The organism is Pseudomonas sp. 300 (genome assembly GCF_055803035.1).
This window is the reverse complement of record NZ_JAVLRV010000002.1, coordinates 1,854,124-1,911,753: the sequence shown is the minus strand read 5'-3', so window position 1 is coordinate 1,911,753 and position 57,630 is coordinate 1,854,124. Positions and strand designations below refer to the sequence as shown.

At 59.5% G+C, this 57,630-nt stretch carries 47 protein-coding genes and 1 tRNA gene; 23 read left to right on the top strand and 25 right to left on the bottom strand.

From position 1 onward, the window contains the following. Positions 1 to 72 precede the first annotated feature (72 nt). A complete protein-coding gene (locus tag Q7W83_RS15185) occupies positions 73 to 1,227 on the bottom strand; it encodes a MalY/PatB family protein (RefSeq protein WP_473656289.1) in 1,155 nt (384 codons plus the stop codon). 336 nt (positions 1,228 to 1,563) lie between these two features. Between Q7W83_RS15185 and fdnG the strand changes: the two genes are divergently transcribed. From fdnG to Q7W83_RS15150, 7 genes are all read left to right on the top strand, one after another. After that, the gene (gene fdnG, locus Q7W83_RS15180; RefSeq protein WP_150636474.1) at positions 1,564 to 4,629 is read left to right on the top strand and encodes a formate dehydrogenase-N subunit alpha; all 3,066 of its coding nucleotides are present in this window, start codon (positions 1,564 to 1,566) and stop codon (positions 4,627 to 4,629) included. Then, positions 4,630 to 5,565, top strand: coding sequence for a formate dehydrogenase subunit beta (gene fdxH / locus Q7W83_RS15175; RefSeq protein WP_473656288.1), 936 nt, complete (start codon positions 4,630 to 4,632; stop codon positions 5,563 to 5,565). Continuing rightward, positions 5,562 to 6,215 carry a formate dehydrogenase subunit gamma gene (locus tag Q7W83_RS15170; RefSeq protein ID WP_150636476.1) on the top strand — a complete coding sequence of 218 codons (654 nt, stop codon included), beginning with the start codon at positions 5,562 to 5,564 and terminating at the stop codon, positions 6,213 to 6,215. Before fdxH ends, Q7W83_RS15170 begins: the two co-directional genes overlap by 4 nt. A gap of 5 nt (positions 6,216 to 6,220) precedes the next feature. After that, positions 6,221 to 7,147, top strand: a complete 927-nt coding sequence (gene fdhE / locus Q7W83_RS15165) for a formate dehydrogenase accessory protein FdhE (protein ID WP_150636478.1) — start codon at positions 6,221 to 6,223, stop codon at positions 7,145 to 7,147. Positions 7,148 to 7,746: 599 nt separating this feature from the next. Then, complete coding sequence (gene selA / locus Q7W83_RS15160) at positions 7,747 to 9,168, top strand: L-seryl-tRNA(Sec) selenium transferase (protein WP_150629559.1); 1,422 nt, start codon at positions 7,747 to 7,749, stop codon at positions 9,166 to 9,168. Next, positions 9,165 to 11,072, top strand: a complete 1,908-nt coding sequence (gene selB / locus Q7W83_RS15155; protein WP_150653420.1) for a selenocysteine-specific translation elongation factor — start codon at positions 9,165 to 9,167, stop codon at positions 11,070 to 11,072. Before selA ends, selB begins: the two co-directional genes overlap by 4 nt. A gap of 6 nt (positions 11,073 to 11,078) precedes the next feature. Then, positions 11,079 to 11,174, top strand: a tRNA-Sec gene (locus tag Q7W83_RS15150). 8 nt (positions 11,175 to 11,182) lie between these two features. Here the strand turns inward: Q7W83_RS15150 and Q7W83_RS15145 are convergent. The 5 genes from Q7W83_RS15145 to phbB form a co-directional block, all read right to left on the bottom strand. Continuing rightward, entirely contained in the window at positions 11,183 to 12,502 is a 1,320-nt protein-coding gene (locus Q7W83_RS15145; protein ID WP_150653419.1) for an OprD family porin, read from the bottom strand. 57 nt (positions 12,503 to 12,559) lie between these two features. Then, positions 12,560 to 13,213, bottom strand: coding sequence for a hydrolase (locus Q7W83_RS15140; RefSeq protein WP_150629553.1), 654 nt, complete (start codon positions 13,211 to 13,213; stop codon positions 12,560 to 12,562). A 148-nt stretch (positions 13,214 to 13,361) separates the two neighbouring features. Then, complete coding sequence (phaC, locus tag Q7W83_RS15135; protein ID WP_473656287.1) at positions 13,362 to 15,065, bottom strand: class I poly(R)-hydroxyalkanoic acid synthase; 1,704 nt, start codon at positions 15,063 to 15,065, stop codon at positions 13,362 to 13,364. A gap of 99 nt (positions 15,066 to 15,164) precedes the next feature. Beyond that, positions 15,165 to 16,343: an acetyl-CoA C-acetyltransferase gene (locus tag Q7W83_RS15130; RefSeq protein ID WP_473656286.1), complete on the bottom strand. Its 1,179-nt coding sequence runs from the start codon at positions 16,341 to 16,343 to the stop codon at positions 15,165 to 15,167. 57 nt (positions 16,344 to 16,400) lie between these two features. Then, positions 16,401 to 17,147 carry an acetoacetyl-CoA reductase gene (phbB, locus tag Q7W83_RS15125; RefSeq protein ID WP_458377405.1) on the bottom strand — a complete coding sequence of 249 codons (747 nt, stop codon included), beginning with the start codon at positions 17,145 to 17,147 and terminating at the stop codon, positions 16,401 to 16,403. A gap of 281 nt (positions 17,148 to 17,428) precedes the next feature. Here phbB and Q7W83_RS15120 point away from each other — a divergent pair, with 281 nt between their 5' ends. Further along, entirely contained in the window at positions 17,429 to 18,520 is a 1,092-nt protein-coding gene (locus Q7W83_RS15120) for an AraC family transcriptional regulator (protein ID WP_473656285.1), read from the top strand. A 42-nt stretch (positions 18,521 to 18,562) separates the two neighbouring features. On the opposite strand, the gene Q7W83_RS15115 is transcribed toward Q7W83_RS15120, so the two are convergent. Then, positions 18,563 to 20,947, bottom strand: a complete 2,385-nt coding sequence (locus Q7W83_RS15115; RefSeq protein WP_473656284.1) for a DUF3141 domain-containing protein — start codon at positions 20,945 to 20,947, stop codon at positions 18,563 to 18,565. Positions 20,948 to 21,190: 243 nt separating this feature from the next. Here Q7W83_RS15115 and phaP point away from each other — a divergent pair, with 243 nt between their 5' ends. Then, positions 21,191 to 21,760 carry a TIGR01841 family phasin gene (phaP, locus tag Q7W83_RS15110; protein WP_150629541.1) on the top strand — a complete coding sequence of 190 codons (570 nt, stop codon included), beginning with the start codon at positions 21,191 to 21,193 and terminating at the stop codon, positions 21,758 to 21,760. Between the two features lie 35 nt (positions 21,761 to 21,795). Here phaP and phaR read toward each other — a convergent pair whose 3' ends face one another. The 6 genes from phaR to Q7W83_RS15080 all read right to left on the bottom strand — a co-directional run bounded on the left by phaR (position 21,796) and on the right by Q7W83_RS15080 (position 29,576). After that, positions 21,796 to 22,317: a polyhydroxyalkanoate synthesis repressor PhaR gene (gene phaR / locus Q7W83_RS15105; protein WP_150629539.1), complete on the bottom strand. Its 522-nt coding sequence runs from the start codon at positions 22,315 to 22,317 to the stop codon at positions 21,796 to 21,798. Between the two features lie 295 nt (positions 22,318 to 22,612). After that, the gene (locus tag Q7W83_RS15100; RefSeq protein ID WP_150653415.1) at positions 22,613 to 23,881 is read right to left on the bottom strand and encodes an OprD family porin; all 1,269 of its coding nucleotides are present in this window, start codon (positions 23,879 to 23,881) and stop codon (positions 22,613 to 22,615) included. 128 nt (positions 23,882 to 24,009) lie between these two features. Beyond that, positions 24,010 to 25,782: an acyl-CoA dehydrogenase C-terminal domain-containing protein gene (locus tag Q7W83_RS15095; RefSeq protein WP_150629535.1), complete on the bottom strand. Its 1,773-nt coding sequence runs from the start codon at positions 25,780 to 25,782 to the stop codon at positions 24,010 to 24,012. Positions 25,783 to 25,842: 60 nt separating this feature from the next. After that, a complete protein-coding gene (locus Q7W83_RS15090; RefSeq protein ID WP_150629533.1) occupies positions 25,843 to 27,504 on the bottom strand; it encodes a cation acetate symporter in 1,662 nt (553 codons plus the stop codon). Beyond that, positions 27,504 to 27,830, bottom strand: a complete 327-nt coding sequence (locus Q7W83_RS15085; protein ID WP_150629531.1) for a DUF485 domain-containing protein — start codon at positions 27,828 to 27,830, stop codon at positions 27,504 to 27,506. Before Q7W83_RS15085 ends, Q7W83_RS15090 begins: the two co-directional genes overlap by 1 nt. Before the next feature lie 123 nt (positions 27,831 to 27,953). Next, positions 27,954 to 29,576: an acyl-CoA synthetase gene (locus tag Q7W83_RS15080; protein ID WP_150629529.1), complete on the bottom strand. Its 1,623-nt coding sequence runs from the start codon at positions 29,574 to 29,576 to the stop codon at positions 27,954 to 27,956. 230 nt (positions 29,577 to 29,806) lie between these two features. On the opposite strand from Q7W83_RS15080, the gene Q7W83_RS15075 reads away from it, so the two are divergent. The 7 genes from Q7W83_RS15075 (at position 29,807) to Q7W83_RS15045 (ending at position 36,113) form a co-directional block, all read left to right on the top strand. Further along, a complete protein-coding gene (locus Q7W83_RS15075) occupies positions 29,807 to 32,083 on the top strand; it encodes a PAS domain-containing sensor histidine kinase (RefSeq protein WP_150653412.1) in 2,277 nt (758 codons plus the stop codon). A gap of 4 nt (positions 32,084 to 32,087) precedes the next feature. Beyond that, positions 32,088 to 32,723: a response regulator transcription factor gene (locus Q7W83_RS15070; protein WP_150629525.1), complete on the top strand. Its 636-nt coding sequence runs from the start codon at positions 32,088 to 32,090 to the stop codon at positions 32,721 to 32,723. A 72-nt stretch (positions 32,724 to 32,795) separates the two neighbouring features. Continuing rightward, positions 32,796 to 33,890, top strand: coding sequence for an AI-2E family transporter (locus Q7W83_RS15065; RefSeq protein WP_150629523.1), 1,095 nt, complete (start codon positions 32,796 to 32,798; stop codon positions 33,888 to 33,890). Continuing rightward, positions 33,887 to 34,618: a hypothetical protein gene (locus Q7W83_RS15060; protein ID WP_150629521.1), complete on the top strand. Its 732-nt coding sequence runs from the start codon at positions 33,887 to 33,889 to the stop codon at positions 34,616 to 34,618. The genes Q7W83_RS15065 and Q7W83_RS15060 overlap by 4 nt, the downstream gene beginning before the upstream one ends. A 21-nt stretch (positions 34,619 to 34,639) precedes the next feature. Further along, positions 34,640 to 35,104, top strand: coding sequence for a MaoC family dehydratase (locus tag Q7W83_RS15055; RefSeq protein WP_150629519.1), 465 nt, complete (start codon positions 34,640 to 34,642; stop codon positions 35,102 to 35,104). 45 nt (positions 35,105 to 35,149) lie between these two features. Then, positions 35,150 to 35,440, top strand: a complete 291-nt coding sequence (locus Q7W83_RS15050) for a hypothetical protein (protein WP_473656283.1) — start codon at positions 35,150 to 35,152, stop codon at positions 35,438 to 35,440. Continuing rightward, entirely contained in the window at positions 35,415 to 36,113 is a 699-nt protein-coding gene (locus Q7W83_RS15045; RefSeq protein WP_150629515.1) for a hypothetical protein, read from the top strand. Before Q7W83_RS15050 ends, Q7W83_RS15045 begins: the two co-directional genes overlap by 26 nt. A gap of 91 nt (positions 36,114 to 36,204) precedes the next feature. On the opposite strand, the gene Q7W83_RS15040 is transcribed toward Q7W83_RS15045, so the two are convergent. Beyond that, on the bottom strand, positions 36,205 to 37,830 hold the full coding sequence (locus Q7W83_RS15040; protein ID WP_150653410.1) for a methyl-accepting chemotaxis protein: 1,626 nt from the start codon (positions 37,828 to 37,830) through the stop codon (positions 36,205 to 36,207). Between the two features lie 212 nt (positions 37,831 to 38,042). On the opposite strand from Q7W83_RS15040, the gene Q7W83_RS15035 reads away from it, so the two are divergent. After that, the gene (locus Q7W83_RS15035; RefSeq protein ID WP_150653409.1) at positions 38,043 to 39,830 is read left to right on the top strand and encodes a SulP family inorganic anion transporter; all 1,788 of its coding nucleotides are present in this window, start codon (positions 38,043 to 38,045) and stop codon (positions 39,828 to 39,830) included. Between the two features lie 72 nt (positions 39,831 to 39,902). Here the strand turns inward: Q7W83_RS15035 and Q7W83_RS15030 are convergent, their stop codons facing one another. From Q7W83_RS15030 to Q7W83_RS15005, 6 genes are all read right to left on the bottom strand, one after another. Beyond that, entirely contained in the window at positions 39,903 to 41,939 is a 2,037-nt protein-coding gene (locus Q7W83_RS15030) for an LTA synthase family protein (RefSeq protein WP_473656282.1), read from the bottom strand. Between the two features lie 32 nt (positions 41,940 to 41,971). Next, positions 41,972 to 42,586 carry a hypothetical protein gene (locus tag Q7W83_RS15025; RefSeq protein WP_150636509.1) on the bottom strand — a complete coding sequence of 205 codons (615 nt, stop codon included), beginning with the start codon at positions 42,584 to 42,586 and terminating at the stop codon, positions 41,972 to 41,974. Next, positions 42,583 to 43,881: a sialidase family protein gene (locus Q7W83_RS15020; protein WP_150636511.1), complete on the bottom strand. Its 1,299-nt coding sequence runs from the start codon at positions 43,879 to 43,881 to the stop codon at positions 42,583 to 42,585. Before Q7W83_RS15020 ends, Q7W83_RS15025 begins: the two co-directional genes overlap by 4 nt. Positions 43,882 to 44,191: 310 nt before the next feature. Continuing rightward, positions 44,192 to 44,800, bottom strand: coding sequence for a flavin reductase family protein (locus tag Q7W83_RS15015; protein ID WP_224787789.1), 609 nt, complete (start codon positions 44,798 to 44,800; stop codon positions 44,192 to 44,194). After that, the gene (locus Q7W83_RS15010) at positions 44,778 to 45,743 is read right to left on the bottom strand and encodes a ribose-phosphate diphosphokinase (RefSeq protein ID WP_150629503.1); all 966 of its coding nucleotides are present in this window, start codon (positions 45,741 to 45,743) and stop codon (positions 44,778 to 44,780) included. The genes Q7W83_RS15015 and Q7W83_RS15010 overlap by 23 nt, the downstream gene beginning before the upstream one ends. 83 nt (positions 45,744 to 45,826) lie before the next feature. Continuing rightward, positions 45,827 to 46,393, bottom strand: coding sequence for a phosphoribosyltransferase family protein (locus tag Q7W83_RS15005; RefSeq protein ID WP_150653408.1), 567 nt, complete (start codon positions 46,391 to 46,393; stop codon positions 45,827 to 45,829). Between the two features lie 292 nt (positions 46,394 to 46,685). Here Q7W83_RS15005 and Q7W83_RS15000 point away from each other — a divergent pair, with 292 nt between their 5' ends. The 3 genes from Q7W83_RS15000 to Q7W83_RS14990 all read left to right on the top strand — a co-directional run bounded on the left by Q7W83_RS15000 (position 46,686) and on the right by Q7W83_RS14990 (position 49,621). Further along, complete coding sequence (locus Q7W83_RS15000) at positions 46,686 to 47,570, top strand: universal stress protein (protein ID WP_458377412.1); 885 nt, start codon at positions 46,686 to 46,688, stop codon at positions 47,568 to 47,570. A 57-nt stretch (positions 47,571 to 47,627) separates the two neighbouring features. Then, positions 47,628 to 48,335, top strand: coding sequence for a phosphoribosyltransferase (locus Q7W83_RS14995; RefSeq protein WP_150653406.1), 708 nt, complete (start codon positions 47,628 to 47,630; stop codon positions 48,333 to 48,335). A gap of 626 nt (positions 48,336 to 48,961) precedes the next feature. After that, positions 48,962 to 49,621 (top strand): c-type cytochrome, encoded by a 660-nt coding sequence (locus tag Q7W83_RS14990; protein ID WP_150653405.1) that lies wholly within the window; start codon positions 48,962 to 48,964, stop codon positions 49,619 to 49,621. Between the two features lie 58 nt (positions 49,622 to 49,679). Here the strand turns inward: Q7W83_RS14990 and Q7W83_RS14985 are convergent, their stop codons facing one another. Then, positions 49,680 to 50,606, bottom strand: a complete 927-nt coding sequence (locus Q7W83_RS14985) for a universal stress protein (RefSeq protein ID WP_458377414.1) — start codon at positions 50,604 to 50,606, stop codon at positions 49,680 to 49,682. 303 nt (positions 50,607 to 50,909) lie between these two features. Here Q7W83_RS14985 and Q7W83_RS14980 point away from each other — a divergent pair, with 303 nt between their 5' ends. After that, a complete protein-coding gene (locus tag Q7W83_RS14980) occupies positions 50,910 to 52,148 on the top strand; it encodes an MgtC/SapB family protein (RefSeq protein WP_473656281.1) in 1,239 nt (412 codons plus the stop codon). A gap of 18 nt (positions 52,149 to 52,166) precedes the next feature. Here Q7W83_RS14980 and Q7W83_RS14975 read toward each other — a convergent pair whose 3' ends face one another. Next, the gene (locus Q7W83_RS14975; protein ID WP_150653403.1) at positions 52,167 to 53,069 is read right to left on the bottom strand and encodes a GGDEF domain-containing protein; all 903 of its coding nucleotides are present in this window, start codon (positions 53,067 to 53,069) and stop codon (positions 52,167 to 52,169) included. Between the two features lie 209 nt (positions 53,070 to 53,278). On the opposite strand from Q7W83_RS14975, the gene Q7W83_RS14970 reads away from it, so the two are divergent. Continuing rightward, positions 53,279 to 54,202 carry a universal stress protein gene (locus Q7W83_RS14970; protein ID WP_150629488.1) on the top strand — a complete coding sequence of 308 codons (924 nt, stop codon included), beginning with the start codon at positions 53,279 to 53,281 and terminating at the stop codon, positions 54,200 to 54,202. Positions 54,203 to 54,256: 54 nt separating this feature from the next. Here Q7W83_RS14970 and Q7W83_RS14965 read toward each other — a convergent pair whose 3' ends face one another. Then, positions 54,257 to 54,820: a GNAT family N-acetyltransferase gene (locus tag Q7W83_RS14965; RefSeq protein WP_150629486.1), complete on the bottom strand. Its 564-nt coding sequence runs from the start codon at positions 54,818 to 54,820 to the stop codon at positions 54,257 to 54,259. Positions 54,821 to 55,043: 223 nt separating this feature from the next. Between Q7W83_RS14965 and Q7W83_RS14960 the strand changes: the two genes are divergently transcribed. After that, positions 55,044 to 55,955 (top strand): universal stress protein, encoded by a 912-nt coding sequence (locus tag Q7W83_RS14960; RefSeq protein WP_150629484.1) that lies wholly within the window; start codon positions 55,044 to 55,046, stop codon positions 55,953 to 55,955. On the opposite strand, the gene Q7W83_RS14955 is transcribed toward Q7W83_RS14960, so the two are convergent. Beyond that, positions 55,945 to 56,928: a zinc-dependent alcohol dehydrogenase family protein gene (locus Q7W83_RS14955; protein WP_458377416.1), complete on the bottom strand. Its 984-nt coding sequence runs from the start codon at positions 56,926 to 56,928 to the stop codon at positions 55,945 to 55,947. The two genes, Q7W83_RS14960 and Q7W83_RS14955, sit on opposite strands and share 11 nt — an antisense overlap. Before the next feature lie 24 nt (positions 56,929 to 56,952). After that, positions 56,953 to 57,630, bottom strand: a 678-nt coding sequence (locus Q7W83_RS14950) for a helix-turn-helix domain-containing protein (protein ID WP_473656280.1), incomplete at its 5' end; no start/stop codon positions are given.

The following is a 57,630-nucleotide window of genomic DNA, read 5'->3' as shown; positions in this document are numbered from 1 at the left end:
TGTCGACTGACACTCCGCCATCGCTAGCAGGCTAGCTCCCACAGGGGGGATTGTCTTTACCTTCAGATGGAATCAGGCCTTGAGATTGAGCAAGCTGCGCTCCATCCGCGCAATCCCTTCCTCCAGCAACGCACGCGGGCAGCCGAAATTCAGGCGGACGTACTGTTTGCAGTCATCGCCAAAATCCAGGCCTGGGCTGAGCCCGACCTTCGCCTGTTCAAGGAAGAACTGCTGCGGATTCTCCAGCCCCAGCGCCGAGCAATCGAGCCAGGCGAGGTAGGTGCTCTGAGGTACATTCATGCTGACACCGGGCAGGCGCGAACGAACGGCATCCACCAGGTAATCGCGATTGCTTTGCAGGTAATCCTTGAGCGCCGCCAGCCAGGGCCCGGCTTCGGCGTAGGCAACGCGTGTCGCTTCCATGCCCAGCGGGTTGACGCTGTCGACCATGCCGCAGCGTGCATGGTTGACGCGCTCACGCAGGGCGCGGTCCTGAATGATCATGAACGAAGTCTTCAGGCCGGCGATGTTGTAGGCCTTGCTCGCCGACATCAGCGTGATGGTGCGCTGGGCGATTTGCGGACTCAACGACGCGGTGGGAATGTGTTTGCGCCCGTCGAAGCACAGCTCGGCGTGGATCTCGTCGGAAATGATCCACGCGCCCTGTGCCAGGCAGATATCGGCCACGGCTTGCAGTTCTTCCCTTGGGAACGCTTTGCCCAGCGGGTTGTGCGGGTTGCTCAGCAGCAGCGCACCGCCGCCATCCAGCGACTGGCGCAAGGCATCAAGGGGCGTGGCGTACGTGCCATCTGCCATCGCCTCGAAGTTCAGTTCAACCTTGTTCAGCCCCCAATGTCCCGGTGCATGACGCAGTGGCGGGTAGTTGGGCGTCTGTACCACGACGTTCTGTTGCGGCTGGACCAGCGCCTTCAGGGCCATGTTGAAACCCGATTCCACGCCCGGCAGGAAAATCAGCTCCTGCGGCTCGACGCGCCAGGCGTACTTGTTCCAGAGGTCGGCAACGATGGCATTGCGCAAGTCATCCTGCGCCACGCTGTAGCCGAGCAACGGGTGTTCCAGACGTTTTTGCAGGGCCTGGATGATCACCGGTGGCGCGGCAAAATCCATGTCGGCAACCCACATCGGCAATACGTCCGCCGGGTAGCGGCTCCACTTGGTACTGCCGGTGTTGTGGCGGTCGAACACCTGATCAAAATCGAAAGTCATGCTCATCTCATAAAGGCCGGGATTAATTCGGCAGACATGATAAGCGCCAAGCCGTGCGGGAGCGAGCCTGCTCGATGGCGTGAGCAACTCCATGCCTGTGGGAGCGGGCTTGCCCGCGATGACGTCGGTACGGCCAGCATCATTATTTGCTGATCTTCCGCCATCGTGGGCAAGCCCGCTCCCAGATATTCCGACAAACGTCCGGCGGTCGGTTTTCACACTGTCTTCTTCTGCATTGTCTAGAGTTTGAAGTGTCGGTAGCCACGCTGCCGTCACCGTGATTGTCCAGAAAAGCCCGGCACAAGTACCGGGTCTCCACCTGATCAGGAGTGCACGATGGATCTCAACCGTCGTCAGTTCTTCAAGGTCGCCGGTATCGGCCTTGCAGGCTCGAGCCTGGGCGCGCTGGGCATGGCCCCGGCGCCGGCCTTCGCCGAGCAGGTGCGTCACTTCAAGCTTGCCCACACCCATGAAACCCGCAACACCTGCCCGTACTGCTCGGTAGGCTGCGGCTTGATCATGTACAGCCAGGGCGATGCCGCCAAGAATGTCGCGCAAAACATCATCCACATCGAAGGCGATGCCGACCATCCGGTCAATCGCGGCACGCTGTGCCCGAAAGGCGCGGGCCTGCTGGACTTCATTCACAGCCCCGGCCGCTTGCAATATCCGCAGGTGCGCAAGCCGGGCAGCACGGAGTGGACGCGCATTTCCTGGGATGAAGCGCTGGATCGCATCGCCGACCTGATGAAGGCCGACCGCGACGCCAACTTCATCGAGAAAAACGCCCAGGGCGAAACGGTGAATCGCTGGCTCACCACCGGTTTCCTCGCGGCCTCGGCGGCGTCCAACGAAGCGGGTTACATCACCCACAAAGTCATTCGCAGTCTCGGCATGCTGGGGTTCGATAACCAGGCGCGTGTCTGACACGGCCCGACGGTGGCAAGTCTTGCCCCGACGTACGGCCGTGGTGCCATGACCAATACCTGGACCGATATCGCCAACGCGAACCTGATCCTGGTGATGGGCGGCAACGCTGCAGAAGCGCACCCGTGCGGTTTCAAATGGGTGACCGAAGCCAAGGCGCACAACGCCGCGCGGCTGATCGTGGTTGACCCGCGATTCACCCGTACCGCGTCCGTGGCCGACTATTACGCGCCCATCCGCACCGGCACCGATATCGCCTTCATGGGCGGACTGATCAATTACCTGCTGACCGAGGACAAGATCCAGCACGAGTACGTACGCAATTACACGGACGTGTCGTTCATCGTCAAAGCCGGGTATGGCTTCGAGGACGGAATCTTCAGCGGGTACGACGTGGCCAAACGCGCGTATACCGACAAGTCCGGCTGGGGTTATGAACTGGGTGAAGACGGCTTCGTCAAGGTCGACCCGACTCTGCAAGACCCGCACTGCGTCTATCAATTGATGAAGCAGCATTACAGCCGCTACAACATTCAGTTAGCCAGTCAGATTTGCGGCATGCCCGTGGAAGCCATGCAAAAGATCTGGGAAGAGATCGCCACCTGCTCGCAACCGGGCAAGACCATGACGATCCTCTATGCTCTGGGTTGGACGCAGCACTCGATCGGTTCGCAAATCATTCGCAGCGCCGCCATGGTGCAGTTGCTGCTGGGCAACGTTGGTATGCCGGGCGGGGGCGTCAATGCCTTGCGCGGGCACTCCAATATCCAGGGGTTGACGGACCTGGGGCTGCTGTCCAATGCACTGCCGGGCTATCTGACGTTGCCGCAGGACGCGGAGCAGGACTACAACGCCTACATCATCAAACGCACGCAAAAACCATTGCGGCCGGGGCAGCTGTCCTACTGGCAGAACTACAGCAAATTCCACGTCAGCCTGATGAAAGCCTGGTACGCCGGCAACGCTACGGCCGAGAACAACTGGGCGTACGACTATTTGCCGAAACTCGACATTCCCAACTACGACATCCTCAAAGTGTTCGACCTGATGGGGCAGGGTAAGGTCAACGGCTACATGTGCCAGGGCTTCAACCCGATTGCCGCGTTGCCCGACAAAAACCGGGTGATGGCGGCGCTGGCCAGGTTGAAATGGCTCGTGGTGATGGACCCGCTGTCCACCGAGACCTCGGAATTCTGGCGCAACGTCGGGCCTTACAACGACGTCCAAACCGCCGGCATCCAGACCGAAGTGATTCGCCTGCCTACAACCTGTTTCGCTGAAGAAGACGGCTCGCTGGTCAACAGCAGTCGTTGGCTGCAATGGCACTGGAAAGGCGCCGACGGCCCTGGCGAAGCGCGCACCGACGTGCAGATCATGAGCGAGCTGTTCCTGCGCCTGCGTCAACGCTATCAAGCCCATGGCGGCACTTATCCCGACCCGATCCTCAAACTGTCGTGGCCCTACAGGATTGCCGACGAGCCGGCGCCGGAAGAGCTGGCCAGGGAGATAAACGGCTACGCCACCACCGACTTCACCGATGCGACGGGCGTGGCGATCAAGGGCAATGCGCAGCTGGCCGGCTTCGGCCAACTCAAGGACGATGGCAGCACCGCCTCAGGTTGCTGGATTTTCTGCGGCAGCTGGACCGAGACCGGTAACCAGATGGCCCGGCGCGACAACAGCGATCCGTACGGCATGAAACAGCATCAGGGCTGGGCCTGGGCCTGGCCAGCGAACCGACGGATTCTCTACAACCGCGCCTCGTGCGACCCGCAAGGCAAACCGTGGGACGAGAAAAAACGCCTGGTGTGGTGGAACGGCAAAGTCTGGGGCGGTACCGACGTGCCGGACTTCAAGGCCGACTCGCCACCGGAAGCCGGGATGAATCCGTTCATCATGAACCCCGAAGGCGTGGCGCGGTTCTTTGCCGTCGACAAGATGAACGAAGGCCCGTTCCCGGAACACTACGAGCCGTTCGAGACGCCCATCGGCATCAACCCGCTGCACCCGGAAAACAAGAAAGCCACCAGTAACCCGGCGGCGCGGATCTTTGATTCAGTGTGGGATTCCCTCGGCGTGGCCAAGGATTACCCGTACGCCGCCACCAGCTACCGGCTGACAGAGCATTTCCACTTCTGGAGCAAGCATTGCAAGCTCAACGCCATTTCCCAGCCTGAGCAGTTCGTCGAGATCGGCGAGGTGCTGGCCAAGGAAAAAGGCATCGTTGCCGGTGACCGGGTGCGGGTCAGCAGCAAGCGCGGGCATATCGAAGCGGTAGCGGTGGTGACCAAGCGGATACGTCCGCTGCAGGTCAACAATCAGGTGGTGCACCAGATCGGCATCCCGTTGCACTGGGGATTTACCGGGCTCACGCGTCACGGTTACCTGACCAACACCCTGGTGCCGTTCCTCGGCGATGGCAACACCCAGACCCCGGAATCCAAGTCATTCCTGGTCAACGTGGAGAAAGTCTAAATGGCCAGCCAAGACATCATTGCCCGCTCGGCCACCACGACGGTTTCGCCGTCAGTGCGCAATCAGGAGGAAGTGGCCAAACTGATCGACACCACCAAGTGCATCGGCTGCAAAGCCTGCCAGGTCGCCTGTTCGGAATGGAACGAGCTGCGCGACGACGTCGGTCACAACCTCGGCACCTACGACAATCCCCAGGACCTGAGCGCGGAGACCTGGACCCTGATGCGCTTCACCGAGCACGAAACCGACGCCGGCAACCTCGAATGGCTGATCCGCAAGGACGGCTGCATGCATTGCGCCGAGCCGGGCTGCCTGGCGGCGTGCCCGAGTCCGGGGGCGATCATCAAGCATGCCAACGGCATCGTCGATTTCGATCAGGACCACTGCATCGGTTGCGGTTATTGCATCACCGGATGTCCGTTCAACATCCCGCGGATCTCACAAAAGGATCACAAGGCCTACAAGTGCACGTTGTGCTCGGACCGGGTCGCGGTGGGCCTGGAACCGGCCTGCGTGAAAACCTGTCCGACCGGGGCGATTGTGTTCGGCACCAAGGACGACATGAAGGAACACGCCGCCGAACGTATCGTCGACCTCAAGAGCCGCGGCTTCGCCAACGCCGGTCTTTACGATCCCGAAGGCGTGGGCGGCACGCACGTCATGTACGTGTTGCATCACGCCGACACGCCGGTGCTGTACGCCGGTTTGCCGAACAGCCCGACGATCAGTCCGCTGGTGGAATTGTGGAAAGGCGTAAGCAAACCCCTGGGCTTGCTGGCCATGGGACTGGCGGTACTGGCCGGGTTCTTCCATTACGTGCGCATTGGCCCGCAGTTGGTTGAGGAAGATGAACTTCCGATCCTCAAAGACCCTGCGGTACACGAAGTCGATCCGGCGGTGCACACCTTCGATCCGCGCGGGGAGGACAGACCATGATCCGCAGACAGATCCTGCGCTACACCTCGAACCAGCGCACCAACCACTGGCTGGTGGCGATCTCCTTCATCATGGCGGCGTTGTCGGGGCTGGCGCTGTTTCATCCGGCGCTGTTCTGGCTCAGTCACCTGTTCGGCGGCGGGCCATGGACGCGCATCCTGCATCCGTTCATGGGCGTGGTAATGTTTGTGCTGTTCCTGGGGCTGGTGATTCAATTCTTTCGGGCGAATTTCTTTATCAGCAATGACCGCTTGTGGCTGCGCCGCGTCGGGCGGGTGATCCAGAACGAGGAGGAGGGCGTGCCGCCGATCGGCAAGTACAACCCTGGGCAGAAGCTGCTGTTCTGGACGTTGCTGCTGTGCATGCTGGTGCTGCTGTTCAGCGGGCTGGTGATCTGGCGCGCATATTTCAGCGAGTATTTCGGCATCACCGCGATTCGCTGGGCAATGCTGCTGCATGCCTTGGCGGGATTTGTATTGGTGTTGAGCATCATCGTGCACATCTACGCCGGCATCTGGATCAAAGGCTCGGTGAGCGCCATGGTGCATGGCTGGGTCAGTCGCGCCTGGGCAAGGAAACACCATGAGCTCTGGTACCGGGAAGTGACGCGCGACGAGCACCCCGAACGACCGGTCAGCAAAAAAGGATAAGCACCTTGGCGACGATTCTTGAGCCTGGCGAGATTGAAGCGGCGGCGAGTTCTCCGCCGTTTCTGCACCTGCCGCCGAACAACCTGTTCGCGTTGCGCGCGCGGCGACTGGAACGGTTGGCTGAGGGGCATCCTTTGGCCGATTACCTGCTTTTGGTGGCCGGGCTGTGTGATGTTCAGCAGCAGATGATGGACGATCCGCCCGTCAATGCGTTGCCCAATTCCGAACGCTTGCGGGTTTGCCAGCAGCATGGCTTGCCGCCGTTCGCTGCCGACGGTCTGGTGCGCGAGGACGATTGGTTGCCTTGGCTCGACGCGCTGTTGCAGCGTTATCGGCCACCGTCGCAACTGGAAGTCGAGAACGCGATAACCCGTTTGCGCAATGCCAGCGTCGGCCAACTTAAAGCCTGGGCGATTGCTTTGGTCAGTGGCCAGTTTGCGTTGCTGCCGGCGGAGTTGGTGCCCTTTCTGGGCGCCGCATTGCAGGCCGCCTGGAGCCATTGGTTGCTGAGCACGCCTGATCTGGCCTTGAAACCCGGCGACAGTCTCAGCCAGTGTCCGGCGTGCGGTTCGCCGGCGATGGCCGGGGTGATCCGCCATCGCGGCAAACACAACGGCTTGCGCTATCTGGTGTGTTCGCTGTGTGCCTGCGAATGGCATGTGGTGCGGGTCAAATGCGTGTATTGCGAGCAGAGCAAGGGGCTTGAATATGTCAGCCTCGATGATGATCGCCACGCCGCCAACCAGGCACCATTGCGCGCTGAAGTCTGTCCCGGTTGTCGCAGTTATCTGAAACTGTTGTACCTGGAAAACGACGCTGACGGCGAAGCGCTGTCGGGTGACTTGACCAGCCTGATGCTGGACATGCGCCTGGAACAGGAAGGGTATCAACGGTTGGCGCCGAATCTTTTGTTTGCGCCTGGGGGGGATTGAAGCTTTCTTGCTGTGGCCTCTCGGGGACATATCCATTTTTTCGGTAACGGCCGCCTATGGTTCCGCTCTTACAGCGGGTTACTTGGAAAAGCGCCAACTAACCAAGCGCTTTTGCCCCGTTCGTTCGGAACCCGATCTCCTGTGGGAGCTAGCCTGCTAGCGATGATCGTTAACGATAACGCGGGCGATCTGAATCAACACGGTGTCTGGACGTCCATCGCTAGCAGGCTAGCTCCCACAGGGGATTGTTGGCGGGCATGACACTGGTGTTTCCCACCAATGATCCTGACAATCAGGCTGGCTATCAGGCCGCCTCGCTTTTGCTTTTGATCTTGATCTGCCCCGTCGGAAGGCCGTACGTCAGGGGCCAAAGCGTTTTGGTTACTTTGGCGCTTTTCCAAAGTGACCCGCCGTAAGGGCGGAACCAATAGCCGCCGTTACCGCAGAAACGGATATGTACTCAGTCCAAAAAAAAGGTCGGCTGTCAGGCCGCCATCGTACGAGCGCCAGGCGTACGCAGATTCATTGTGGGAGCGAGCCCGCTCGCAAAGAGGCTCAGCGGCTACACTCAGGCGGTCAGCCGTTTACGGGAGCCCCTGATGTCCTCCAGATCTGCCAGCCCGGCCTTGCGGCTACCTTCCATCGACAGTTTGCTGCGCCATCCTGCATGTCAGCCACTGGCCGAGCGTTATGGGCGCGAGGCGCTGCTGGCCAGTTTGCGGCAACTGCTGGATGACCTGCGTGAGCCGGTCCTTTCAGGGCAACTCGACGCCATCGAAATCACCCCGGAAACCCTGGCGGGCAGGGCTGGCGAGCGCCTTGCCCGGCAGCATCGCAGCCATGTCCGCCGCGTATTCAATCTCACCGGCACCGTGCTGCACACCAACCTCGGTCGCGCGTTACTGCCGCAGGAAGCGATTGACGCGGTGCAGATGGCCGCCCGTTATCCGCTCAACCTGGAATTCGACCTGCACAGCGGCAAGCGCGGCGACCGCGACGACCTGATCGAAGGCCTGATCCGCGAGCTGACCGGCGCCGAAGCCGTGACCGTGGTCAACAACAATGCGGCCGCCGTGCTGCTGACGCTCAACAGCCTGGGGGCGCGCAAGGAAGGGATCATTTCCCGGGGCGAACTGATTGAAATCGGCGGCGCTTTCCGCATTCCCGACATCATGGCCCGGGCGGGTGTCAGGCTGCACGAAGTCGGCACCACTAACCGAACCCATGCGAGGGATTACGAAGCCGCCATTGGCCCGCGCAGTGGTCTGGTGATGCGAGTACACGCCAGCAACTACAACATTCAGGGCTTCACCACGAGCGTGCCAACTGCCGAGCTGGCAGAGCTGGCGCACCAACACGGTTTGCCGCTGCTCGAAGACCTCGGCAGCGGCAGCCTGCTGGACCTGACTCGCTGGGGCTTGCCCGCCGAACCGACGGTGCGCCAGGCTTTGCTCGACGGTGCAGACATTGTCACCTTCAGTGGCGACAAGTTGCTCGGCGGCCCTCAGGCCGGGTTGATCGTTGGTCGCAAAGACCTGATCGCCAGGATCAAGAAGAACCCGCTCAAGCGTGCGTTGCGGGTGGACAAGTTGACTTTGGCGGCCCTCGAAGCGGTGTTGGGGTTGTATCGCGATCCTGATCGGCTGGCCGAACGGCTGCCGAGCCTGCACCTGCTGACCCGGCCGCAGGCTGACATCCTTGCTCAAGCCGAACGCCTGCAACCATCATTGGCGCAGGCTGTGGGCGAGGGCTGGAGCGTCAGCGCAGTGCCGGCGCTGGGCATGATCGGCAGCGGCAGCCAACCGGTAGCTCGGTTGCCGAGCGCGGCTTTATGCCTGCAGCCACTGGTCAGTAAGCGCCTGCGCGGACGGCAATTGTTGGGGCTGGAAGCCGCGTTTCGTCATCTGGCCATTCCGGTGCTGGGCCGAATTGACGACGACGCGCTGTGGCTGGATCTGCGGCAACTGGACGACGAGCCGGCGTGGCTGGCGCAACTCGATCAACTGCAGGTGACCGGGTGATCGTTGGCACCGCAGGGCACATCGATCACGGCAAGACGTCCTTGCTGCAGGCCTTGACCGGCCAGGCGGGCGACCGTCGCCGGGAAGAGCGTGAGCGGGGCATGACCATCGACCTCGGTTATCTGTATTGCGCGCTCGAACCCGGTGCGGCCCTGACCGGTTTTATCGACGTGCCCGGTCATGAACGCTTCACCCACAACATGCTGGCCGGAGCGCAAGGCATTGATCTGGCGCTGCTGGTGGTGGCCGCCGATGACGGCGTCATGCCCCAGACCCGCGAACACCTGGCCATCGTCGAACTGTTGGGTATTCCTCGGGCATTGATTGCGATCACCAAATGCGACCGGGTCGATCCTTCCAGGGTTCAAGCCGTACGCGAACAGATCGCCACCTTGCTGGCGCCCGGCCCATATGCCGGTGCGCCGCAGATTGCGGTGTCGAACACGACGGGTGAGGGCATCGAAACGCTGCGTCAGGCTTTGCTGGATGCACAAAAAGACGTACTCCTGCGCAGTGCCCACGGCGGGTTTCGCCTGGCAATTGATCGGGCTTTCAGCGTCGCCGGCGCGGGAATTGTGGTGACCGGTACGGCGTTGTCCGGACAGGTGGCGGTCGGCGACACGCTATTGCTCGGTCCGCAGGGCAAACCGGTGCGGGTGCGCGGCCTGCATGCGCAGAATCAGGCCGCCGACAGCGCCACGGCGGGCCAGCGAGTGGCGTTGAACCTGAGCGCCGAGCGCCTGGCACTGGAGCAGATTCATCGGGGGCACTGGCTGTTGGCCGAGTGGCTGTATGCGCCGACGCAGCGGCTGGACATTGACATGCACCTGTTGGCCAGCGAAACCAGGGCATTCGAACATTTTCAGCCGGTGCACGTGCACCTCGGGACTCAGGATGTAACGGGGCGAGTGGCGTTACTGGAGGGTTCCAGCCTGGCGCCGGGTGAGCGAATGTTCGCGCAACTTCTGCTCAATGCATCCGTGCAAGCGGTGAACGGCGACCCTTTGATCCTGCGTGATCAAAGCGCTCAGCGCACCCTCGGCGGTGGCCCGGTGCTGGACCCGTTCGCGCCATCGCGACAGCGCCGAATCCCGGAGCGCCTGGCGCAATTGCAGGCGCTGGCCACGAAGACAAGTCTGGAAGACGTCTTGCCGGTGTTGCTGGCCAACAGCGACGCCGGACTTGACCCGCAGCGTCTGGAGCGTCAGTTCAACCGCCCGCGCAGCACCTGGAATTTACCCGAAGATGTCCGCCTGATCGACACGCGTCAGGGACAGCTGTTGTTCAGTGCACTGCGCTGGGAAACGCAAAAAGCACTGTTGCTGGAACATCTGGCACGCTTTCATCAACTGGAACCGGATCAAATGGGCCCGGACCGGGATCGCCTGCGCCGGTTCAGCGGCACGGCGCTGGACCGTGCGACGTTCATCAGCCTGGTCGACGAACTGTTGGCCGGCGGCACCCTCGCTGCCAGCGGACCGTGGCTGCATTTACCCGGTCATGAAGTACGGCTGAGCGCGGAGGACGAAGCCCTGTGGCAACACTTGCAACCGTTGTTCGAACAGGCAGGATTCGATCCACCGTGGGTGCGTGATCTGGGTTTCGATGAGCTGGCGGTGCGCTTGCTGCTGCGCAAGATGGCGCGCCTGGGCTTGGCGCATCAAGTGGTCCGTGACCTGTTTTATACCGATGCGATGCTGCGTCGTCTGGCGGCTATGCTTTTGCAACTGGCGGCGCAAAACGAGGTGATTCAAGTCACGGCGTTTCGCGATGCGGTGGGCCTGGGGCGCAAACGTAGCATCCAGATTCTCGAATACTTCGACCGGCTGGGCCTGACCCGACGCTTTGGCGACAAACGTCATATCCGCCTCGACAATGCCCTGGCGCAACGAGCCGAACACTGACTTCAAGGAAGGCAATCGCGCCCGGTGGCGCGGCCGGGCTTCAAACCCGGTTGGGGACGGCATCCGTTCCCGGGCAGGTTCGACTCCGGCTGCCTTCCGCCATTTTTCCTTCACAGATGCCCGAAGTTCAGCGGGTACTGGATGACCACGTACACCCGGTCGATGTCATCGCCTGCCTGGGCGGTGTTGGCTCGATGTGACACATGGGACAGTTGCAGGGACAACCCTTTGGCTGTGCCGGACTGCACGACGTAGCGCAGGTCTATGTCGCGCTCCCAATGCCGGCCGCCATCGCCTTGTTGCGGCACGTAGTCACCGACTGACTCATCAAAAGGGTGGTAGGCGCCGCCCTTGGGCGCATGGGTGCCGTCGATCTGGCTGCCCGTGACGTAACGGGTCATGAATTTCAGACCCGGAACGCCGTAGGTGCTCAAATCGAGGTCGTAACGTGCCTGCCACGAGCGTTCGTGGGCGCCGTTGAAGTCGGCGTATTTGATCGAGTTGGCGAGGTAGATCGAGTCGCCACCGACGAAGTCGAACGGCGTGTCGCCATTGATTTTTTGAAAGGCCAGGGTAAAGGCCTGCGCATCGACGGTGTACTTGCCCGACAGGCTGAACGCGGTGTTATCGATGGCACCTGCCAGCGCCTGGCCGGTGTCCCGTGTCTGGTAGAGGTTGGCGTCGAGGAAAACACTGGACTGTTTGAGGTGCAGATTGGCGTAGTACTGATGCCAGGTGTCGGTCAGTTCAGAAGCATACAGCGCACCCCCGAGCGGACTTTGGGTGAACATGTCGGCGCCGACAAAGGTGATGCCGCCGGCCTCGGTATTGGCGCCGTAACCGTAGAAGTCGTCCTTGGCTGATGAATGGTCCTGATTCTTGAACGCCGTGAAGTGTCCGGCCTGCAGCGTCGTGCCATCGAGTTCGCGACTGTTCAACAGAAAACCGCTGGCGTATTCGGGTTGCAGGCGTTTGTCTGAGGTATCGAAAACCGGGGTTTCGACCATCATTTCGCCGAAGGCCAGAGTCGTTTTCGATGCCTTGATTTTCAGCGCGCCGCCGCCACTGGAATATTCGCTTTCGCTGCGACCGTCACTGTCCAGCGGCAACAGTCCGGTGCCGGAGTGCCCCTTGCCACCGTCAAGTTTCAACCCCAGAAACCCGTGGGCGTCGAGCCCGAATCCAAGGCTTCCGGGTGTGAAACCAGATTCAAAAGAGCTGATAAACCCTTGAGCCCATTCGGCTTTGTAGTTCTTTTCCGCCGGTGACGGCGATCGATAGTCGTTGTTGAGGTAGAAGTTTCGGCTCAGCACTTCAAGCTTCGCGCCGTCCAGAAAGCCCTGCGATTCATCCGCCAGGACCATGCCCGAAAACAGCACGGGCAAGCACACGCACAACCTGCGATTGAGGTCTCGTGAGGAAAACGTCATCGATCAATCCACCGCGAGAGGAGGCGACTCCGGTGTGCCCGGAGTCGCGACTGTTACTTAATGGGCTTCGGACGCGCCGAACATGCTCTTGGCGTAGATCAGCCCCAGGCCGTAGGCGCCGCCGTTGGCAATCGAGGTCTTGACGGTTTCGTCATAGGTTTCGCCGCGAGCCCAGTCGCGTTGCAATTCAAGCAGGTATTGCAACGAAGTCATCGGCCGCGCGCCGATCTGGATCATGCGCTGCATCGCCATTTCATGGGCTTCGGTGGTGACGTCGCCACAGGCGTCGGCGATCACGTAGACCTCAAAACCCTGATCGATGGCCGACAGCGCCGGGCCGACGATGCACACGGAGGTCCACAGGCCGGCGAGGACGATTTTCTGTTTGCCGAACGCGTTCACTTCAACGGCAATGCGCTCGTCTTCCCAGGTGTTCATGCTCGTGCGGTCGATGACGTTGTGTTCCGGGAATACCGATTTGATTTCGTCGAAGATCGGGCCGGAGAAGCTTTTCTCGGCAACGGTGGTGAGAATGGTCGAGACCTTGAAGCCGCGGGCAGCCTTGGCCACCAGCGCGGCGTTGTTGCGCAGGGTCACGGCGTCGATCGACTTGGTCGCAAAGGACATCTGCGACTGGTGGTCGATCATGATCAGCGTGTGGTCGGTTGGGGTCAGCAGGGTTTTGCCGGGTACTGCTTTTGCGATAGCCATGGCGATGTCCTTTCAGGATGAGTGAGGAGGCCATGGTGGCGTAGAGTCGGGCGGGGATCTTGAACCGATGTGCTGTGTTTTGGCTTTGTTGCGGGGCGAGATCAACGAGACGCCCCGCGCGATAAACGCTATTGCGCGGGACTGCCGATCATTGCATCACGTACCGACCGGGTGCCGATGCCAGTGCAGGGTATTGCGCATTGCCGGTGTGCAGCACCGAAGGCTGGCGTTCACCGGCGTGTCCGGCCAGCCAGACGAACCAGTCATTCCACCAGCTACCGCAATGTTGCTCGGCATTCTTGAACCAGGTGTCGGGGTTTTTCGTGACCCGGTTATTGGTCCAGTAATGGCGCTTTTCCTTGGCCGGCGGGTTGATGACCCCGGCGATATGTCCTGAAGCGCCCAGTACGAAGCGCTTGGCGCCGGCCAGCAGTTCGGTGCTGGCGTAGGCGCTGCGCCACGGCACGATGTGATCGTCATGGGTGGCAAGGATGTACGCCGGGGCGTCGATGGCGCGCAAGTCGAGCTTGACGCCACAGCAGTCCAGTTCGCCGGATTTCAGATCGTTCTGCAGGTAGGTGTGGCGCAGGTACCAGCAATACATCGGACCCGGCAGATTGGTGCTGTCGTTGTTCCAGAACAGCAGGTCGAGGGCGATCGGTTTTTGACCCTTGAGGTACTTGTCGACGTTGTAGTTCCACCACAAATCATTCGGGCGCAGCAGCGAGAAGGTGTTGCCCATGTCCTCACCCTTGAACAGTCCGATCGGGCCGTCAACGCCACCGATGGTGCGCTCGCGGTAAGCCACCAGTTGCTCGTCGACGAAGATGTCGATGGGGCCCGTGTCGAGGTAATCGAGGAACGTGGTCAACAGGCTGACGCTGGCAATCTCGCGATCACCACGGGCCGCCAGCACGGCCAGCGCGGTACTCAGCAGCGTGCCGCCAATGCAGAAACCGACGCAATTGGGCCGTTGCTCGCCGCTGATTTCGCGGGTCACGTTCAGGCCTTTGATGATGCCGGTTTCGATCAGGTCATCCCAGGTGGTGCCGGCGTGTGCCTGATCGAAGTTGCGCCACGACATCAGAAACACCGGATGACCTTGTTGCAACAAATGGCGAACCATCGAGTTGTCCGGGCGCAGGTCGAGGATGTAGTACTTATTGATCGACGGCGGGACGATGAACACCGGGCGCCGGTACTGGGTTTCGCTTTGCGGGTAGTACTGAATCAGCTGGAACAGTTCATTCTCGAACACCACTTCGCCAGGGGTGCTGGCCAGGTCGACACCGACCTTGAAGGCGCCGCTGTCGCACTGGCGCATCTTGCCTTCCTGCAGGTCGCTGGCCAGGTGCAGCAGGCCCGTGAGCAGGCTGCCGCCTTGAGTCTCTGCGGCGCGCTGCAATGCATCGGGATTGCTTGCCAGAAAGTTGCTCGGTGCGCCGGCGGCGATGGCTTGTTCCACCAGATACAGCAGGCGCTGGCGTGGTTTTTTGTCTTTGATCGGGAGCTTGTCGAGCAGTTTGAGCAGGAACCCGGCGTTGAGCAGGTAAAAAGCAGCGAGGGAGCCAAACAGCGGCTCGCTCCAGTTGCCACTGGCGAAACGTCGATCTTCAAAGATGAAGGGCTGGCCGCTCATCAACCGCTGGCCGAGGTCCGCCCATTGCAGTTGATAGTCTGATTGCAGGCTGTCCAGGGTGCCGCGCGGCAGGTCGAACCACTCGTTGTATTCCTGCCCGGTGAACCACGGATTGCTGCTGACCCATAAACGTAATTGTTGCACTGCAAAGGAGGCAATGAACGGAACCTGGCCGGACCAGAAGGTATTGAAGGTGTGCGCGTTATTGTCCATGGAACTCCTTGCCCACATCAGTAAACCGGGCAGAAAAAAACCGCGGTGCCGGACTTCGGCACCGCGTCAGCAGTCAAGCAAGCAGTCCTGTGTTTCTTCTTATCGTTCGATGATCAGGCTGACGCCTTGGCCGCCGCCAATGCACAAAGTCGCCAGGCCTTTTTTGCCGTCTCGGCGAATCAGTTCGTGCACCAGCGACACCAGAATCCGCGCGCCCGACGCGCCGATCGGATGACCCAGCGCAATCGCGCCACCGTTGACGTTGACCTTGCGGGTGTCCCAGCCCAGTTCTTTGCCTACCGCCAGTGATTGCGCGGCGAACGCTTCGTTGGCTTCGATCAGGTCGAGGTCGTCCAGGCTCCAGCCAGCTTTCTCCAGCACCAGACGGGTGGCCGGGACCGGGCCTATGCCCATGATCGACGGGTCGACGCCTGCGCTGGCGTAAGCCTTGATGTATGCCAGCACCGGCAAACCGAGGGCCTGGGCCGTGGTGGCGCTGGCCAGCAGCAACACGGCGGCGCCATCGTTGAGGGTCGACGAGTTGCCGGCGGTCACGCTGCCGTCTTTCTGGAACGCCGGTTTCAGGTTGCTCAAGGCTTGCAGCGTGCTGCCCGGGCGGGGTTGTTCATCTGTGTCGAACACCAGCGGATCGCCCTTGCGCTGAGGGATCAGGATCGGCGTGATTTCACGCTTGAAGTAGCCCGCTTCGATGGCGGCGGCCGCTTTCTGTTGCGAGGCGGCGGCGAAGGCGTCCTGGTCTTCGCGGTTTAGGCTGTACCGAGTGGCCAGATTCTCCGCGGTAATGCCCATGTGGTAGTCGTTGAAGGCGTCCCACAAACCGTCCTGAATCACGCTGTCTTGCAATTGCGCATGACCCAGACGCAGGCCAGTGCGTGCCTTGGGCAGCACATAGGGCGCCAGGCTCATGTTTTCCTGACCGCCGGCAATCACCAGTTCGGCGTCGCCGCAACGGATCGCCTGTACAGCCAGTTGCACGGCCTTGAGGCCCGAGCCGCAGACCTTGTTCAGGGTCAGGGCCGGGGTGGTAAAGGGCAGGCCAGCCTTGATAGCCGTCTGGCGTGCCGGGTTTTGTCCCGAGCCTGCGGTGAGGACCTGGCCGAGGATCACTTCATCGATCTGCGCACCGTCCAGACCGGTTTCTTCCAGCAGACGGCGAATCACTGTAGCGCCCAGCTCGGTGGCTGGAATCGCGGACAAGGCACCCTGAAAACTGCCAATGGCGGTACGAGTAGCGGCAACGATTACGACTTCGTTCATGCGTGACCTCATTAAAGTGTTGTCCAGCGGGAGCAGGGCGTCCTTGCCCTGATCGGTCTACTGCATGTTCATCCCGCCGTTCACCGAGAAGTCGGCGCCGGTGCTGTAGCCCGATTCATCGGAAGCCAGCCAGGCGACGATCGAAGCGATTTCTTCGGGTTGGCCAAGGCGCCCGACCGGAGTGGCCGCGATCATGCTGTCGAGGATGTCCGGGCGGATGGCCGCGGTCATGTTGGTCTGGATGTAACCCGGCGAGACGGTGTTGACGGTCACGCCCTTGCCCGACACTTCTCGTGCCAGTGCCATGGTGAAACCGTGGATGCCGGCTTTGGCCGCACTGTAGTTGGTCTGGCCGAACTGGCCGCGTTGACCGTTGATCGAGGAGATATTGATCACCCGTCCCCAGCCTTTGGCCAACATCCCTTCAATCACCTGCTTGGTGGTGTTGAACACGCCGCTCAGGTTGGTGCCGATGACCGCGTTCCAGTCCTCGGGCGTCAGCTTGCGGAAAGAAGCATCACGCGTGATGCCGGCGTTGTTGATCAGCACATCGATCGGGCCGAATTGTTCCCGCGCCATCTCGAAGGCCTTGCGCGTTGACTCCCAATCGGTGATGTCGCCGTAGACGCACTCGAACTGGTAACCCGCCGCCAGTTGAGTGGCAATCCAGTCGTTCTTGCGGTCGGAATCGGCGCTGCAACCGACGATGACCTTGAATCCTTCCTTGTACAGGCGCTGGCTTATCGCCGTGCCAATCCCACCCATACCACCGGTGACCAACGCAATACGACCAAGCGACTTCATAAGCTCCAATCCTTTTTTGTTTTTGCGCTGCAAGATGGGAGGATTGTTCGGTATGGTCGCGGGATGCGGAAGTGTTGGGAGGTGACGGCGTGGTGTCCAAAGGTGCCATGTCCGGCTTAGTAGCATCCGGTCGACGAATGGCCTGAAACAGTGGCTAAAAATCGGGATTACCTATACTGGGATCAATATTGGCAACTGAACCACCCGTTAGTCTTTGATTCATCGCAGATCAGTCATGGCTCCGGACAGGATGTCCGGTTCCACAGGTCATTGAGGACGCCATGTATAGAATGAGCTCAGGCTATGCCAGCGTGCTGGTAAATACGCTCTCGGCTCAAGGACTGGATGTTGCCAGTCTGTGTCGGGAGGCTGGACTGGACATTGATCTTGCAAACAAACCAGGAGCGTTTTGCGAGCGAAAGGCCATCTATCGACTCTGGGAACTGGCCGCTGAGGCCTCGGACGATCCGGACATTGGGCTACGGGCCTATGGCAGTTTCCACCCCGGCAGTTTTCAGATCGTCGGCTACACCATGATGTCCAGCCTGAACCTGAAAAAAGCCCTTGAACGCCTGGTCCGTTTCAGTCCGTTGATTGGCACCGGGTTCAGCCTTTTCTTCACTTCGGAGCAGCAACATTTCCGTCTGTCCGGGCTCGACCATCAGCAGCAGGGTTCGGTCAAACCTCGGCAGTACACCGATGCCGGACTGGCATCGTTGTTGAGTTTCTGTCGCAAGCTGTCGGGCGGCAACGCACCGCACCCCTTGAGCGTTGAGTTCACTTACCCCGAACCCGAAGACACCTCCGAGCATCGACGGCTGTTTGGCTGCAATCTGCAGTTCGACGCGGCTTACGACAGCATTTTGTTTGACGGGGAGGAGCTGATGCGGCCGTTGAGCATGGCCAACGAAACGTTGGCGGTGCTGCATGACAGCTTTGCCGAGGCGCAATTGGACCTGCTGTTCGGTTTTTGCATTGTCGGCCGGATTCGCGCGCTGATTACCGAGCGCTTGAGTCAGGGGCAGGGGCAGTGCGACATGGAGTCGATCGCGGCGGCCTTGAACATCAGCAAACGAACGTTGCAACGTTCGCTGGAAAAGGAAGGGACACAATTCAAGAATGTGCTGAACGCGGTGCGTCGACAATTGGCGGATTTCTACCTGCGTCATTCGCACTTCAACATGAAGCATGTCGCGTATCTCCTTGGTTTTCATGATCACAGCAGCTTCAACAAAGCCTGTAGCCGCTGGTTTGGCATGACACCGGGGCAGTACCGCTCCGATGAATCGTTCGAGATCGAGGAAGCTGCGCCGGTGTGTGGGAGCGGGCTTGCCCGCGATGGCGATTTCACATTCAACGTTGATGTCGCCTGACGCACCGCTATCGCGGGCAAGCTCGCTCCCACAGGTTGATCATCATGGTGCAGGAGGTTTTTTCGCGCCTTTTTTGCCCTTCGCGGGTTTGCGCGTTTTTGTCGGCGTTACCGGGGCGATCGGTTCAGGGGTGACCACCGCAATTGGATCGGCTTCACCTGGCGGTTGGGTCAGGTTGAAACCCGGCAGCGGCACATCGAGCAGCGTGTGCAATTCACACCAGGACGGGTTGTCTGAGCCGCTGGTCAGCAGTTCCGGCAGCAAATTGGCGACGGCCGCCAGCACTTGTTGGCGCTCTTCGAGCCCAACCAGCATCAGGGGCAAGCTATGCAGGCTTTCCTGCGGATGGGTGGCGACCAGCAGTTTTTGCAGGCGAAGGGTTTCGCGCAGGTCCCGCGGCTCGGCACTGTAGTCCTGCTGCAGCACTTGCAATTGCAGGATCAGTTTTTCGACGCTTTGCTTACCCGGTTCATCGCTGTCACGGCCCAGCAGGAACAGGATCCGGATCAAGGCTTCCATCAAACCGCCCAGGGGCAGGGCGTCCTGGAGGCGTTCGGTCAGGACTTTATCGTGCTGCCTGGCATGCGCCTGGAGATCTCGCCCCGGGGCATTGCCGGCTAGGCTGTTGAGGACGCCATACACGCCATAAAAACTCATCTCCTGAGCGGCATCACGCAGGTCCCGATAGCCGTTCAAGGCGTCCTGTATCTGGTTGGAAAACAGTTCCTGCCAGGCCAGCAACGGATTGGACGGGCTGGCCGGATGTCGATCCTTGCTCACTTGAGCGGCACTGCCTGGCAGCCACCAGAGTGCGGGGTTCAGACTGTTCCACATCACTTGTTGCTGGTGGAACGGGTGTGCCTTGCGCATCATTTCAGCGGTCGGCTCGTTGATCAACTCACGCAACCACGGCCGTACAAATCCGTCATAAAGCGTGTTGTTGAAATCAGAGGCACGTTCGACCAGCGCGAATTCGCGATCGTCGTCACGGGGCGGCTGCACTTTACCGTGGATGTCGGCGATACGCCGTGGCTCGAAACGCACGGCGTACGGCGTATCCGAGTTTTCCGGCAGGTCATCGATGAGCATTTCATACAGCCCGCCCGGCAGTTCATTGATCGCGTCGACCGCGCCCAGCAACTCACGGTGTTCACGCCGCGCCACTTCACCCGACACGAAGATGCCCAGGTGACCGATGCTCGCGTGACGCAGGTAAACGATAGTGCGCCCGGCATTTTGCAGGGCGAGATCGCTGGGATAGACGTCGGTGATCCAGTCCAGCGCCTGTTGCGGCGAGGTGATGTTGTCGCCGTACGAGCAGAACACCACCACCGGCACTTCGATGCGCTTGAGGTCGAGCCCGCTGCTCTTGCGACCGAGGCCGCCGGACAGCTGATTACCGATGAACAGGTCGTCGACAATCTGCTCGATCTCTTCGCCATTGAGCAGGGTCGGGCTGCCCCACCAGCGCTCGAAATCGAGAAACCGTGCGGCCTCGCTGTCGACTTCGCTGAACAGGTGGTAGTACTTGCCCCACACAGCGTTGGCCGGGTCGAGGCTTTCGAAATTGCTGACCAGCCAGGTGCCGTCGAAACGGTCATTGCCCAGGTCGCTGCCCAGTCGCGCCATCCAGCCGCCGCCCAGCAAACCGCCGGTGTAGCGCATCGGGTTGCGACCGTTGACACCGGCCCAGTATGACAACGGCGCGCCGTTGACGATGATCAGTCCTGGCAGTTCCGGGCGGGTCGCCGCCAGGCCCATCAATGCCCAGCCGGCCTGGCAGTTGCCGATCACCACGGGTTTGGCGCTGGCGGGATGTCGCGCGCTGACCTCTTCGAGGAACCTCGCCTGGGCTTCAACGATGTCCGCGAGGGTTTGCCCCGGGCGTGGCGAATGGCTGAACGAGATGAAATAGGTCGGATGGCCGGCGCGCAGGCTTTCGCCGATGACCGAATCCTGTTTGAAACCGCCAATCCCCGAGCCGTGACCGCCGCGAGGGTCAATGATGATCACCGGTTGTTTTTGGCTGTCGAGCCGTTGCCCGGGGCCCGCCAGGATCTGCAGCAACGAGTAGTTGACCGGGCGAGGCAGGTCTTCGCCGGCGACCAGGGTTTCATGATTGAACTTGAGCAGCAGCGGATACCCGGCGCGTTCGTGGGCCAGGGTGTTGTCACCGCGCTGACGCAAGGTGTCCCAGAACAGCACGCTGCGTTGGCCCAGGTCGGTGAGGTATTCCTGCCAGTCAGCGGCGTTCGGCTGTTTGAGTAGCCCAAGGCTTGAAGGCGCGTAGGTTTTGGCCTGGCGCTGTTGCGTGGCGTCGAGAACGTTGAGGGTGTTGAGACGCTGGAGATGGTTCAGGTGTTCGAACAAACCGGGCGAAGCTGACAGCCCTTCATCTTGCAGTGCAATATTTTCTTCCTGGCCCATCGTGAACTCCTGACGCCATGCGTGGGAACGTCGCCCTGACTAATAGAAGCCAAGCCGCTCATCCGATTTTCACGAGTGTATAGGGAATTTCAGCCAAGGAAGCGAACTTTATTGTGCGCCGCACAAAATAGCCGTTGCCAAATGGTTTTGTGCGCTGCAATATCAAAACCAGCGCGATGACTGTCAGGATCGCTATCGCGTCCTCAGGCCCATTCGGGCCTTCCCGTACCAGGAGATTCAAGCATGTCTTTTTTCAACCCGGAAAATCTGCAAACCGCTCAGAAAGCCAACCTCGACCTGTTGCAGCAAATCAGCGGCAAAGTGTTCGCCAGCGTTGAGCAGCTGAGCCAATTGCAGTTCAAGGCACTGCGTGACTCCACCGAAGAGCATTTCGAAGGCGTCCGTAAATTGCTCGCCGTGCGCGACCCACAGGGTTTTGCTGACTTGCAGGCGTCGTTCACCCAGCCAAGCGCGCAAAGCGAACGCCTGGCCGAGTTCAATCGCCAGGTTCAGGCGCTGATCGTGGGCACGCAGTCGGACATCGCGAAGCTGACGTCGAGTCAGGTCGAGGCGGGCACCCAGCAGGTGAATGAGTTTGTTGAATCGATCAGCAAGAATGCACCGGCCGGCTCCGAGCCTGTAGTGGCTGCATTCAAGTCGGGCCTGGCGAATGCCGGTACCGTGTTTGAAAGTGCACAGAAAGCCGTGAAACAGGCAGCTGATGTGGCTCAGAGCAATTTCGACGCTGCGACCGCCGCGACCCGGAAAGCGGCACCGGAAGCCAATGCCAAGGCCACCAGCGGTAACAAGTAAGTCAAATCAGGCCGGCAGCACCAATGGCGACGGGCTTATTCCCCGTCGCCATTTTTTTTCGTGCCGTTTTCTGCTTCAGGTTTGCCGGTGAACAGGCCGAACATGTTTTGTGTGTTCAGGTAGAGCGCCTTGGACTGGTCGACATACTGACGCATGAGGTCCTGCATGACCGGCGCTTGCTGGTGCATGAAGGTGCTCCAGGCCTCGGACGATTGCGCGCCTGTCTGGGACTGGATGTCGATCACGGTCTGAATGCTTTTATCGAGGTAGCTGCCCAGTACACCCTGATAAGGACCGTAGAACTGGATAATCCCCATCAGCATATCGCTGGTGAAAATTGGCTCACCGCCGCTTTCCGCTTCCAGAATCACCTGCAGCAGGATGCTGCGAGTCAGATCTTCGCCAGATTTTGCATCGACCACCTGAAACGCAATCTTGTCGACGACCAACTGGCGTATGTCCGCCAGGGTCAGGTGACTGCTGGTGTGGGTGTCATACAGTCGGCGATTGGGGTACTTCTTGATCAGGCGGGGGGTGTTCCGACTGTTATCTGGCATGCGGGGCGTCTCGTGGCGAGCCTGGTTTGCAGGCATCTTAACCTACTATGGCTACGGCCGCGGGGCGGTGTAGGGGGAGGGATGCCACGCTAGAGATCTTTATTGGTTCGGGGCCCTCATCGCGGGCAAGCCCGCTCCCACAGGGGTTCTCTGTGAATGCAGCATTTGTGAGCAACAGAGATCACTGTGGGAGCGGGCTTGCCCGCGATGAGGCCCTTCATAACACGCCTACTCCAACAGAAAAAAGGAGACTGCGCCGTCAAGCGAGTCCCCCTTTTTTGAAACCTGAATCGGGTTACCAGATCGGCAACGTGTAGCTGACGATCAAACGGTTTTCATCCAGATCACTGCCAAAGTTGGTCGAGCGCACTGTCGCATTGCGCCATTTCACGCCGACGTTCTTCAGCGGCCCGCTCTGCACGACATACCCGATATCGGTATCGCGCTCCCATTCCTTGCCTTCCGGGCGGTTGCCGCCCAGGTCGATATTGTCACCGGTGATGTAGCGGGTCATGAACGTCAGGCCGGGGATGCCGAGGGCGGCAAAGTTGTAGTCGTAACGGGCTTGCCAGGATTTTTCATCCTTGCTGGCGAAGTCGCCGATCTGCACAAAATTCACCAGGAACGCATCGGTGCCATTGACGTAGGCATACCCGGTGTCGCCGCTCATGCCTTGATAACCCAGGCCGAACGCATGCCCGCCGAGGCTGTAAGTGAACATTGCGCCAATCGCATTGTTATCGACATTGCTGCCGCCATCATCGGTAGAGCGGGCGAAACGCAGGTCGGTCTTCAACGACTGGCCGGTGGTGACCGGCAACACGTAGCTCAGGTTGACCAGGTGCTGGCTGTAGAAATTGTCGAGGTGACCGTAGCTGTAACCGGTGGCGAGGTTACTGGTCCATTTGTAGTTGAGGCTGGCGAAATCGAAGCTGTCGCTGTCCAGATGGCGGCTGGTGATGCCTTTGGCGCCGGTGCGGGTGATGCCCATGTCCTCGTAGTCCGAGGAGTCGCGCTGGTTGACCTGCGTCAGTCGACCGGCATCCACGCTCAGGCCTTCGACTTCCAGCGAAGTCAGCTGACCGCCCTTGAAGGTTTGCGGCAGCAGACGCGAATCGTTGGCCAGTACCGTCGGCAGCTTGGGCAGCAATGTGCCGAGTTTCAGCGTGCTTTTGGAGGCGCGCACTTTGGCGGTTAGGCCCAGTTCACCGTATTCGTCCTGAGCGCCTTTGCGCGTATCGCGATGGCGCTGGAGCACGCCGGAACCGGCGCGATCCGGGCTGGAGTCGAGTTTGACGCCCATCAGGCCGATCGCATCGAAACCGACCCCGATCAACCCCTCGGTAAAGCCGGATTCGTAGCGCAACAGGAAGCCCTGCGCCCATTCCTCCTGTTTCGATTGCGCCGCGTTGGCCTGACGATAGTCGCGGTTGAAGTAGAAGTTACGCAGCTCGAGGCTGGCTTTGCTGTCCTTGATAAAGTCAGCAGAGGCGGGGGCCGAGAGGCTGATGACGCCACCGGCCAGCAACAGTCGGGTAGCGAGAATGCGGGTGTTGCGATCCATGGTGAAGCCCCTTTGTTTTTATTATGGAATGACGGCTTACGCAGCCCTCGCCAACCGGGCGAGGGCCTATCAATAAAAAACGCGAGCGCCGAAAAGAGAGGAGCGTGGCGCCGCGTGCGGTTCAATCGTTAGAACTGCTCGGCACTCAGACCGAACAAGGAGGCACTGCCGGCGCGAATCGACTGTTCGAGGCTCAAAATGCGCGGCAGCAAGCGATGGATGTAGAAGTCGGCGGTTGCAATCTTCGCCCCGTAGAACGCTTCGTCGTCGCCGCGTTTTTGCCGGGCAACCTGTGCCATGCGCGCCCACAACCAGGCGTAGGCGACATAACCGAACAGGTGCAGATACTCCACGGAAGCGGCGCCGATTTCGTTGCGGTTGGTCGCCGCTCGGTCCTGCAACCAGTCGCTCAAGTCTTCCAGGCGCTGCACGGCATCGAACAGTTGCGCGGAGTAGGGCGCATCAGGCTGGTGGGCGAAATGGCGAATCTCGCCGGTGAACTGACGCAGCGCGGCGCCGTTGTCGGCCAGCACTTTGCGTCCGAGCAGGTCCAGCGCCTGAATGCCATTGGTGCCTTCATAGATCTGTGCGATACGCACGTCGCGGACCAATTGTTCCTGGCCCCATTCGCGGATGTAGCCATGGCCGCCGAACACTTGCTGGCCATTGATGCAGCTCTCCAGACCGGTGTCAGTGAAGAACGCCTTGGCAATCGGCGTCAGCAGCGCGACCAGGGTCTGTGCGCTGTCGCGTTCTTGTGCGTCATCGGAGAACTTCGCCAGATCGAGCTGCTGCCCGACATAACTGGCGAACGCGCGGCCACCTTCGGTCATGGCTTTCATGCTGAGCAGCATGCGGCGCACGTCGGGGTGGACGATGATCGGGTCGGCGACTTTGTCCGGGGCCATGGCGCCGGTCGGGGCGCGGCTCTGGATGCGTTCACGGGCGTACGCCACGGCGCTCTGGTAGGACGCTTCGGCGCAGCCAATGCCCTGAATGCCGATGGACAGGCGTTCGTAGTTCATCATGGTGAACATCGCCGCGAGGCCTTTGTTGGCTTCGCCCACCAGCCATCCGCTGGCACCGTCGAAGTTCATCACGCACGTGGCCGAGGCCTTGATGCCCATCTTGTGTTCGATCGAACCGCAACTCACGGCGTTGGCGTCACCGAGGGAACCGTCGGCATTCACCAGCACTTTTGGCACCACAAACAGCGAGATGCCTTTTGGCCCGGCCGGTGCGTCGGGCAGTTTGGCCAGCACCAGATGGATGATGTTTTCGGTCAGGTCCTGATCGCCACCGGTGATGAAGATCTTGCTGCCGGTGATGCTGAAACTACCGTCGGCCCGAGGTTCGGCGCGGGTGCGGATGAGCCCCAGATCAGTGCCGGCATGGGCTTCGGTCAGGCACATGGAGCCGGCCCAGCGACCTTCATACATCGGCGGCAAGTACAGGTCTTTCAAGCTGTCGCTGGCGTGAGCATCCAATGCCAGGCAGGCCCCGGAACTCAATGCCGAGTACAGCGCGAAGCTTGAATTGGCGCCGTAGAGCATCTCTTCAAACTGCACGGCCAGCATCTTTGGCATGCCCATGCCGCCGTATTCGGTGTTACCGGACAAACCGACCCAGCCACCTTCGATGTACGTGGCATACGCCTGTTTGAAGCCGATCGGCGTCGTCACCTGACCTTCGTGCCACTGCGCGCCTTCTTCGTCGCCGCTGCGGTTCAAGGGGGCGATCAGGTGCGCGGTGACTTTCCCCGCTTCCTCCAGGATCGCGTCGGCGATGCCGGCATCGATGTTGTCAGCCAGGGCAGGCAGGCGCGCCCACAGGGCCGGGGCGTCGAACACTTCATGCAGGACGAAGCGCAGGTCGCGCAGGGGGGCTTTGAATTCGGGCATAACGTGAACCTCGACAGGACGGTTGTGCACGGCGCCGCAAACGGGCGCCGTGCCTTTCAATCAATGACTGGAAGCGGCGGCAGCACCAAGGCCGGTCTGGGCGCGTACAAACTGGTCGGCGTAGGCATCGCGTTCCTTGTCGGCCCGCACGCTGCGGTCGAGTCGGGACACGACGACGATCACCAGGAACGCCAACGGCATGGAGAACAGCGCCGGGTGGTCGTACGGGAAGATCGCGTGAGCATGACCGAGCACGGTTACCCACACGGCCGGGGACAGGATCACCAGCACCAGTGCACAGATCAGGCCGGCGAAACCGCCGATGATCGCGCCTTTGGTGGTCAGGCCTTTCCAGTACATGGCCATGATCAGCACCGGGAAGTTGGTCGAGGCGGCGATGCCAAAGGTCAGGCCCACCAGGAACGCGACGTTCATCTTCTCGAACAGGATGCCCAGCAGAATCGCAATGATGCCCAGGCCTACGGTGGCCATGCGGGTCACGCGCATTTCCTGTTTCTGGGTGGCCTTGCCTTTCTTGAACACGGTGGCGTAGAGGTCGTGGGAAATCGCCGACGCACCGGCCAGGGCCAGCCCGGAGACCACTGCAAGAATGGTGGCGAAGGCCACGGCCGAGAGGAACCCGAAGAACAGGTTGCCGCCCACCGCTTTGGCCAGGTGCATCGCGACCATGTTGCCGCCACCGATCAAGGCACCGCCGACTTCGCCGTTAACGTAGTACTGCGGATCGGTGCCGATGATCACCATCGCGGCGAAGCCCAGGGTGCACACCACCAGGAAGAAGAAACCAATGAAACCGGTGGCGTAGAACACCGATTTACGCGCTTCCTTGGCGTTGGGCACGGTGAAGAAGCGCATCAGAATGTGCGGCAAGCCGGCGATGCCGAACACCAGGCCGAGGGACATCGACGCCGTGTTGATCGGGTCGGCGAGCATTGAGCCGGGGCCCATGATGTTCCAGCCGCTGGCGTGCGCCTCGACTGCTTTGGTGGCGAGGGTTTCGTAGCTGAAACCGAACTGCGACATGGCCATGACCGCGAGCGTCGTGCCGCCGGCAAGCAACAGCACAGCCTTGATGATCTGCACCCAGGTCGTTGCGATCATGCCGCCGAAAATCACGTATACCAGCATCAACGCACCAACGATCACCACGGCTACCGGGTAGTCGAGGCCGAAGAGCAATTTGATCAACTGGCCGGCACCGACCATCTGCACGATCAGGTAGCAGCACACCACCGTCAACGAACCGAACGCAGCGAAGATCCGCACTTTGTTCTGGTCCAGACGATAGGAAACGATATCGGCAAAGGTATAGCGCCCCAGATTGCGCAGGCGCTCGGCCATCAGGAAGGTGATGATCGGCCAGCCGACAAAGAAGCCGATGGTGTAGATGAAACCGTCATAACCCTTGGCGAACACCAGGCTCGACAGCCCCAGCAAAGTGGCGGCGGACATGTAGTCACCGGCAATCGCCAGGCCGTTTTGAAACCCGGTGATGCCACCGCCGGCGGTGTAGAAGTCCGAGGTGGATTTGGTCTGGCGCGCGGCCCACCAGGTGATCGCCAGCGTACCGAGGACGAACACGAAGAACATGCCGATGGCATGCAGGTTCAGCGGTTGTTTTTCTATGGCACCCAACGCAGGTGCGGCGAACACAGCGGAAGCCGGCAACAGGCAGGCTGCGGCGAGGATGAGTTTACGCATCACTTGCTCTCCTCAAGAATGGCGGCGCCCAGTGCATCGAAGCGCGTGTTGGCGCTGTAGACATACCAGCCGGTCAGCAGCCAGGAAAAGATAATGATCGCCGCGCCAACCGGCATGCCCAGGGTCAACATCCGATGCTCGCCGAGGGGTGCGTGCAGCCACTGCGGGGCAAACGCCACCACGAACATGAACAGGTAATAAGTGCCCAGCACGGCAGCACTCAACGACCAGGCCAGGCGCGAACGGCTGCTGACCAGTTGAAGGAATTTCGGATTGGTCCGAATACGTTCACAGCGTTGGGTATCGGTTGCATGGATGTCGATCATGGTGCGCTCCACATTGTTGTTGTTATCGGTGTGAGAGGGGCTGAGCAGGCCGAATCCGGCCTGCACGAGCCCGAAGCGGCAGGTAAGACACCTGCCGCCTTGTAGGTGAAACGTGGGTGAGGGTTAGAGGGCCTTGGCCCTGTCGCGCAGCACGTACTTCTGGATCTTGCCGGTGGAAGTCTTCGGCAGCAGGGTGAAAATCACCGTGCGCGGGACTTTGAAACCGGCCAGGTGCTCACGGCAGAAACTGATGATGTCGGCTTCGCGAACGTCCTGGTGATCCGCCTTCAAGGTGATGAAGGCGCAGGGCGTTTCGCCCCATTTTTCATCGGGACGGGCGACCACCGCGGCTTCCATCACGCCCGGATGGCGGTAGAGCACGCCTTCGAGTTCGATGGTAGAGATGTTCTCGCCACCGGAGATGATGATGTCTTTGAGGCGGTCCTTGATCTCGACATAACCGTCCGGGTGACACACCGCCAGGTCGCCGGTATGGAACCAGCCGCCCTCGAACGCTTCGGCGGTGGCCGTCGGGTTTTTCAGGTAGCCCTTCATCACGGTATTGCCGCGCATGAACACTTCACCGATGGTCTGGCCATCGCGCGGGGTCGGCTCCAATGTCTTCGAATCGCCGACCATCACCCCTTCGAGTGTCGGGTAGCGCACGCCCTGACGGGATTTGATCTGCGCACGTTCATCCAGTGGCAGTTCATCCCATTCGGCATGCCAGGCACACAGGGTCACCGGGCCATAGGTTTCGGTCAGGCCGTAGACGTGGGTGACCTTGATGCCCATTTCTTCCACGGCGCCGATGACTTTGGCCGGTGGTGCAGCACCGGCGACCATGGCGTTGACCGGGTGATCGATGGCTGCCTTCGCCGATTCCGGCATGTTGACCAGCGCATTGAGCACGATCGGCGCGCCGCACAGGTGGGTGACCTGGTGTTCGCGGATCAGCGTCAGGATTTTCTGTGGATCGACCCGGCGCAGGAACACATGCACCCCGGCCATCGCGGTGATGGTCCACGGGTAGCACCAGCCGTTGCAATGGAACATCGGCAGGGTCCAGAGGTACACCGGATGGTTGCCCATGGCCCAGGTCATCTGGTTGCCCAAGGCATTCAGATATGCGCCGCGGTGGTGATAGACCACGCCTTTCGGATTGCCGGTGGTGCCGGAGGTGTAGTTCAGCGAGATGGCTTGCCACTCGTTGGCCGGCCATTGCCAGGCGAACGCCGGGTCGCCTTCGGCCAGCAACGCTTCATAGTCCAGATCGCTGACAGCCTGACCTTCGCCGTATTCCGGGTCGTTCACGTCGATCACCAGCGGCGGATGATCGAGCATGCCGATGGCGGCGTGAATCACGTCATGGAACTCGCGGTCGGTGATCAGCACCTTGGCCTCGCCATGCTGCAGCATGAAGGCAATGGCTTCGGCATCCAGGCGTACGTTGAGCGGGTTGAGCACGGCGCCGATCATCGGTACGCCAAAATGCACTTCAAGCATTTCCGGGATGTTGGGCAACATCACCGCCACGGTGTCGTTCTTGCCGATGCCGCGACCGGCCAGCGCCGAGGCCAGGCGTCGGCAACGGGCGTAGGTCTGCGCCCAGGTGCGGCGAATGGAACCGTGGATGACGGCGGGGTAGTCGGGGTAAACGTTGGCAGTGCGCTCAAGGAAGCTGAGCGGAGACAAGGCGATGTGATTGACAGCCGAAGGGCCTAGCCCTTGTTCATAGATCGACATGTGCGGGTACTCGGTGGCTGATTGTTAGCTCTATCGGTGGCCTTTCAGCGTAGCCGCTGAGGTCACCTTTTATGTCCGGTGTGCTTTATATAACAATCCACCACCAATATGGAAGTACAACCTATAGCGTATAGGATATGTACTATATTAAATGCTTCGTGACCTAAATGACTGCAGTCATGCCGCCAAGGCCGGTATATCCTTGGCTTCCCCAACGAGGCGGACCTGTGATGACCCTGACTCCCGTTCGATTGCACAGCTGGTTGCGTCTGCAGCGCGAGGCCGTGCCTCTGGCCGCTCGAGCCGATGCGTTGTGCCGGGCCTTGCAGGATTGCCCCGAGGTGCGTCGCGCGGTTTACCTGAGCTGGCAACCCCGTGCGCGGATTTACAGCCATGAAGGCGCCGCCCAGCATTTTCCACCGGGCCAGGGCGACCCTTCGCAGGCCAGCGATCAGTTGCTGTACGAGCGGCTGCTGGAAGCGGGGCGGCTTGATCTGGCGCAAGTACGGCAACTCGATTGCTGGCTGGCCGGTCGACTGCGCCGCGCCGCCATCAGCCATGGCCAGGTGTTTGATCTGGCGTTGATGCCTGGCCAGGCGGGCCTGTTGCTGGTGGAAGTGTGCGAGGGCGTGAGTTTCGATTGGCTGGGTTGGGTGCAGGATCTGCTGACGACCTTGCTCAGCAGCGTCAACGGCATGCTGCGCAGCTCGCCGCTGTTGGGCCACGATCCGCAGCCGAGCCTGTTGCTTGACGCGCAGGGCCGGCCGCAGGAATTCAACGCGGCGTTGCTGGCGCTGCTGGCCGAAAAGCCGCTGACCGACGTACTGGGATTTCTGCCGGTCAATCATCGGGTGCTGGTGCGCGCCTGCCTGGACCAGCAACGCGCGATTGAAGGGGTCGAAGCCCAGTTCGAAGCGCAGATTCTGATCTGGACGTTCATTCCCGATCCCCAGGACAACCGTGTGCTCGCCCGTTGTCGCGACGCCACCGCGCAAGTGCTGGCCGAACGCGAAGCGACCCAGGCGCGGCGGCTCTACCGGTTGATCATCGAGAACACCACCGACCTGATTTCCCGGCACACACCGGACGGTTGTTTTCTCGATGCCTCACCCGCCTCATGGACGTTGCTCGGTTACTGGCCGGAAGAGTTGCGCGGGCAAATGGCCCAAGGCCTGTTCCATGGCCAGGACCTGGCCAGCCTGGTGCAGCGCGCCCGCGATGCGCTGGAGCAGGATGGTTATCACACGATGACGTACCGCATTCGCCATCGGGACGGACATTACCTGTGGTTCGAAACCGCCAGTCGAGCGATTCGTGAAACCTACACCGGCACGGTGGTCGAGGTGGTCAGCGTCTCCCGGGACATTACCGCCCGCGTGCAGGCCGAAGAGAACAAGCGGCGCCTGGCCGAAGTCGTCGAGGCCAACATCGACCCGGTGCTGTTTATCGACCCTGAGGGGCAAGTCACTTACCTCAACCCGGCGGCACGCCGCATCCTTGGCATCGACGAGCAACAGCCGATGCCGGTCCTTGGGCAACTGTTTGCCAGCGCGGACCTGACACGCCTGCAACGTGACGGCTGGAGCGGCGCCGAACGCGACGGCGTCTGGAGCACCGATGCGCGCTTGCAACCACCGGGCGGTGGCGCGTCGGTGCCGGTGTCGCTGGTGCTGTTGGCACATCGTTCCGCCGGCGGCGAGCGCTACTATTCCCTGGTGGCGCGGGACATGACCGAACGTGAACTGCGCGAAGTGCAGCAGCGCCGCCATCAAGATGAACTGGCGCACACCGCACGCCTGGTCACCCTCGGCGAACTGGCCTCGGGCATTGCCCACGAAATCAATCAGCCGCTGGCCGCGGTGGTCAACTATGCCAATGCCAGCCAGCGCTATTTGCAGACCGTGGACTCCAATCCACAAGCCGCCGCCCGGGTCGCGCAAGGGCTGGAACGCATTACCCATCACGCTACCCATGCCTCGGAAGTGATCCGCCGTTTGCGCGCGTTTCTACGCAAAGGCCAGCGCCGCATGCAGGCACTGAATGTCACCGACGTCGCCCGCGAAGCCGTACGTTTGTGTGCCTGGGAGGCGAGCAATTGCCAAGTGACAATCGAGGATCGACTGCCGGATAATCTTCCGCCGGTTTATGCCGACCGGGTATTGCTGGAACAAGTCCTGCTCAATCTGTTGCGCAATGCCATCGATGCCAACCGCGAACAACATCCGGGCCAGCCGTCGCTGATCGTGATGACGGCGGGGCAGGGCAGCGCCGCCACCGTGGACATCAACGTACAAGACGAGGGGCCCGGTGTGAGCGAGCCGGAACTGGAGCAGATCTTTACCCCGTTCTATACCAGCAAGGCTGATGGCCTGGGGCTCGGGTTGTCCATGAGCCGCAGCATCATCGAAGGTTTCGGCGGCGAATTGCAGGCCCGCCGCCAACCGGTCGGGCTGCTGATGTGCTGTCGCTTGCCGCTTGCCGGTCCAACAAAACAACAACAGGAATAATGCAATGGCGGGTGTGACGGAGCACGTGGTGTATGTGGTCGATGACGATCAAGGCATGCTCGACTCAACGGTCTGGTTATTGGAATCGGTCGGCCTCAAGGCGTTGCCGTTCACCAGCGGCGTCGAGTTCCTCAATGCCTGCGATGCCAGTCTGGCGGCCTGTGTGCTGCTGGATGTGCGCATGCCAGGCATGGGCGGCTTGAACGTGCAGGAAGAAATGCGTTTGCGCGAACTGAACCTGCCGATCATCTTCGTCAGCGGTCACGCCGATGTGCCGATCGTGGTGCGTGCGTTCAAGGCCGGCGCTCACGACTTCATTGAAAAGCCCTACAACGAACAATTGCTGCTGGACAGCGTGCAACAGGCACTCAGCAATTGCGCGACCCACCGTTCGGGCAATCAAGGGCATGAGGCGTTGCAGGCGCGTTTGCTCACGCTGACCCCTCGGGAACGCGACGTCTTGCTGCCGCTGGTGCAGGGTTACACCACCCGCGAAATCGCCGAGCAACTGGGCGTGAGCGCAAAAACCGTCGACCTCTACCGCTCACGCGTGATGAAGCGCATGCAGGCCAATACCCTGCCGGACCTGGTCGGCATGGCCATTGCCGCCGAACTGGTTGATCCGTTGAAGCTGCGTTGAACCCTCGCGTTTTCCATCGAACGTCTATGCTGGGCTAACCGATCCCGTACCGCAGTGATCAGGGAGGCATCCATGGAGCCCTCGTCGTTCTCGGATAAAACGCTGACGCGCACGCTGCTCGATGTCTTTATCCGGGCCGGGCTGATCGCGGTTCTGGTGCTGTTCTGCTTTGAAATCTTTAGCCCGTTCCGCGACCTGATGCTGTGGTCGCTGATCCTGGCGATCACCCTTTACCCGCTGCAAGAGCGGCTGAAGGGGCCGCTGGGGCAAAAAGAAGGGCGTATCGCGACGCTGATCATCCTGGTCGCCATTGTCATCCTGATGGTGCCGATCTACCTGCTGGGCACCTCGATTGCCGACTCGGTCGAGCATGTGATGGAATTGGTCAAGGGCGGCGATTTCCACATTCCACCACCCTCCGAATCAGTCGCCAGTTGGCCGCTGGTGGGGCAGTCGCTGTCTGATTTGTGGCTTCAGGCCTCAACCAATCTTCCCGACCTGACCGCCAAATACATCCCGCAGATCAAACATGCCAGCCTGACCCTGTTGAGCAAGCTGGCCGGCGTCGGCATGGGCTTCCTGACCTTCATTTTTGCCTTGATCATTGCCGGTATTTTCATGGCCCATGGCGAGAGCGGCAGCCGCAGCGCGGTGCAGATTGCCTCGCGCGTCAGCGGCCCGGTCAGAGGGCCAAAAATCGCCGCGCTGTGCACCGCGACGATCCGTGCGGTGGCGTTGGGCGTGGTCGGGATCGCGTTCATCCAGATGCTGCTGGTGGGGCTCGGCTTTGTCTTCAAGGGCATCCCCGGCGCCGGTTTGCTGGCCCTGGCGGTGCTGTTGCTCGGCATCATGCAATTGCCGGCGACGCTCATCACGATTCCAGTGATTGCCTTTGTGTTTGCCACCGAGGGCGCCAATACCGCGACGATCGTGTTCGCCCTCTACGTCTTCGTTGCCGGCCTGGTGGATAACGTACTCAAACCGCTGCTGTTGGGGCGCGGGGTCGATGTACCGATGCCAGTGGTGCTGATCGGCGCCCTTGGCGGGATGGTCACCAGCGGCATCATCGGGCTGTTCATCGGCCCGGTAGTGCTCGCGGTCGGGTATCAATTATTCTGGCAATGGGTACGGGATCGACCACCGGAGGAAGGAGGGCCGCCAGCATGACTGCGCAGCGTGATGAACTGCTGAATCAGGTACTTGTCGCCCACGGTGGTCTGGAACGCTGGAACAGCTTCAGCCAGGTACGCGCCACGATTGTGACCGGTGGCTCGCTCTGGGCAATGAAAGGGCTGACTCAGGACAGCGCGCCACGCAAGATGACAGTCTGGCTGCATGAACAGCGGGCCTCGGTGACGCCCTTTGGCGCGGCCGATCAGTTCACGGCCTACACCCCGGATCGCATCGCCATCGAAAACACCGCCGGCAAGGTCATTGCCGAGCGATCAACACCCCGAGCGTCCTTCCGCGACCATGAGGAAAACAGTCCCTGGGATCCGCTGCACCGCGCGTACTTCAACGGTTATGCACTCTGGTCCTACCTGACCATGCCTTTCCAGTTCACCTGGCCGGGTGTCTTGACCGAGGAGGTCGAGACCTGGCGCGAGGGCACTCAGCGTTGGCGGCGATTGCGGGTGGCCTTTCCCGAGAACGTTGCCACGCACTGCGCCGTACAGGATTTCTACTTCGGTGAAGACTTTCTGCTACGTCGACACGACTACAACGTTGACGTCAGCGGTGGCCTGCCTGCCGCCCAGTACGTTCATGGCTATGTCGAAGCCGATGGCTTGTGCATGCCCGGCAAGCGGCGCGCCTATCGACGCAAGGCTGATGGCCAGGCGGACAAGGACGCCTTGCTGGTGGCCATCGATCTCAGCGACATCGGCTATTCATAATCCACTGCGGAGGCATGAATCATGACCGCGCATTCGTGGGAAAAACTGTATCTCGATGACCTGAGCCTGGGTCAGGAATTTGAAAGCGACCCTGTTCGCGTCCACCGGGAAGCGATGCTGGCGTTTGCTCGTGAGTACGACCCGCAACCCTTTCACCTGAGCGCTGAAGAGGCCGGGTTGAGCCTGTTCGGTGGCCTGGCGGCCAGCGGCTGGAACACCGCGGCCCTGACCATGAAGATGCTCGTGGCCAGCGTACCCCTGGCGGACGGCATCATCGGCCTGGGCATCGAACTGAGTTGGCCGACGCCGACTTATCCGGATGACGTGCTGCGCCTGTTCAGCACCGTGCAGGCCATCGATCCGTCGGCCTCGAAACCGGATCGGGGCGTGGTGACGCTGTTCATGGAAACGCTGAATCAGAATGACAAGGTGGTGCAGCGCGCCACCGGGAAGTTGCTGGTGTTCAGAAGGCCGGCAGAGGATTGATTGGCTGGCCCTGGCTTCAGGTTTCGAGGGCAGAACCCACTACAGGTGCGAAAGCTTGCCCTCGATTTCAACCCGCTTGACCGACAGCGAACTCAACAGCTCATCCACCATGAAATGGTGCATATTTTCCAACAGCAGTTGCTCGGGAGGAAAAACCTGTACGCCATCCAAACTTGGTTTTCCGAAGGAATGGCGGTTGCATTTTCCGGGCAATCGGTAATCTGGGAGGCTAACGATTTTACGGAAGCCGCTCTTTCATTGGTTAGTATCCCTGCTGCCAAAACCATCCGTGATGTAATGGAAGTTAGATATGACCAAGAGCGTTACAAAGTCTGATAGTGCCATCGCTGATTTTTCGGCAAGTTTCATTGAAAAAGCGTGGGAGCTTCGATGGGGGATTCAGTTGACTTACGTGGTGCTTTTCCTGGATGCAGCCCTAGCATTCTGTGCAGGGAAAAACCTCATGAGCTTGTCGCTGTCGACGGATGAAATGTGGAAACACGCGGGAATAATCCTCGTGGGTGTGGCTGCTTTTTGTTTGACAGTTTCACTTTTCATTCCATTCTCTGCGAATTTTTTCAGAGCTATTGGCGTGTTCGTTCCATGGGAGAAGCTTGATTCCACTGATGTGTCTTCAAACCGACCATTTGGTTATGTCTTGATGTCGGAATTGAAGGAGCATGCCTTCAAAGAGAACGATGATTTTGCATGGGAACTGTACAAGTCCAAATGTGAAGCCGTGAAAAAGGAGGATGAAACCAAACACGAACTCGGCGTATTGATATTTGGTCTGGGGGCGCTGTTTTGCTTCGATGCCTGGGTAGGGAGTGCACAAGGAGTAGCAACGCTTGGAGTGATGTTTGGGGAGATTGTTGGATATTCAGGCTGGGTGACCGCTTTTATTTCCTTGATCGTAGTGCTCCGAATGACTTGGTGGGCACCCTGGAAAACACGGTGGGTCCACTATCCGCCCTTGTATCATCAGGTAGCGCGGGTTAAGCAAATATAAGACCTTGAAGCCAAGGTGTGAAAAATGCTCATTACCACCCCCCGTCATAGCATTCAAACGGCCGTTGATGGTTTGACGGGGGCCGGGCCTTTTAGAGACTGAACCGCTGCAGAATAACGCCCAGTCCGTCGGACATTGCCTTGAGTTCCTGGGTCGTTCGAACGATCCCGCCTTGGGCTGTGGCGTTCTCTTCTACACTTTGCGCCACTCTTTCGACGTTGCAGGCAACCTGCTCACTGGCGGCGCGTTGTTCCTGGAGCGACAAAGATATGAAACTGACGGCCGCAAGGGAATCGTCCAGTGCCCCCTTGATTCTGCCCATGGAAAGGCCCGCGCTTTCGACCAGTTTCTGGCCATGGGTCACGCGTTCACAGCCAGCGGCCATGCTGTCTTTGGCTTTGACCATGCCGTTTTGTATGGCATTGACCAAGGCCACGATTTCCGTGGTGGATTGGGCAGTGCGGGCAGCCAGGCTGCGCACTTCATCGGCGACCACGGCGAAGCCGCGACCCTGTTCACCCGCACGCGCCGCTTCGATGGCGGCATTGAGGGCCAGTAGATTGGTCTGTTCGGCGATGCCCCGAATCACCGCTACAATCAGACTGATGTCATTCGACTGAACCGCCAGTTGATCGATGTCCGATGAGCTTTGTGCAACCAGATCGGCAATCTGGTCCATTTCCTGGATGGATGCTTGCATGACCTCCATGCCTTCGCGGGTGATTTCGCCCGCTTTCTGCGCGGTGCTCTGAGCCTGTCGAGCATTGTCGGCGATGTGAGTGATGCTGACGGAAAGCTCTTCTACCGTAGCCGCCATGGAGGAGGCTGTCTCGCTTTGCAGGGCGGCGCTGCTCAATCCTTGTTCGGAAGATGCAGACAGTTGCAGCGTCGCACCCTCGATCTGCTCGGAGGCCTGGCTGATCTTGCCGATCATGTCGCTCAAGCTGTGGCGCATCGCCTGGACGGAGTGCAGCACCCCCGTCGACTGCTGTTGCTGGTCAAATTGCGTAGCGGCGAGTTTCCCTTGGGCGATGTTCGAACTGATGGCGGCAAGTTCTGCGGGTTCGGCCCCGAGCTGGCGGCTCAACAGTCGGGAGAACAAAAACGTGTAGGCCACGCCTGCGATCAGCGCCAATGCCAGAATCAACAGGCTGAATCGGAGACTGGAGGTATAGGCGATCTGGTTCTGCTCGAACTGGGTCTTGGCCTCCACCAGTTGAACCTCGATCAACTCGGAAAACTTGGCTGACAAGGGATCGATCAATGGGTACAACTGATCGGTCGCGAAGCGTGCGAGACCGGCGTTGTCGTTCTGGCGCAGCATGCCCTGCAAATTTTGCAATGGCCCGTGGGTGGCTTCCATCAGCGGATTGATTTGCGCGATTAAACGAGTTTCTGCCGGGATCAGTTGCGTCGATTTGTACGCTTGCCACGTGTGATCAATTTCCCTCTGCGCTTGCTCTATCCGGGTCAGTGATTCAGCGTTGGTGAAGTTGCCATTGCGTGCCTTGTGGGTGGCATCCACGATGTCCACGGCGTACAGGTCAGCGATTTTTTTCAAGTCCCGCAGCGGCACGACTCGATCGAGATATACAGTCTCCAGACTGCGTACAGCGGATTGCATTCCCAAGAGTCCAAGCCCGCCGACACACAGCAAACCCAGTAGCAAAGTGCTGGTGAGCACAAGCAGATGAGTCCTGATTTTCCAGCTTCCCATAGTCCGTAATTCCTGAGTCAGCTAAGCGATAGCGATCGAGAGGTTAGCGTCAGTTGCAATAAAGGCACATTGACATCATCTGCTGGGGCTCAAGAGAAGAACATCGTTTGACCGGCGAACATTTATGAATTTGCGACGTTTGATCACCATACGTCTCGAGCTTTTTTCACACATACCGCACGCTACTTGTTAACCCTGAGGGCTAAAGTCTCATGAGCGATTCGGATGATCTGCCTCCCGTTCCTGAACCGGGTCGGATTATGCGCAGGCATACTGGCGATCAAACCGGCTGGCGCCGTTGGCTGCCGGGGCTGCGGACGTTGGGCCGCTATAAGATGGCATGGTTGCAGCACGACATTGTGGCCGGACTCGTGCTCACCACCATGCTGGTGCCCGTCGGTATCGCCTACGCGGTGGCATCGGGGGTGCCCGGCATTTATGGCCTTTACGCGACCATTGTTCCATTGCTCGCTTATGCGTTGTTCGGCCCCAGCCGAATCCTGGTGCTGGGGCCGGATTCCTCATTGGCAGCCGTCATTCTCGCTGTCGTTCTGCCGCTGTCCGGTGGTGATCCGCATCGCGCGATCGCCCTGGCCGGCATGATGGCGATCGTCTCGGGGACGGTGTGCATCCTGGCCGGTGTGGCGCGGCTGGGTTTCGTCACCGAGCTGCTTTCCAAACCGATCCGCTATGGCTACATGAACGGCATCGCGCTGACGGTATTGATCAGTCAACTGCCCAGCTTTTTCGGCTTTTCGATCGAAACCGACGGACCGTTGCGCAACCTGTGGGCCATTGCCACCTCGGTGATGGATGGAAAAACCAACTGGACCACCTTCATGATCGGGGCTGCCACTGTGGCGGTCATCTTGTTACTCAAGGACAAAAAACGCGTGCCGGGGATTCTGATCGCTGTGGCAGGAGCCACCGTCGCCGTTGGCGTGCTGGACCTTGCAGCCCACGATGTGGCGATCCTCGGTTCTGTGCCCCAAGGCTTGCCGGCGTTTGCCATCCCCTGGATCCGCAGCGCCGATATTGTTCCTGTGCTGATCGGAGGTTGTGCCGTTGCGCTTGTATCGTTTGCCGACACCAGCGTGCTCTCGCGTGTCTATGCGGCGCGGACCCGGACCTATGTCGACCCAAACCAGGAGATGGTAGGACTCGGCATCGCCAACCTTGCCGGCGGCTTGTTCCAGGGCTTTCCCATCAGCAGCAGTTCGTCACGGACGCCCGTTGCCGAGGCCGCAGGCGCCCGAACCCAACTCACCGGCGTGGTGGGCGCGCTGGCGGTTGCTTTATTGCTGATGTTTGCCCCGGATTTGCTGAAGAACCTGCCCACCAGCGCACTGGCGGCGGTGGTCATCGCATCGGCGATCGGCCTGATCGAAGTCGCCGACCTGCGACGGATTTATCGTATCCAGCGCTGGGAATTCTGGTTATCGATCGTTTGTACGGCAGGTGTGGCCGTATTCGGCGCCATCGAGGGCATTGGCCTGGCCATCGTCGTAGCCGTGATCGAGTTTCTATGGGATGCCTGGCGTCCGTATTCTGCGGTTTTGGGTCGCGCCAAAGGCGTCCAGGGCTATCACGACATCACGCGTTATCCGGATGCGCATCTTATTCCCGGTCTGGTGCTGTTTCGCTGGGATGCCCCGTTGTTTTTTGCCAACGCAGAATTGTTTCATGACCGAGTGCTGGACGCCGTGGCGACATCGCCCACGCCGGTTTGCTGGCTGGTGGTAGCAGCGGAACCGGTCACCAGCGTGGATGTGACGTCCGCCGACATGTTGGCCGAACTGAACGAAACCTTGAGCGCGGCAGGTATCACGCTATGCGTGGCCGAGATGAAGGACCCCGTCAAAGACAAGTTGAAGCGATTCGGGCTTTTCGAGCGGTTTGGCGAAGCTGCGTTCTTTCCGACATTAGGCGTCGCCGTCAGCAGCTATCTCAAGGTCCATCCGGAGGACAGGAAGGAAGGGCGGGGCGAGAATCGCGAGTAAACAATAGTGCGTGCATGCTATCGGGGCCGGCGCGGTAGTCCGGCCCCGAGGCAATCGAACTGACGATCCCGGCTACTTGCGCACGTTCTGGTACAGCATCAATCTTGAAGTTTCATGCAGGCCACGGGTCAGTTGCACCAGGCGTTTGAACTCTTCAGGGTTCTGCCCGGCCACGTTGTCCAGCGGCGTCGGTGAGGCCAGGTCGTGCAGCGTCGGCGAGCTGCCGTCGTGCTGCATCTGCACCATGTAGTGTTGGGTGACGCCCGCAATCAACGGGAACGTGCCTTCACGCAGCACCAGTGGCACCACGCGTTCACCCTCGGGCGCAGGCTGCTGAATATCACGCCCCAGGCCACTGTTGCGAAATTCCAGGCCGGCCATGCCGGCCACGGTTGGCAGTAAATCCACCAGGCCGACGGCTTCCTTGACGGTCCGCGTGCCGAGCAGGCCCGGTGCATGGATGATCATCGGCACCGCGTTGCTTTCCAGGCCCAGTTGTTCATAAGCCGGTGCCAGGAAAGGGATCTGGGCGATGCGGGTGTTATGGTCGCCAAACAGTACGAAAATGGTGTTGTCGTAGTAACCACCTTCCTTGGCAATTTCCATCAAGCGTCCGATGTTGAAGTCCAGCAAACGCACTGCGTTGTACTGTTCGACACTGCGCGATCCTGCGGCCTGGACTTCCTCCAGGGTCGGGTGCTTGACCTCGAAGCCGTCATTGCTCTTGGGAATCGTGAACGGACGATGGTTGCCGGCCGTCTGCACATAGGCAAAGAACGGTTTGTCCTTGGGCAGTGCCTGCAGGATCTTGTCGGTTTCCTTGAACAGATCCAGATCGGAAATCCCCCAGACATCCACTACCGGAGATTTCCAGTCCCGCTCTTCGAACAAACGAACCCCGTCGATACTCTGCCGAATCAAGGCGTTCATGTTGGCCCAACCGGAGTTGCCGCCAATGGTGTAGATCTTCTCGTATCCGGTGAAGGCGTTGATCAATGTGTGCTGTTTGGTAATCAGCGGATTACGCGTCGCGGTTTCCTGTCGAGTGACGTCCGGGACCCCGCTAATGCTGGCCCAAACGGTTTTTGCGGTCCCGGTGACCGGAACATAGAAGTGCTCGAAAAACCAGCTCTGCGTGGCCAGGCGATCAATGTTGGGCGTCGGATTGATCGGGTTGCCATACGCGCCGACGGCACTGGTACCCAGCGACTCGAGCATGACAAACATCACGTTCGGCGCTCGTGTGCTCGATACTTTGTAGGGTTGTGGTGCCTGGTGACGGACAAAATTCAGGGTTTGCGAGTCGGGTTGTTCGACGCCCAGGTATTTGGACATCACGGCGTAGTGGTCACGCACCTGCGCTTCGTCATAGCGTGATTGGCCGACCTTGACCGTGTCGTAGAGGAAAATCACCGGGTTCAAGCCCAGCGCTGCGACCTGGTTATTGCCGGAGAAGAACGCATCGCTCCAGCGCAACGGGACAGGGTTTTCGAGGTTCATGTTCTCGACACGGCCCAGGATGCCAAGCAGTACCAACACGACCATCAACGCGCCACCCCAGGTGGCGGAGAGCGGGTGAATGGCTTTGCGGGGCCGGTCCAGCGTCACACGCTCCAGGCGCACCAGAGCCAAAGTCACCAGTGCGACTGTTGCCAGCCACCCCAATGAAATCCAGATGACCGGGTAGGTTTGCCAGACCATGTCACGGGATATTTGCGCGTCTTCGATGAAGCGCAGCACGGTGGCGTTGATCCTCACACCCAAGTAGGCGTAATGGCCAAAATCTACGATATAGATCAGCAGCAGGGCGCCCATGGCGATGGACACATACACGCGTGCCAATTGGCGAAGCAGGCGGCTGCTGACGAGATTCCAACGCGGAATCCAGGCCAGCAACGCCACTGGCAACATGACCAGGATGGCCAGGCGCAGATCGAAACGAAAGCCGATGCCCAGGGTTTCCAGGACGGTACGGTCGTCGCTCAATGCGTTGGCGTCGAAACCGGAAAAACCGAAAAAGAACACCACCCGCAGCAATGCAAACAACACAAACGCGATCGCTGTCGCGCCTAGCCAATAATGCAAACGTCTTGATTGCAGCCAACCCATCCCTGTTCCCCTGTTAAAAACGTCGTTGAATCTCAAACGGATCCGGAGTCTTTCACTGAGCCACGCAGCGTGTTCCGCCAGCCATACGACCAACGCACTGCCAGCGTCAGCAGTGCCGCGCAGCAATACAGGCCCAGCAGCGGATCAACCAGGTAATCCCAATAGTTATGTGAAGGTTTTACCCCGACGACGAAGGCCAGGGTTGCACTCGTCAGCATCACGACGGCCAGGTAACTGCGCACATAAAACAGGCCTGCCGTGAGCAGTGCGACGAAGATCAGCATCGGGCGCGGACTGAAGCCAAGTCGGTAAGGGTCCAGATAACTCAACCCCAGCGTTGCGGGGTAGAGCACCAGCGCCATCGCAGCGAAGATGATCAAAACGCTGGTCGTGCCTTGCTGCGCAGACGGCAGGAAACCCAGTCGACGCAAACAGCCCCACACCATGAACACCAATGTCGTGACCGCCAGGTCATCGATGTGGCTGCGCAAGTACGCAGCCAACGACAAGCCATCCAGCGGTATGAAGCTGGCTGCCAGCAATGCCACCAACAGCGCGATCCTCGCAGTCCGCTTTAAACCAAACGAAGGCAGCAACAGAAAGATGATCAGGGTGAAGCTGATATGGGCTTGCCACAGGTTGATCATTTGGCACGCTCCGATAACCATGCATCGTTGAAGGTGACGTGCTTGATGAAGGTGTTGTTCCAGGAATAAACCAGGTGATACATACCGTCGGGACTTCGGATGAAGTACGGGTATTCATATTCGAAACTGCAGCCTTGCGCCTTACAGACCCTGCTGTCGAGGTTGTTCAGGAACTGCGCCTCCAGCGGTTGGCGCAGTGCACCACTGGAACCGCGAAACTCTCTGCCGATGATTTCCTTGTAAGCCTCGGGCGAAAACGTATCGCCTTCAGGATCAGGCGATTTGTCGAGGTCCCGCAGCGAACGCCAATCGTCCATTTTTGCGTCGGTACCATAAAGACTCAGTTTGAATCGGCCCTCCTGCAAATCATTGAGCGCCACCAGCAATCCGTGTTCGGGCGTGGCGATGGCTGCCAACGAGGAGTTCGGATTGGAGGGGTCGAGCGGGTAGGGTTCGCTCCAGGTTTGCCCGGCGTCTTCAGTGCGGGTCGCCAGCACACGGTGATGGGTGTTTCCGGCATAGCGCAACAAGGCGATACCGCGCCGTCCGTCCAGCGGAACGACCGTGGGTTGCAATGAATTGTTGCCGTGGCTGATGCGGAATTTATCGATCACATCGCCGTCTGCGCTCAGGTACAGGTACTCGGAAAATTTGCCGAGAAATTCGTGGTAGACCGGTAAACCGATGGAACCGTCGGCATGAAACACCGGGGCCGAACGTACCAGGGTGCTGATGTTCAGAAAGGGTGAAGTGATCAATTGGCGTGGTTCGGACCATTGGCGACCATAGTCGTCAGAGACCATCACGTTGACCGCACTACCGGCCCAGCCCCCCATGGACACCGACACGTAGAACAACCAGAGGCGTCCGTCCGGTGCGAGCGCGACAACCGGGTTGCCCAGCTTGCGGATGTATTTTCCAGTGCCCTGTTGGGTCGATTTCCGCGTCGCCAATACCTGCTCGGCACCCCATTCGCCGGTATTCGCGTCGAAGCGTGCAGAACGCACCTGCACGTCGGCTGCGCCTTCGCGGGTGCCGGCGAACCAGACCGCCATCAGGCTACCGTCTGGCAAGGCGGTTACCGCCGAGGAATGCACGAAGTCCACCAGCCCGGATGAGGCAAAACGACTGGTATAGATGGGTTTGGCGACTTGATCAGTCACAGCCTTTACGGGATTCATCAAGGCGAAGGACGAGTGTTCCGGAGCAGGATGGGTGAACCATGCGACCGAAAACAGGCAGAAAAGGGCGACATAAGCCCCGAAGGCAGGGAAGGTGGGTAGGGGGATGCGCATAATTCAGGTTGTGCATCTCATGGCCAGTTCAGGCCGCTCAACCTATCACTTGTAGTTCCAGACTCGGTCTTTTGCGAGCTGCTAATTCGTAAGCAAATGTTTGTAGTACGCCATCCTGTCGACTGCGTAGTTGATAGTTCTTATGTATCAATAACTTGCATCCCTGCTTGGGAACCGGACCGTTGATCGAATTGTTGATCTTTACCGTGAGTGATGAGGCGCGCACAAGGAACCAGAGATCCGCTGGATTGACTGATAAGGACGCAGGGCGAGTCCATTTGAATGGATGGTGACGGCGATCGCCCAACACCTAGACACCCTCTGGAAGTTTCGCTTGCATCATTTTTCTTCTATCCAATGTGCGTCCGTCCACGACGAAGGAACCATCACCCACTGAATGAATGGTTCGTGTCTCTTTGGGTGAATCGTCGATGTAGGCGGCGAGGCCTTCGAGGACAACAATATTGTGTTTCTCGATGATATCGACAACCTTGCATTCGATATTTGCCAGGCATTCCTTAATCAAGGGTGACCCGACATGTTTGCCTTTCACGGGCGTCAATCCGAATGTTGCAAACTTGTCGGTGTCGGCACCGGAACAGGTTCCCACACCAATAACGCGATCGATCAAATCGACGGAGGGTATCGAAATGACGCACTCCTTGGTTTTCAGAAGCGCTGCGTATGAATAGTTCCAGGGGCCGGTGGTGATGGCGAAAATCGGCGTGAAGCCCATCACCATGGTCCACGAGACAGTCATGATGTTGTTCTTCTGGCCATCATTTGTGGTGACGAAAACAACCGGTCCCGGCTCAATCAGTGTGAATGCTGTGTTGATTTTGATCTTTTTCAACTGCAGGCACTCCCCATTGTCTTTGGTCGGCAACATCATCTGTTCAGACGGTACCAAATCGTCCATTTTCAGCCAGCAAGGTGGCTATCAGGGCGGTGCTGTCGAGTACGTGCAAATGTTGCGTCACGCACTCGGTGGGCAGGCGAAATGGAGGTAAGCTGTCAGAGATCGCAATGTGCTCGAAAAGCGGCTGGTCGAACAGATGGCTGCCCGTAGTGAACAAGCCATGGGTCGCCGCTGCGAACAGTCGGGTGGCTCCAGCGTTTTGACAGGCAAGGCCCGCATGTTTCAGCGTTTCGCCGGTACTGATCAGGTCATCGAAAACAATGGCTGTCTTACCCGAGACTTCGCCAACCAAGAGGGTGCCCGTCAGCGTCGTGTGAGCACGGTGCTTTTCCATCAGCGCACTGCCCACTGAGCGTCCCAGTTGTCGTTCGAGGGCCTGACGAAATTGTTCAGCGCGCTTGATACCACCGGAATCAGGGGACACCGCCACCACGTCGGTGTCGCCGACGAACCTGGCGAAATGCCGGGCGAACAATTCGGTGCACTGCAAGTTCCAGGTCGGAATGCGAAAGGCATTGTCGAACGCGGCTGGATTATGCACTTCCAGGGCAATCAGACGATCTACGCGGCAGGCTTCAATCATGGCCGCCAGGTAGCGAGTGATCGTTGGGTCTTGAGGCTGGCTGCGACGATCTTTTCGTCCGTAGCAGAGGTAGGGCGTTACTGCCTGCACCTCGCGAGCGCCGGCATCCTTGAGGGCTGCGCAAAAGAACAACAGGCGACACAACTTATCGTTAGCGCTTTGCCGGCCATCCCCATACAAGGAATGGAACACCACGACCTCGCGACCGTTAACCGACTCCAGCGGTCGGCATTTATGCTCGCCATCTTCATAGTCACGCTCTTCATGAAGGGCCAGTTGGCAGCCAAGCCGTTGCGCGACGCGTGTCGCATAGTGCTCACTGCCTTGCAGAGCAAAAAGAAGCGGGCGATCGGTGAGCATGCTTTTGCTCCTTTGAGGCTTATCAAACAGGCCTCACCCGGATGGCTTACGTAGACATCAACTACCCTGCAACCCTTGCGCCATCATCGGGCAGCACCATGACGCAAAACTTCAATGCAGAACTCCATTTCGTAGGGCGGGACGTTGCATTCGACGATGTCATGGGCGGCAACTTGCAGGTGCACGCCGATAATGTCGGCACGGATCGGCTGCTGGCAGACATGCCGGTCAACCAGTACCGCAGTGTAGACCCGACGAGCACCCAGTTGTGCCAAATAGGCACAGGTGCGCAGGAGTGAATGTCCCTCAAAAAGCACATCGTCGACAACAAGCAGGGTGGTATTGACAAGGTCCAGCTCGCCCAGAAGTGGGTTCTCGGTCAATTCCGTGTGTGCATGCAACACCTTGAGGTCATCGGCATAGCGCTTGACCTTCAGAGGGTAAAGAGGCAGTTCTGGCTGACCGGTCTGACGTGAAAGGTGTTGCTGTAAACGCTGTGCCAGCGGCTCGCCGCGGCGCTGGATGCCAATCAGTGCCGCTTGCGCGGGCGGCAACAATGTCGCGGCTTGGCGCGCCATCGCCTGCAGCACGCCATCGAGTTCATCGCTGTCGTACAAGCGTAACCGCTGACTAGCAGGTAGGGTCGGCATCGCAATCTCCTGTCGGGAACCGATGGGTTGATCCTGCCAACATAATCCTGCTCGGCCCGTCCTTATTGATATTGATCAAGCGCGATGAAATGAAAATTCAATCCATTTTACCAGCGCGCCCCCGAGCTCCTTGAGCTGCGTTGGCGCAGGGATTTGATATAAATCAACGCCAGGGCGACATCAACAGAGGACTCTGAATCAACGCTGGTGCCTGATCCGGTGCAGGCGTTACGGCTGGCCTCAATGATGGGGCTGCGGTGGACGTCGAGTCCCATCTGTCTGGAGTCAGATCATGAGCCAATATCAACGTTTGTTACTCATCATCAACCCGGTCCTGCGCCATTCTCCTGCGATAAACCATGCGGCCGCACTGGCCAAGGCTAGCGGCGCGAGCTTGCATATTGCTGCGTTTGTCAAGCCGTTGGAGATACTGTCTCTGCTGGACGAAGGCGTGCGGGAAAAAGCCCGTGAAAGCTACCTTCAGGACCATCGCGACTGGCTGGAGAACCAGGCCACCCATCTCCATGCTCTCGGGCTCGAAGTGACGACGGAGGTGACGTGGGCCGATGACATGAAGCAAGACATTCTTGATCACGTCACGGAAATGCAGCCCGACCTGCTGATCAAGGAAGTGCAGCACGAATCAGCGCTCAAACGCGCATTCTTCACCCCGCTGGACTGGCATTTGTTGCGCCACTGCCCGATACCGGTCTATCTGGTGGGCGGTGGTGGTCATGCCTTGCCGCGCAAGGTGGTGGCGGCGGTTGACGCTTCGGCTACCGAGTCCCCAGGCACCGAGCTGAATGAGCGGATCATTCAGCAAGCCACCAACCTGGCATTGCAGTGTGATGCCGAGTTGCACCTGCTGTATGCCTGCGATCTTTCGGGCGTCTATCTGGCGGACATGGGGGGGCTGGCCCTTTCAGACATCACTAACGAGCTGCGCACAACAGAGGAACAGTCGTTCATCAAATTGGCCGGTAAGAACGGCGTGCCCGCTGACCGTCGGCATTTCGTTCTCGGTCACCCGGTCTCGGCGCTGAGCGATTTTGTCAGCAAGCAGCAGGTGGATGTGATCGTGATGGGCAGAGTCCAGTACCACGGACTGGAGAAGCTGCTGGGCAGCACGACAGAACATATTCTGTACCAGGTGTCTTGCAGTGTTCTGGCGGTCTGAAACGGAGAAGGCCCTGTTGTAACGAACCACAGGCGTTATCGCCTGAGGAGGTTTTTCATGAGTCAAAGCCCCTCATTGCAAACCACCTTGAAGGACCGGGCTGATGCCGGTCAACGGCTGGTGGAACCGTTACTCAAATACGCTCATCGGCCCGATGTCATCATCCTCGCCTTGCCCCGTGGAGGCGTTCCGGTCGCCTACGAAGTGGCTAAGGCCCTGGACGTGCGTCTGGACCTGATGCTGGTCCGCAAACTGGGCGTTCCCTCCCACCCGGAATTTGCCATGGGCGCCATTGCCAATGGCGGTATCCAAATCATTAATGAAGACGCCTTGCGGGCGCACCCCATTACCCCGGCCGCATTCGATTCCGTGCTCGCGCGCGAAACACAGGAGCTATTGCGTCGTGATCAGGTGTACAGGGGCGCTCGCCCAGCTGTGCAACTCAAGGATCAGGTGGTGATCCTGATCGACGACGGCCTGGCAACCGGGGCCTCTATGATGGCGGCAATCCACGCGGTGCGAATGCAAGCACCGTCCCGCATCGTCGTCGCCGTGCCGGTTGCACCGCAGGAAACGGTGGAAGCGCTGCGCAGTGAAGTCAATGAAGTGATCTGCCCACTGATTCCCGAGTGGATGATGTCGATCGGTTATTGGTACTTGAGTTTCCCTCAGACTTCAGACGAAGAGGTCATCGATTTGTTGATGCGCGCCTGGCAGCGAGAGCCCGCCACCCGCGCGTCGGCTCAGGAGAGTGTCGATGACTGAGTTGAAATATCGACAGCTCGACCTGAGGGCCGTTGCGCTATCAGCCGCTTGACGTCTGCGGACCAACACCAGCGCTCTAGTGGTCTTGGGGCATGGCAGAAGTCGCCAGACTCGCTGGCGACTGGTTCGTGAAGCATCTGCACGGCCCCGACTGAAAACGCTTGATCCGCCTCACACGCCAAAGGGATAGGTTTCGTCTTCCGGTTCCCAGTGCTGTCACCGGTTGAGTCTGTTCAATCCAGATCATGGCGTCGAACTGTTCGGCCATCATCGCTTCGAAGTAGTGACTGTAGAGTGTCGAACATGTGCCGGTCGCGCAGGTTCCAGGAGGTGGTCGAACCTCGTCCTACACCTTGATCCAGACAAATAATTGAGTTTCGTCAATAAAGGGTTCAACGCCTTGAGAGAAGGTGTCTGGATCAAGTATTCGTTGGCTGCCTGATATGAACAGACGCGATGGTGGTTAGTCCGAATGCAGATCCGAATGGCTCCTTTGCCTCTGACCTTGTAAATGGTCTGCGTCTAGCTAGGCTCCAGCCAACGGATGTCATCAGGCAGCTTTTTTCAGAGGGATTTGATGTAGAGGAAGGATGCGTTTTGATCCGCTAAAAGTAGGGGCGTAGATCATGGAAGCATTTGGCACGACGCGTATTTTCCACCAGTCACCTCTTGCTCTGGCCCTCTGCGTAGCAGCGCTCATGGGCTGTACCCGAACGAGCGAAAAGACTTTGCAAACAACATCACCCATGTCCGGTATTGCCATGGCGGACCAGGTTTGCGCCCAATGCCATGGGCTGACGGGGGAATCCGTCTCGCCGGCGTTTCCCAAGTTGGCCGGTCAGCAAAAAGAGTACCTGAAGTTGCAGTTGGCCGACTTCAAGGGCCATGCTCGCAGCGATAAAATCGGGGTCCAGTACATGTGGGGGTTTACCCATCTGACAGAGACCCAGATAACCGAACTGGCCGACTATTTTTCAAGCCAGAGCCCCATGAAGGCTGATGCCGACACGCCTGATGCGCGCGGTGAGTTGATCTTTCACCAGGGCTTGCCCGAATCTGGCGTCGCTCAGTGCAGTTCCTGTCACGGTGCAGGCGGCCAGGGTGATGGTCGGTTTCCCCGCCTGGCGGGTCAACACGCAAACTATATGAGTCGCCAGATCAAGGTTCTTCAACGATCCGACCAGCGCCCCCGTGACACCCTGATGAAGCAGGTGAATCATTCACTGTCTGATGCGGATGCCGAATCTGTCGCACATTACCTGGCATCACAGGGGTCAAAAAAATAGGGCGTCCGCTCGAAGTGCAATAGCTAACGCACGGCGAGCGGCCTGATCACGGCGACTATCAGTCAGCCAGTTCTTCGGGTGAAATCACCCACACGCTGCACGGCATTTTGTACAGCAGATGTTCCACCGTACTGCCGACCAATCGGCCCAGGCCACGATGGCCTACACGGCCCATGACGATGACGTCGATGTCATAGGCATCAGCGTAACTGGAAAGAACCTTGGCCGGATTGCCCATGATCATGTGCTGGTTCTCCGCTGGAATGCCATTGCGCTCGGCCAGTTCGCGGAAGGCGTCGCCCTGTGCATCGAACAGGGTCTTGGCTTTGCCTGAAGAGAAAAATGCGGAGGCGTTGTCGAAACCGAATTCGTCGGCGCTGATGGATGAAAGGTCATGGGCATAGATCACATCCAGCGTCGCATTACAGGTGCTCGCCAGTTTTGAGGCCTCACGCAGAATCCGGTCGTTAAAACCTTCGTATTGACCTTCGCGATGGAAAGGATCAACCGCAGCGACAATTTTACGCGGCAAGACGTGCTTCACATGACTGACAAAATGCAAAGGCACGGGGCATTCGCGCAGCAAATGGATATCGAGGGGCGTGAACATCAGGCGTGACAGCAGCGATTCGTATTCGAGTGACTTGATCAGTGCGGTCATCGGCTGTTCTTTGAGGTGAATGAGAATTTCCTGCAAGGGTCTTTCCACCCAGACCACTTCAGTGGTGACGTGCACTCCGATTTTGCGTAAGGGGCGGGCCTGTTCTTCCAGCCACTGGCGATGGCGCTCGACGTACCCGATGCGCATCTGCTCCAGCGCTTGTTCGTTGACCATACCGGCGGTCGCCAGACCTTCCAGGTAATCGAACGCCACGATATGCAGTGCCGCCCCCGAAGCCTTGGCCAACGCCCCAGCCCGGTCGAACGCGGGGCTGTTTTCCATCAGGGGCGAGACGACCAGCATGAAACGTGATTGCTCAGACATGACAAATCTCCCGTAGGTAGTCCAGAAACGCCTGCGCTTAATGGCAACGGTGCGTTTGGGCAGTTGAAGCCTTATGCACATTGTTGCTGCTAGCCAGGGAGGGGAGATTGATTTTTGTCAAACAGGCACGGGATGGAAAAATGCCCTCCGACATGCGGTTAGTCACACCGTGGCCATCATGAAAGGGTTGACCATTATCAACCTCCCGTCCGTCATTGCGGCGCACTCTTCAGGGCGTGCTGAACTCAAGCGCAAGCAGGGGACTGGAGGGATCGCCATGGCGAACATAAGGGCAGGGCACCCATGATCGAAGCCTTGGGCCTGGCGGGAGTGGCCGCTGCGCTGGGGATCGGCATGCTCATCGGTCTTGAACGCGAACGGCACAAGGGGCGAGGGGACAGCCGTGCCTGTGCCGGCTTGCGCACGTTTGCGATTACCGCGTTGTTGGGTTACGCGGCAATGGTGGTCGGTGGTGGCCTGCTGGTGGGGATCATGGCGTTCGGACTGGCGATGCTGGTCTGCGTGGCGTATTGGCGAAGCTTGAGCAATGACCCGGGCGTGACCAGCGAAGTGGCGTTGCTCACGGTGTTGGTATTGGGCGCGTTATGTAGCACCGCGCCTGAGCTGGCCATTGTCATGGGCGTGGTGATTGCCGCGCTGCTGATGTACCGGCAGAAGTTGCACCACTTTGCCCGCAGCCAACTGACCGAAGCGGAAATGCGCGACGGGTTGGTGTTACTGATTGCTGCACTGGTGGTGCTGCCATTGGCACCGGACCGTTTCATCGGCCCCTACGCCGCCATCAACCTGCGCACCATTTGCACGTTGACCGTATTGCTGATGGCAGTGGGGGCGATGGGGCATATCGCTGTGCGTACCTTGGGCAGCCGTTATGGCTATGCGATCAGCGCCATCGCTTCCGGGTTTGCGTCCAGCACCATGACCATCGCCGCCATGGGACATCTGGTCACCAAAGAGCCCGAACACATCAAAATTCTGAGCGCGGCAGCGATACTGTCCAACTTGGCTACCGTCGCTCAGGTCGGCCTGATCCTCGGGGCGGTCGATACCGATCTGCTGCGCCCCATGAGGGGGCCGCTGCTGTGCGGTGGCGCTGCCACGGCGTTGTATGGCCTGGGCTTGATGTTTCCCGCATCTGCGAGCGGCACCAACCAGCCGATCAAGGTGGGTGGTGCGTTCAATCTCAAGCTGGCCCTGGTCGTCACGCTGGCCATGACCGGCATCACGTTTCTGTCGTCGGTGATGCTCAGCCACTTTGGCGAGGCCGGGGTAATGTTGACCGCGACCCTTACCGGGTTTGCCGATGCGCATTCCTCGACGGCGTCCATTGCCTCCCTGGCCAAGGCCGGGCTGGTGCCTTTCGATGCCATTGCCGGCCCCGCGCTGATTGCTGTCAGCAGTAACTCGCTGAGCAAATGCCTGGTGGCCTGGGTCAGCGGCGGACGACGGTTCGCCGCTTATGTGATCCCCGGCCAGGTGTTGCTGACACTGGCGATGTGGGTGGGCACCTTGTTGCACTGAAGCCCGTGTATTGAATGCTCAATCAGAGACTGGCGTCAGAAGGCTGAAACGGCAGAGATTGCCACCGGTTTTTTTTGCCTGGTACATCGCACCGTCAGCCTGACCGAGCAAGTCTTCGGCGCTGACGCCATCAGCGGGAAACAGGCTGATACCGACGCTTATGCGTACTTCAATACTCTGTGCCTCGATCATGAAGGGCTGATTGATGGCGGCGATTAGTTTATGGGCCAAGGCCTCAAGCTGGTCGACTTGATCCATGCACGTGATCAGAATTGCGAACTCGTCCCCGCTTAAACGAGAAACAATATCGGATCTGCGCACGGACTGGCCCAAGCGCTCGGCCACCGCTACCAACAGCTTGTCGCCACAGGCGTGCCCCAACGTGTCGTTGACCGACTTGAAGCGATCCAGATCGATAAACATCAACGCGAACGACTGGTGGTTCTTCGTGGCGTAGTTAATGGCCTGATCAAGCAGATTCAGAAACAACCTGCGGTTAGGCAACCCGGTCAGGGGATCATGGAATGCCAACTGCTGCATGTTGGCGCGCTCGTCATCCATCAACGTGAAATTGTGCAAGATGGCGATGAAGTGCGTCACCACACCTTGATGATCGAGCACTGGGGTGATGACCTGATTGACGGTACAGCTACCGCCATCCTTGCGTCGCTCGACCATTTCACCTTGCCAGGTCAGGCCCGCCAGGAGCGTCAGCCACAGGTCCCGATAGAAGGTCGTACTTTGTCTTCCCGAGGAGAGCAGGTGCGGGGTTTTCCCCACCAGTTCCGGTTTGGTATAGCCACTCAAGAGGCAAAACGCTTTATTGATCCAGACGATGCACCCCGTCCTTTCTGTGATCAATACCGGATTTGTCGCAGCGTCCAATGCTCTTACCAACAACTGCTGGTCATAGTCGATCATTGCCCCTCCGATACTGCCAATGAAGCGTTAAGCCTTGATTCAGGCTAGGTGGAAGGGGGGCGCGATCATTTGATCAAGATCAACTTTATCTGCCGTGATTAATGTCAAACGGAACGTCGTTGCTGATAAAGATCAAGTCGCCTCCGGCTCGAACGCTCAGTCTGAATGCCTGAACACTTCATCCAGATGGCCGCGTGCCGAGGTGCCCCATGTCGCAGACTCAGCGTTTACTGTTAATTGCTCCCCCAGCCATGACCCGCACGTCGGCGTTCGACCGCGCCGCGGCGTTGGCACTCGCGATGCAATTGCCGTTGCATATCGTGGCGTTCGATTATTTGCAGGCTTTGGCGGTCGCCGGCCTGTTCGCTCCAGAACAAATCAGCCTGGCACGGGACGGGTACTTGCAAACCCATCGGCAGTGGCTCGCGGAGCAAGCCGCGCTGATGAGCAAGCACGGGGTCGTGGTCACCAGCGAGGTGGTGTGGGTACAGCATCCTTACGAGGAGATCCTGCACTTCGTCAACGAGATGCCGCTGGCGCTGATCATCAAGGATGCCCAGGAAGAATCGGCGTTGAAACGCGTGTTTTTCACACCACTGGATTGGCAGCTGCTGCGCGATTGCCCGGTGCCGGTGCATCTGGTGACCAACGCCCTCAACCCACGACCCCACAACGTGCTGGCCATCATCGATGTGATGCGCAGCGAAGACCAGGATCATGTGTTCAACGACCAGATTATCGACGCGGCGACCAAGCTGGCTGAACAATGTGGCGCTCGGCTTGAGCTGTTGCATGTCTTTGACTGGACCGCCATGTATGCGCAGGACATGGGGTTTGGTGCACTGCCGCTGGCCGTCGGGATTTATGAGGCGTTGGGCGTGGCTCAGCACGAGGCATTTGCGGCCCTGGCAGAGCGTCACGGCGTGCCACCGGAATGTAGGCACTTCATCGAGGGCATCCCGGTGTCGAGTATTTGTGAATTTGCCGCCGACCACCGCACCGATGTCATCGTGATGGGGACGGTGCAACACAAGGGGTTGAGCAAGTTATTGGGGACCACGGCCGAGCAACTGTTGCATCGGGCGCCTTGCAGCGTGCTGGCAATAAAACCGGGCAAAGTGCTGCAATCCTGAGAACCTGGATAGCCCCGCGATGAACCGTTGGCCGGAACATCGCGGGGCGATTTTTTACAGGTAAAGACGATGAATGACCTGACGACTGTCATCGGGATCATTGTGCGTCTCGAAACCCAAGACTTTCGCCAGGTCGCGCATCGGCGCATTACTGGAAGCGTCCACCGAGTACATTTGGCGAAAACCGTTCTTGCGTGCAGCCTTGATCAGATGTTCCATCAGTAACGTGCCCAGCCCCAGGTGCTTCCATTCATCGGCAACCGTCACCGCGCATTCACACTCATGCTCGCCCGTGGCGGCGTAGCGGCTAATGCCGATCTCGATCAACTGGCCGTTTTCGTGAACCAGTGCGATATAGGCCGTGCGCTGTTGGTTATCGGTGTCCATCAACTGGTCAAGCATGGCGGCGCCGGGTTCATTTATCTGCGCCAGGAAACGCATGTGCCGGGACTCGGGAGATAGCCGTTTGATAAAGGCGTATTCACGATCGCGATCTTTTGACTCCAACGGCCGGATCAGCACATGGCGACCGTCCTTGAGTGCTTCGATCCAGTATTGTCCGGTGACTGCGGCGTAGGCGGCAGCGGCCCGATCATTGTGGTCTTTGACAGTGAGCATGGGGTGATCCTCCATCCGGTTTGAAACGTTGGCGCGCGGCGGAAAACCCCGCAGTTCACTCCTTTCTACACCGCCGTCGGCGTCAGAATCTGATCTGGATCAGAGAGACGTCACGTGGGCATTGATTGGCGCGTGTTTGATGTAAATCAACCCGGGGGAGGGGGCAACGGGCGCATCTTGAAACCGCCGGCGTTTAACGACCGGTGTCGAGCCGAGGTGTGTGATGGGTCAATATCAACGTTTGTTGCTGATCGCCGACCAAACCCTGCATCCGTCCCCCGCCATGCTGCGTGCCGTCGCGCTGGCCAAGGCGAGTGGGGCTGTGCTGGATGTGCGGGCCTTTGTCGAACCGGTGCCGATCGTGCATAGGTGGGAAGAGAAAGTCGACGACGCAGGGTATCAGCGCTATCTGCGCCGCTATCACCGGTGGGAGGCCGAAGAGCTCGAGCGGCTCAGCGGTCTGGGGCTGGAGGTAACGGTCAAAGTTGTGTTCACGACCCATCCGCTGCCGGACATTTTGAACGCAGTCGCAGACCTCAAGCCCGACCTGCTGATCAAGGATGTCACCCTGGAGCCAGTGCTCAAGCGGGTGTTCATCACTCCGCTGGATTGTCACTTGCTGCGCGAATGCCCGATCCCCGTGCACCTGGTCAACCATGCCCGTTACGGTTTGCCGCACCGGGTCGTCGCGGCGGTGGACCCGTTTGATCCGTCGACACACATCAGTGGTCTGAACGACACCATCATTCAGACCGCCAACGCACTGGCCTTGCAATGCGACGCGCCGCTGCACCTGCTTTACGCCTATGACTTGTCGCCAGCGTTCAATGGCGATGTGCCGCTGAGCGGCGGTGGCTGGAGCGAGGACTACGTTGAGGCGCTGCGTGAATCCCTGCATCTGGCCTTCGTCACCCTGGCCGATCGTTATGGCGTTCCACCAGAACGTCGGCATTTTGTGCTGGGCCTGCCGGTGCCGGTGATCAGCGAATTTGTCGAGCAATACCTGGCCGATGTGGTGGTGATGGGCACGGTGCACCGGGTCGGGATCGACCGCTTGATCGGCAGCAACACAGAACGGGCGCTGTACTCGGTACCGGGCAGTATTCTGGCGGTCGGGGCGGGCATCAGGGGGTGAGCACGATCGCGCCATTGAACTGACCGGCCCTCAAAAACGCCAGTGCCTGATTGGCGTCGTCCAGAGCAAAACGGGTGATGTCGCAGTGCACGGGCGTGTGCTGCAAGACTTCAAAAAACCTCGTGCCGTCTTCGCGGGTCAGGTTGGCCACCGAACGGACGCTACGCTCGCCCCACAGCAGGCGATAAGGAAAAGCGGGGATGTCGCTCATGTGAATACCGGCGCAAATCACGCAGCCGCCCTTGACGGTAACGGCCAGCGCCGCCGGCACCAGCGCGCCTACGGGGGCGAAAATCAGGCTGGCATCGAGCAGGTGTGGCGGAGGCTGATCCGACGGGCCGGCCCACTCGGCCCCCAAGGATCGGGCATAGGCCTGGCCTTCGCTGTCCTCCGGCCGGGTGAACGCATACACCCGCTGCCCCCGACCGCGCGCCACCTGAATTGCCAGATGCGCTGCCGCACCGAAACCATACAGGCCCAGGTGGCGTGCGTCTTTGGCCATTTGCAGGGCCCGAAAGCCGATCAGCCCGGCACACAGCAGCGGTGCTGCTTGAATGTCCGAGAGCACGGCGGGAATCGCGAAACAGAAACGCCTGTCGGCCACGGTGTATTCGGCGTAACCACCGTCCAGATGACAACCGGTGAACTGCGCCTGATCACAAAGATTCTCTCGGCCGGAACGGCAGAACACGCACTGACCGCAGGTCCAGCCCAGCCATGGAACGCCCACTCGCTGGCCGATCCAGTCGGAGGTGACGTCTGCACCCACCGCCATGACTTCGCCAACGATTTCATGCCCCGGCACCCGCGGGAGTACCGCTTGTGGTAACTCACCGTCCACCAGGTGCAGGTCGGTACGGCACACGCCGCAAGCCAGGACTTTGATTAACAGTTGGTGTGGGCCGGGTGTCGGGATGGGGCGTTCTTCCGCTTGCAGCGGTTGGCCGGGGATACGCAGAACCATGGCACGCATGACAATCCTCCAGACGTGCGGGTGTCAGCGTGGGGAGCGATGACAGCCCGCGACCAGCTGCTTGAGCCCTTCCATGTTCTGGATTTTGACGTCTCGGCCCGCTATGTCTACCAATCCCTGATCCCGCAGGTGCGCAATGCCCCGGCAGATGGTTTCCAGGCGCAGCCCAAGGTAAGAGCCGATTTCTTCGCGACGCATTTTCAGCACGAAGTCCCTGGATGAATAGCCACGGATACTGAAACGTTGCGACAGGTTCAGCAGAAAAGCCGCCAGCCGCTCATCCGAGTTCATATTGCCCATCAGCATCAACATGCTGTGATCACGCACGATTTCACGGCTCAGGAGCCTGTTCAGGTTGTGCTGCAGCGACGGCAGGTTTTGCGCGAGTTTCTCAAGTTGCGCGTAGTGGATGGGGCAGACTTCGCTGTCCTCCAGGGCAAACGCATTGCAAGCGTGCTCATCGGCACTGATGGCATCCAGACCGAGCATCTCGCCGGGTATGTGAAAACCCGTGACCTGTTCACGACCATCGACTGACAACACGCTGGTCTTGAATGAGCCAATACGGACCGCGTAAAGCGAACGCAATGGATCACCCGTGCGGTACAGCGCGGCACCCTTTTTAACCTTGAAACGTTGCACAATCAGCGTATCCAGTCGCTCGACTTCCGCGCCGCTCAGGCCAATTGGCAGGCACAATTC

Bases quoted from the DNA above. Each gene is read 5' to 3' on its own strand.
- selA (WP_150629559.1), top strand. From the start codon at position 7,747: ATGTCCTCCAGATCTGCCAGCCCGGCCTTGCGGCTACCTTCCATCGAC.
- Q7W83_RS15030 (WP_473656282.1), bottom strand. From the start codon at position 41,939: ATGGGTTGGCTGCAATCAAGACGTTTGCATTATTGGCTAGGCGCGACA.
- phaC (WP_473656287.1), bottom strand. From the start codon at position 15,065: ATGGACAATAACGCGCACACCTTCAATACCTTCTGGTCCGGCCAGGTT.
- Q7W83_RS15055 (WP_150629519.1), top strand. From the start codon at position 34,640: ATGACCGCGCATTCGTGGGAAAAACTGTATCTCGATGACCTGAGCCTG.
- phbB (WP_458377405.1), bottom strand. From the start codon at position 17,147: ATGAAGTCGCTTGGTCGTATTGCGTTGGTCACCGGTGGTATGGGTGGG.
- Q7W83_RS14995 (WP_150653406.1), top strand. From the start codon at position 47,628: ATGAGTCAAAGCCCCTCATTGCAAACCACCTTGAAGGACCGGGCTGAT.
- Q7W83_RS15090 (WP_150629533.1), bottom strand. From the start codon at position 27,504: ATGCGTAAACTCATCCTCGCCGCAGCCTGCCTGTTGCCGGCTTCCGCT.
- Q7W83_RS14990 (WP_150653405.1), top strand. From the start codon at position 48,962: ATGGAAGCATTTGGCACGACGCGTATTTTCCACCAGTCACCTCTTGCT.
- Q7W83_RS15060 (WP_150629521.1), top strand. From the start codon at position 33,887: ATGACTGCGCAGCGTGATGAACTGCTGAATCAGGTACTTGTCGCCCAC.
- Q7W83_RS14970 (WP_150629488.1), top strand. From the start codon at position 53,279: ATGTCGCAGACTCAGCGTTTACTGTTAATTGCTCCCCCAGCCATGACC.
- Q7W83_RS15070 (WP_150629525.1), top strand. From the start codon at position 32,088: ATGGCGGGTGTGACGGAGCACGTGGTGTATGTGGTCGATGACGATCAA.
- Q7W83_RS15120 (WP_473656285.1), top strand. From the start codon at position 17,429: ATGTATAGAATGAGCTCAGGCTATGCCAGCGTGCTGGTAAATACGCTC.
- Q7W83_RS15185 (WP_473656289.1), bottom strand. From the start codon at position 1,227: ATGACTTTCGATTTTGATCAGGTGTTCGACCGCCACAACACCGGCAGT.
- Q7W83_RS15005 (WP_150653408.1), bottom strand. From the start codon at position 46,393: ATGCCGACCCTACCTGCTAGTCAGCGGTTACGCTTGTACGACAGCGAT.
- Q7W83_RS15045 (WP_150629515.1), top strand. From the start codon at position 35,415: ATGACCAAGAGCGTTACAAAGTCTGATAGTGCCATCGCTGATTTTTCG.
- phaR (WP_150629539.1), bottom strand. From the start codon at position 22,317: ATGCCAGATAACAGTCGGAACACCCCCCGCCTGATCAAGAAGTACCCC.
- Q7W83_RS15040 (WP_150653410.1), bottom strand. From the start codon at position 37,830: ATGGGAAGCTGGAAAATCAGGACTCATCTGCTTGTGCTCACCAGCACT.
- Q7W83_RS14985 (WP_458377414.1), bottom strand. From the start codon at position 50,606: ATGTCTGAGCAATCACGTTTCATGCTGGTCGTCTCGCCCCTGATGGAA.
- Q7W83_RS15080 (WP_150629529.1), bottom strand. From the start codon at position 29,576: ATGTCGATCTATGAACAAGGGCTAGGCCCTTCGGCTGTCAATCACATC.
- Q7W83_RS15140 (WP_150629553.1), bottom strand. From the start codon at position 13,213: ATGGCTATCGCAAAAGCAGTACCCGGCAAAACCCTGCTGACCCCAACC.
- Q7W83_RS15130 (WP_473656286.1), bottom strand. From the start codon at position 16,343: ATGAACGAAGTCGTAATCGTTGCCGCTACTCGTACCGCCATTGGCAGT.
- phaP (WP_150629541.1), top strand. From the start codon at position 21,191: ATGTCTTTTTTCAACCCGGAAAATCTGCAAACCGCTCAGAAAGCCAAC.
- Q7W83_RS15100 (WP_150653415.1), bottom strand. From the start codon at position 23,881: ATGGATCGCAACACCCGCATTCTCGCTACCCGACTGTTGCTGGCCGGT.
- Q7W83_RS14975 (WP_150653403.1), bottom strand. From the start codon at position 53,069: ATGATCGACTATGACCAGCAGTTGTTGGTAAGAGCATTGGACGCTGCG.
- Q7W83_RS15170 (WP_150636476.1), top strand. From the start codon at position 5,562: ATGATCCGCAGACAGATCCTGCGCTACACCTCGAACCAGCGCACCAAC.
- fdxH (WP_473656288.1), top strand. From the start codon at position 4,630: ATGGCCAGCCAAGACATCATTGCCCGCTCGGCCACCACGACGGTTTCG.
- Q7W83_RS15075 (WP_150653412.1), top strand. From the start codon at position 29,807: ATGACCCTGACTCCCGTTCGATTGCACAGCTGGTTGCGTCTGCAGCGC.
- Q7W83_RS15010 (WP_150629503.1), bottom strand. From the start codon at position 45,743: ATGCTCACCGATCGCCCGCTTCTTTTTGCTCTGCAAGGCAGTGAGCAC.
- Q7W83_RS15020 (WP_150636511.1), bottom strand. From the start codon at position 43,881: ATGCGCATCCCCCTACCCACCTTCCCTGCCTTCGGGGCTTATGTCGCC.
- Q7W83_RS15025 (WP_150636509.1), bottom strand. From the start codon at position 42,586: ATGATCAACCTGTGGCAAGCCCATATCAGCTTCACCCTGATCATCTTT.
- Q7W83_RS15015 (WP_224787789.1), bottom strand. From the start codon at position 44,800: ATGGACGATTTGGTACCGTCTGAACAGATGATGTTGCCGACCAAAGAC.
- Q7W83_RS14965 (WP_150629486.1), bottom strand. From the start codon at position 54,820: ATGCTCACTGTCAAAGACCACAATGATCGGGCCGCTGCCGCCTACGCC.
- Q7W83_RS14960 (WP_150629484.1), top strand. From the start codon at position 55,044: ATGGGTCAATATCAACGTTTGTTGCTGATCGCCGACCAAACCCTGCAT.
- Q7W83_RS15095 (WP_150629535.1), bottom strand. From the start codon at position 25,782: ATGCCCGAATTCAAAGCCCCCCTGCGCGACCTGCGCTTCGTCCTGCAT.
- Q7W83_RS15000 (WP_458377412.1), top strand. From the start codon at position 46,686: ATGAGCCAATATCAACGTTTGTTACTCATCATCAACCCGGTCCTGCGC.
- Q7W83_RS14955 (WP_458377416.1), bottom strand. From the start codon at position 56,928: ATGCGTGCCATGGTTCTGCGTATCCCCGGCCAACCGCTGCAAGCGGAA.
- Q7W83_RS15115 (WP_473656284.1), bottom strand. From the start codon at position 20,947: ATGGGCCAGGAAGAAAATATTGCACTGCAAGATGAAGGGCTGTCAGCT.
- Q7W83_RS15085 (WP_150629531.1), bottom strand. From the start codon at position 27,830: ATGATCGACATCCATGCAACCGATACCCAACGCTGTGAACGTATTCGG.
- Q7W83_RS15145 (WP_150653419.1), bottom strand. From the start codon at position 12,502: ATGACGTTTTCCTCACGAGACCTCAATCGCAGGTTGTGCGTGTGCTTG.
- Q7W83_RS15035 (WP_150653409.1), top strand. From the start codon at position 38,043: ATGAGCGATTCGGATGATCTGCCTCCCGTTCCTGAACCGGGTCGGATT.
- Q7W83_RS15065 (WP_150629523.1), top strand. From the start codon at position 32,796: ATGGAGCCCTCGTCGTTCTCGGATAAAACGCTGACGCGCACGCTGCTC.
- Q7W83_RS14980 (WP_473656281.1), top strand. From the start codon at position 50,910: ATGATCGAAGCCTTGGGCCTGGCGGGAGTGGCCGCTGCGCTGGGGATC.